The organism is Blastopirellula sediminis, assembly GCF_020966755.1.
Taxonomy (GTDB): Bacteria; Planctomycetota; Planctomycetia; order Pirellulales; family Pirellulaceae; genus Blastopirellula; species Blastopirellula sediminis.
The window spans coordinates 1,266,720-1,324,390 of the sequence record NZ_JAJKFT010000010.1; the positions used below are offsets into that span (position 1 = coordinate 1,266,720).

The window sequence follows — 57,671 nt, forward strand, 5'->3', positions numbered from 1 at the left end:
ACGCTTCGGCTTGTTTGCGTTTACCAGTCGAACTTAAGCGAATCGCATCGATCACCACCACGTCCAACTCGTGCTTTGTGATCCAATCACGGAGTTTTCCCAAGGTCTCGGGATCGGCTGGATCGTCGGTGGTGAGCATCCACATCAGATTGTTTCGACTTGGCGCCGCTTGCCGAGCTTCGCCCCACCGCTGCGTAAGATCGGTCAGCGCTCGCTGTTGATGGCTACTGCACGCGAAGCCGACTCGCAGTGGTTTTTCCGCGGCGAAATGACCGAGGAATTTGCCGCCGCTGGCGAGCGCCGCACAAAGATCTACCGCGAGCGAGCTCTTCAGTGTTTTGCTCGGGCCGACGAGGACCGCCGGTTCGTTACGCGTAAGAAAGTTGGCAATCAGCCACTCGCGCGGCTTCTGTTCGGCGAAGAGTTCTTCCGTGGTCAGCGTGCGAAACGAACTGCCGCCGCCCAATTCGAGTCGCACGATTTCGCCATCGGGCGGCAACTCGACCGGCTCCGGCGTCAGTCGTTTTCGTAAGGCCGCTGCGTAGTCGGCAATGTTGTTCATGTCGCCGCCGGAATGTATCACCGCTTGAATTAGCGCCGACGCGGTCAGCTTGTCGTAGCCGTAGGTGAGGAGGTCGGCGAGCAGCTGCTGGTCGTCTCGATCTTCGTCGCCAGTGAGGTGCAGACCGAGGAGGGCCGAGTAGATGTCGCGATGACATGGCACGCGAAAGACTTGCAGCGGGAGGGCGTCCTCGCTGAGCCGTTCGGGGTACATCATCATGCAGGCGAGCCATTGGGCTTCGATGAGCTCTTCGTGGGCCGCGGTGCTATCGGCCTGTTTGCTTGTCTTCTTTTGCTTCGCGCGCAGCAGGGCGCCGAGGCGCCGAATTCGGGCCTTTCGCATTTGGCGTTTTCCTCAAACAAGCGCGCACGGCCATCCCGGCGAGAGTTTCGCGCTTTGGAAAAAAGAGGCCTCGGTCCGATCTCGAGGCGGAGAGAAAAAGGGACGCTGGGCGGTTGATCAGACGCCCGCATCTTGAGGGGTGTAGTATACAAAACGCCAGTGCGTTTTGCAAGTGAGAAAGTTGCTCTGGGTAGGGTGCGTCGGGACGCACCAAGAGGCGCCGAACGATGTCGATTTGTCATCGCGTGGTAACGCAACGGCGTCGCAGAGTTGCGTTGCCACGCGAGGTGCGAAACCGGCGGTGCGGCAGGTTCGTGGTGCGTCCAGACGCACCCAACCTGGACTTGCGGCCGCATACCCTCGGCTTGCGCCTTGGGCTAGTGTTTTGCTTCTTGTCCGCTTTCGGCTCTCCGCTTTCCGCTGTTCTTTGCGGCCGCATTTCCCTCGCTTGCGCTTCGGGCTACTATTGGGCGCGGCGGGCTAGTGAAGCGTGTGGCTTAGCGGCGTTTCAGGTTGGTGACGTACTTGCCGGGGGCGACGTCGTCGCGGGTATAGCTAACGTCGTCGATGATCGTGCCTTGCGGGTCGACCAGGCGGAGTTCGTCGCCGCTGTTGCTGAGCCAGCTTTGGCCGGGGTTGTGAATCGTGATCACCGAGCAGGGAGGGATCTCGCCGGAAAGTTTGATTTCGCCTCCATCGTCATCTAGCAGTTTCCAACCGTCGAGCGAGAGGGCGCGGGTCGAACTGCTGGCCAGCACGACCGCCTCTTTGCCGTCGTCTTGCGAGTAAGGATCGGGGAGAACGGCGAGGATCTGCAAGTCGGTCGACTTTTGGGGGCTGGGCCGCGGCATTTGCGGAGCGACCGACGCGGCCGGCGGAGCGCCTCCGTCGTCGTCATCGGCGCCGACCAGGATCTGGAACGAAATCAGATAATGGTCCGAGAGTTTGCGCTCGTAGTCGCGACTATTCTTGGCGGTGTGAACGACCTCGCGCGAGTTGGCGAACTCTTTTTGATCTTTGGGAACGAAGACGCGATCAAACGGGGCGTCTTTGACGTGGGTGTTTTGATCTTCCGCGTTCAGATCGCGGAAGCCGGCCCCGACGAATTTCTTTTCTCCTTCTTCTTTGGCCGACAGCATGTTGGTGTCGCCGATCAGGATGATGTCGTCGTCGCCGAACGTCTTCTTAATTTTGGGAAGCTCGACGATCAGGGCGCTCGCTTCGGCGGCGCGATGTTTGGCCATCTCGCTGGTCGAAGAACCGTAGTTCGATTTCATGTGGAGCGGGATGATGACGAAGTCGGTCTTCCCTTCGCCGGCCGAGAACTTCGCCGCGTGCGGTTGCCGATCCCATGTGTAGTAGTTGTCGCCGAGCAGATCGACCGGCTCGATCCGCATCGCGCCGCCGACCCGTTTGACGCGCGCTTCATTCCAAGCGACGCCGGTCAGTTGCGCTTCGGCGTAGACGTCCCGTTTGGGGAAGAGTTCGTACTTCCAATCGTTCCCTTTGCGGCGATTCAAGAGGGCGACGACTTGATCGAGCGTCTTGTTGCCGAGCCGGTCATGCTCGGGGTAATCGTCACAAATCTCTTGAAGTGCTAGCACGTCGACGCCGGCAGTTTCGATCTCGGCGGCGAGGTCTTCCGGTTTCTGCGGCGGCGAATTGCGCATTTCCGGCTTGCCGAGCCATTCAATGTTCCAGGAGCCGACTTGAATAATATCGGCGGCGGCCGGCGTGCAAGCGCCAGTGCACAAAAGACTTAGGGCAATTAGCAGGGAACTGATCCGCATTCGGCATCCTTTGGCAGTTTTTTAAACCCGCAACTTAACGTAATAGGGATCGCACGATCTATTAGATTGTACGAAACTCTACCATTAAGCCTGGGTTAAATCCGAGTCATTGCATTTTCTACGGTTTTCTCCGTTGCGGCCTACGGTTTGACCCGTAGAATAAATGGGCCATTGGACTAAGTGAGGGGCAAGCACGATATGCCAAGACCAAAGCAGACGACGCCTACAGCGGGTGAGCTGGAGGTGCTGAAGATTCTCTGGGATCGCGGACCGTCTACCGTTCGGGACGTGATGAACGAACTGAATCAAACTCGACCGCGGGCTTACACGTCGGTCATGAGTTTGATGAACGTGATGGCCGACAAAGGTCTGCTGTTACGCAAGCCGGAAGGGCGCGCATTTATCTACGAGGCGAAGCGGACTCGTGATAAAACGTTGGGAGGCATTCTGCACGACGTGCTCGGTCGTGCGTTCGGCGGATCGGCCAGCAGCCTGGTCGCCCACTTGTTGGAAGAATCGAAACCTTCGAGTGAAGAGCTGGACGCGATTCGACGCACCTTGGAGCAGTACGAAGATACCGACCAGGCGCCAGGAGATGGTTAATGTTTTGGGAGCCTCTCTCCAACCCGATTTATTTTCAGCTGACGATGGCGCTGGTTCACTTTGTGTGGCAAGGGGCGCTCATCTGGCTGGTCTGGGTCGCGGTAATGCGATTTTCGACCCGGCCCGAGACGCGCTATAACGCCGGGGTCGCCGCCCTGGCGGTGATGCTCGCATGTCCCTTTGTGACCGCGTGCGTCTCTCCGCAGCAATCGCCGGCCGTCAGCGAAGAACCGGCCGTCGCCGAAGTGGCCGAAGTGATTGACGAGACCGGTCTGCTCACCGCTGCGGCGGTCGAAGAGGTCGCGACGACGGTCGAGGCCGATTCGTCGCTGGGAGTCGATCTGATCTACCAGTTTCAGCCGATCCTGCTGTTCGTCTGGCTGTTGGGAATCGTCCTGTTCGGCGGACGCTTGCTGGTCGCGTATGCGGCGACCGTTTGGCTGCGGAGCGAAGGCTCGCGGCTGGAGCGTTCGATTCAAAACATCGCCGATCAGATCAGTCGCCGCATGGAATTCATCGTTACGCCGGCGATCGGCGTCAGCTCGCGAATTGGCGAAGCGATGACGGTCGGCGTGCTGCAGCCGATGATCCTGTTGCCGACCGCGTGGCTGACCGAGCTGTCGCCGGACGTGTTGGAAGCGGTGATCGCGCATGAGCTGGCGCATGTTCGCCGCGGCGATCTGTGGGTCAACGCAGCGCAGCGCGTGATCGAAACGTTGTTCTTCTATCATCCGGCGGTTTGGTATATCTCGCGGCAAGTTCGCGTCGAACGCGAATTCTGCTGCGATGAGCTGGCGATCCTCGCCACCGGCCGCCGCGTGCAATACGCCCAATCATTAGAACTTGTCGCACGTCGGCAATTTGAACCCGCCGCCGCCGTGCTCGCCGCCCCATTCTTAGGAGATCGCACGATGAATCTGTTGAAGCGCGTTCGGCATGCGCTGGGCATTCCGCTCGGCCGTGAATCAGGCCGATTGCTGCCGGTCGGTTTGGCTTTGTTGGTCGTCCCGGTCGGCCTGTGGGTCGCCGTTGCGATGCTCTCTTCTCCTCGCGTGATGGCCGAAGACGAAGCGGCCGCGCCCCGCGAAGGAGAACGTCCTCGTGATGGAGGCGAATTTGGTTTTGGACCTCCCGCCCATGGCGATCGCGACTTCGTTCGTCCGCCGCGCCGCGAAGGAGATCGAGATTTCTACACCGGCGCGCCGCGTCGTGAAGGAGAGGCTGGAATGCCGCCGCGTCGGGAAGGAGACTTTGGTCCCCCGCCGCGCCGTGAAGGCGATTTCGGACCGCCGCCGCGTCGCGAAGGAGAGGGAGACCGTCCCGCTCGTCGTGAAGGCGATATGGCGCCCCGATCGCAGCAAGAGATGATTCATCTGCTGCGGGAAGAGATGCAGATGCTTCGCGTTCACATGGAACGTCTGCAACGTCGCATCAACGAACTGGAAGGGGTTCCGATGCGTGAAGGGGATCGTCCCCGTCCAGAAGGTCTGCGCGGCGGCGATCGCCCACGTCCGGAAGGCATGCGTGAAGGAGATCGCCCGCGTCCGGAAGGTGCGCGTGAAGGGGATCGCCCGCGTCCGGAAGGTGCGCGTGACGGAGATCGCCCGCGTCCGGAAGGTGCGCGTGATGGCGACCGTCCGCGTCCGGAAGGTGCGCGTGAAGGGGATCGCCCGCGTCCGGAAGGTGCGCGTGACGGAGATCGTCCGCGTCCGGAAGGTGCGCGTGAAGGGGATCGCCCGCGTCCGGAAGGTGCGCGTGAAGGGGATCGTCCGCGTCCGGAAGGTGCGCGTGACAGTGATCGTCCGCGTCCGGAAGGTCCTCGTGAAGGGGATGCGGCGCCGGCCCCACGGTTGGACGCTGAGTAAATCGTCGTCCATGAAGACGATGGAAATTCACCGTAGCCGAGTGCAGTTTGCCTCGGCTTTTTTCGTGCGCTGATTAGTGGCGACGAAAGCTTGATAGCAATCGATTCTAAAGAGAAATTAAGGACGATACGCAACTCTCTTCGCGAAACTTTCTCGGCCGCGCCTGGTTAGATCGATTACAAGGCGGATATCTACGGAAGAGGAAGGAGCCCTGGCGATCGCTCGATTGTCGCCACGATGCGGCTCCCGCTTACCGGTCCGCGCGAAGCGTTTTTGAACCTGGTTGCGCGGTTCAAGATTTATCACTGGAGTTGAGTTAGTTATGGATTGGTACGTGCGAATCGCCCCTCTGTCGCGTCATGCGATCGCCGCTGGGGCCTGTCTGTTCGGCACGCTTGGTTTGTCGTCTTTGGCGCTGGCCGATGAAGCCCCCGTCGCTCCGCTGACGGCCGAAGAGCTGATGCTGCAAGACTATCAAGTCGACTTCAAGCCGCCGGCTCGCGGCGAGAAGGAACATGGGGACAAAGAGAAAGGTGAACATCGCGGTCACGGCAAGCCCGGCGATCGCGGCCCGCGCAGCGAACATGGCGACAAGGGCAAAGACAAAGACAAAGCGGAGCATCGCGGCGGCCCAGGCGGTCATGGCATGCATGGCCCGCGCGGCGAACATGGCGATAAAGCGAAAGGCCATGGCGAACATCGTGGTCCCGGTCGCGGCGGCATGGCGACGCATCGCGGCTTCGGCCCGATGAAGGGTGGCCCGGCTTGGGGCGGTCATGGACGCGGCCATGGCATGGCGATGGGTCGCGGTTTCGGCCCGATGCACGGCGGCCCAATGCATGGTCGTCAAATGCACGGCGGTCCGGGACGTGGCGGCTTTGGCCCTGGTCACGGCATGGCGATGCACCGCGGCTTTGGCCCGATGAAAGGTGGCCCGGCTTGGGGCGGTCATGGCATGGCGATGGGTCGCGGTTTCGGCCCGATGCATGGCGGCCAGATGCACGGTCGTCAAATGCACGGCGGTCCGGGACGGGGCGGCTTTGGCCCTGGTCACGGCATGGCGATGCACCGCGGCTTTGGCCCGATGCATGGTGGACCGGGACGCGGCGGTTTCGGCCCGGGTCATGGCAAGCCGGAAATGAAGAAGTCGGACGAAGCGAAGAAACCGGAACGCGCTGTGCCGGAAATGCCGGAAGGTATTAAGGAACCGGCCGTGGCGATCCGTCGCTTGATGGCGGAGAACGCTTCGCTGAAGCAAAAGGTCGCTCGCCTCGAAAACGCGCTGAAGTCGGACAAGAAGCCGGAAGCGAAAAAGGAAGAGCCGAAGAAAGACGAACCGAAGAAGGATGGCCCCGGTCGTCCCGACTTCACCGGTCCTCGCGGTCCGATGATGCGAGGCGGTTTCGGCGGCGGCTTCCCAGGTCGCGGCTTTGAAGGAATGGATGGCCAGCGTGGCCCGATCGCTCGTGGTCCTCGCGACGGCGAACGTCCGGAAGCTGGTCCCCGTGGCCCGCGTGACGGCGAACGCCCGGAAGCTGGTCCTCGTGGTCCGCGTGACGGCGAACGTCCGGAAGCTGGTCCTCGTGGCCCGCGTGACGGCGAACGTCCGGAAGCTGGCCCTCGTGGCCCGCGTGACGGCGAAGGTCGTCAGCGTGGCGGAGAACGTCGCACCGAAGTCGAAGGTCAAACCCGCGAAGGTTTCGTCCTCGACACCAACGGCGACGGCATCAACGACGCTCCGGCCGCCGAGCCGCAAATCGCCGCGGTCGACGCCGAATAGTCGCTGACCTGCGAACAGAAAAACTGTCCTGGCCCGTGATGGGATCCGACGAAGCCGAGCGACGCGTTGCTCGGCTTCGTTTATTTCTTGCTACTCGTTTTCGTCCTCTTCCAACTCTTCCTCGTCGTCGTCGGAAGCGGTCAGCGAGGTTTGCCACGGATCGATCTGATCGTGGAGATGTTCGATGTCGAGCGTCTTTTGCGGAATGAAGAGGGCTTCCTGCTCTTCGTCGTCGCCGCCGAAGTGCCGACGTCGTTCGATCTTCATCACTTCCGCTTCCAGCGCGACCAGCCACGCCGGAACGTCGAGACCGACGCCGCTCGGCTCTTCGACCAGGACGTCCGCTTCTTTGCGGAGCAGTTCAAACGCGGTGTGGGAATCGCCGCCCGCTTCTTCCATCGCCTGTTCGACCAGCGAGCAGACCCGATCGACCGCCAACGGCTGCAAAAAGCGTTGATGGATGCGGTCGGCGATCGTCGGCATTCGCATCGAGTACTTCTGTTGCAGTTCGCCGAGCTGAGCGACGAACTTGTTCGCTTCGTCCCCAATCCGTTCGGCGAGCGCGCGACGCCAGAGCTGGGCCGCTTCGGCATGTCCGCGGCGAACGAGAATCTCATGCGCCAAGACGACCGGCTTCAGGTTCCACTCAATCCGCTCGTACATCGTTTGCAGGCGGAGGAAGTCGAGGAACATGTACAGGAGTTCGCCGCGATCGCTTTGCGTAGTGGTGCTGTTGTAGTCGCGGTATTCGGGGTAGTTCTCCAGCACCGCTTCCAGCGTCATCGTGATGCATTCGACGGCGCGGCGATGATCGCGTTCGTCTTGGATCGCCGTGACGAAGGCGGGCCATTCTTCCTCCGGCATTTCGCTCCGGATCCGTTCGATCCAGACGTTGACCCCTTGGTGCAGGATCGAGCGAATGTTGCCGCGGTTGAAGAAGTACTGCGTGAAGAGATCGCCGCCGTAGTTCTCGATAAACGTTTTGATCTGCGTCCAGCGCGGTTCGTCTTGGAACTTCTCGACCGCCGATAGCCGCAACGTCCGGCTATGGTGGAGCCAGACGATCAGCATGTGTTGCGTGATCTGCTCCAGGCACTCGACCAGTTCGGTCTCGACGGTCCGCGTCTTCTTTTCGCTCTTGGAGCCTGCCTTCCATTGCTTCGACGAGTCGGAAAGGGCGCTCACCAGCGACGTGTAGGCGGTTTCAAACAGCGAATCGAACTCGGTCACGGCGCTCGGGCCGACCGGGTTGTCCCGTTCCATCGCTCGGGCCGTTTCGAGCAGTTGTCGCGAGCGCTCGAACAAGCCGAGTCGCGGCAGCCAGGCGAGCAGTTCCCGAATGGCGCCTTGGCGAACGCGAGCGGCGACGATCTGTCCCGGCGCTCCCCCTTTGCCGATCGGGATGTAGAGGAGCGGCTTGGAGGTGAGGGCTTCGATGAATTCGTACCAGGGGTCGCCGTTCTCGCCAACGCGGTCGGCCAACAGCGACGTCAGGACGAGCACTCCTTGGCGATGTTCGTCGGCCAGTTCCGGCGGCAATTGCTGCCCGAAGGTAATCTCGGCTTGCGACGTTCCTTCCATGCTCCGCATGGCGGCCGCTTCCAGCAGTCGCGCGGAGGAGGCGGCGGCGGCGGCGGTGATGATCGTCCGTTCCAGCACGAACTCTTTGATCGCCCGCTGACGGTCGAAGTCGACCATCGATTGATGATCGCCGGCAGGGCGGGGGAGTTGGTATTTGTGGACCGACGCGAGCAATTGCAACAGGCCGCCCAGATTCGAGACGGACCGCTCGCGCATTTCGATCAGGCGTTCGCCAACTTGCTGGCTCGGCGGTTGCGACGCCGCTTCCATCGCGGTCAGGCGCCAAAGCCGCGCGATGCATTCCAGGAAGAGGAGCCGCAAATTGACGCGGCGCGATTCGGCGTGCAGCTCTTCTTTGCTTTCCTGGGCGGCCGAGTCGCCCCCTTGGACGTCTCCCTCGACTCCATCGTCGGTGCTGTCGACGTAGGTCACTTCTTCGTAGGCGGCGCCGTACAGATCTTCGTCATCGCCATGCGGTTCGGCGAAGAGAGCGGCCAGGTCGTTGCCGTTGCCGTTCTGCTTGCCGGAGAGCCACGACGGCGGACTCCAATAGGCGCCGGCGTTCGCTTCCAGGAAGTCGAGCATGCGGCAAGCGAGCGCCCACCGCTTCTCCGGCGAAGTCTCGGTGCCGCGCATCCGCCGCATCCACTCGCGGGCCAGCGGAAAGAAGGAGGCCTCGCCGAGTTGCAGCGGGACGTGATCGGCTCGTTCGAGCCAGTGAATCAGCAGCGAAAGAGCCGCGACAAAGTCGTTTCGCTCCAGCAGCGCTTCGATCACCAGCGCGTACGCTTTCGGCGAGTCGAACATCGCCGCGTGGGGCGCCCAGAAACCGACGTCGCCGGTCGCGGCGCCACCTTGGTGCCAAAGTCGCAAGGCCGACGCGACGTGCTGAGCGGCGTCGAACGCTTCGGCGGCGTTGATCGCTTCGACCGCCGAAACTTCGTGCGCGGCGAATTTTCCCCACCACTCCGAAAAGGTCGAGAACCGCTTCTCGATCTGGGCGGCGGCGTCGGCGTCGTTGATCGCCGCCGCTTCGCTCCAGATGCGAGACATCAGGTTCATGATGATTTCGATCATCTGCAACAGGTCGTCGACGCGATGATCGCGGACGCTGTTTTCGATCGATGGGAAGAGGCTGAACTGCGCCTCGAAGCCGAGGATGTTCCACGGATCGACCAAAGCGCCGCAGGCGATGCCGCGATGAAGTCGGTCGATGATCTTGTCGACGTATTCAATCGCCGGCGCGAGTTCGCGGCGATCGACCGCTTGATTCGAGAGGGTGACGAAACAGACGATCCGGCAGCTCATGCGGGCCGAAGCGGTCGGTACGACGTCGACCTGGTTGCCGGCCTCTTCGGGATAACCCATCCGCGCGAAGAGTTGGGCCAGGTGGACGTGCGCCAGTTGGCGAGCGCGGCGTTGGCTGAGGACGCCGTTGAGATGTTGGCGGGCGGCGCCGAACGGTTGCCGGCGAACGATCGCCTCTTGCTGGAGACGCTCGCCATGTTCGCCGGGGATCTTGTTGACCAGTTCGGCATAGAACCGATCACGGTAGCTGGCGATCTGCGGCAACAACTTGGCGAGGGTGATGTCGGAAGCGTACGAATCGGGTCCGCGGCCCGAGATCCCGGCGCCCATCAGGATTACGCCGGCCAAGACGGCGGCCGCTTCGACTTCCAACTCTTCGAGCGGGGCTTCCTGACCTTCTTCGACCCGTCGCATGAGGGCGTCGAGCGTCACTTGCTGCACGATGAAGCGGCGGTAGCGTCCCGAGGTGTCGATGTGGTCGGGATCCCATTGGCCGAACTGGTAGTTCGGTCGTTTGTTGACCGGATGGTCGAAGTCGTAGGCGCGAGGATCGAACGCCAGCTCTTCCAACATGTCGGGATCGAAGCAGGCGTCCTGCAGAATGTCGGGGCTGGTCGCTTGGATCAGCTCGAGCGCCTTGGTCGTCACGCGGTAATAGCGACCGATCGAGACGCCGGCGCCGGCCAGGAAGATCGGGACCGGGCGACAATACTCATGATCGTAAGGACGCATCCGCCGCGATTGGAGAGCGGCGATCGGACGGTGGCCGATGTAGTCGTTCAGTTGGTTGATCGCGCCAGCGCGAACGCGTTCCACTTCGTCCCACGGTCCCCCTTGCTGCAAGGTCGCCTCGGCGGCGCGGACCAGGAAGAAGGGGAGGAAGATCGCTTCGTCGACCTGGTGGAACAGGAGGTCGCGATGGAACTCGAGGTAGCCCGGTAAAACGTTGCCAAATAAGCAATTAAGAACGCCGGACGCCTGTTCGGCGTCGGCGAAAGCGGGAGAATTGCCGGCTAGACGGGACAGTTCTTCCCGCAACAGATCGCCCAAGCGAGCCCAAGTGGGGCGCGAGCGAGGTTCTCCTGGCGCCACGGCGGCGAACAACTCGTTCAGCGCGGCAGCGAATTTCGGATCGTAGGCGCCGGAAGAGAAGTTGAGATAGCCCAGCGTTTTTTCGATTTGAGTCGAGAATTGGCTCAACGAGGGCATGAGGTTCCGTTCTGGTCTGGACCGGCGTACAAGGCTATTTCGTGCGGGGAATCGCACAGGAGGTGGGCGCCCAATTGGCGCCAAAACGGCTTTTCGAGCCGTAAACCCTTCATCCTAGGAAGACCCAGGCAGATGGTCTAGGCGACAGACAATCCGCGTAGGCGGGGCGGCAGTTCGTAACTGCTTGAAAATTCAGGACTTGTAGGCGTTTCGCCCACCTCCCACTCTAGAGAACGAGGTGAAAAGTTGGCTCCTTTTCCGTGACTTAACTACCCTATATTTCACACTTTATCCGCGCTTCGCCTGGGAGCGTTGACTATGATAGAGACTGCTTTTCCCAACTCTCGATCTGACGTTCTCGACTCACTTCTGAGGATTTCGATGACGCTCCGTTTTTCCCGCAATATCGCCGTTCTCCTTCTGATGCTGACGATCTCGTCCGCCGCGCTGGCCCAAGGTCGCGCCGTGCTCGACGACGCTCGACTCCAGCAATTGGGGCTGCAAAAGACCTGGTCGACGCAACTGCCGATCGGGGCCCAAGGCGCCAAGCTCAGTTCGCTCTCTCAGGCGATCAGCCCGGACGACATGCAGACCATCTTCGAGGTGGTCTATCAGGGGCGTTCGACGATGTTCTCGTCACGCGATCTGAATCCATTCGGCAAGCCGCTCGGCGACGAAGGCGCCAAAGCGAAGGCCGATCAATTCATCGCGCGGTTGGATCAGACGAAGGAAAAGCCGGAACTGATCGAACACCATGTTCCGCAGGTCCTGTTTCTCGCTCAAAGCACTTCCGGCGTGCTGACCGCGCTGGATGGTCAGACGGGACGCAAGCTCTGGTCGCAGTTGCCGGGTCAGCCGTTCTATCCGTCGCAGAAAGCTTCGGCCGACGCGAAGTACGTTGCGACGGTCAATGGACTGACGCTGTACGTGCTGCATCGTGAAAACGGCGAGCTCTACTGGAAACGTAATCTGAGCAGCGCTCCGACCACCGGCGCCGTGATCGGCGAAGGTCACATCTACGCGCCGCTGATGAACGGCATCGTCGAAATCTTCGACCTGAACGACGCGACGAAGCCGGTCGGCCGCTTCCAGTCGTACGGCCAGATTTTCGCCAACCCGACGATCACCGAAGCGACGGTCATGTGGCCGACCAATCGTGGTTTCGTCTATGCCGGCAATTCGTTTGACGACAAGTTCCGCTACCGGATCGAAGCGACCGGCGAAGTGATCGCGTCGACGACCCATCTGGCGCCGAGCCTGAACTTCTTCGCCACGACCAGCGGCTACGTCTACTGCATCTATCAACGGGACGGCCGCATCGAATGGCGTCGTTCGTTCGGCGAGCCGATCATCGATTCGGTCCCGGCCATTGATAAAACGGCTTTCATCATTTTGCAACGCGGCGGCATGCATGCGGTCGACGCCTATACCGGCGAAGAAAAATGGTACGTCCCCGGCGTGCGTCAGTTCCTGTCGGCCAGCTCCGAATACATTTACGTGCTCGACAACAATCAGCGTCTACTCAAGCTGGAACTCGCGACCGGGGCCTTGATGGGGCAGTTGAGCGTCCGCGAATTCAATTACTTCTACAGCAATCTGGAAACCGATCGCATCATTCTCGGCACCTTGTCAGGCGTCCTCTACGTCTTGCAGGAGACCGGCAAGGAATTCCCGGCCGTTCATATCCCGATGAAGACCGGCGAAGAAGAAGCGGCCCAACCGGAAGACGAAGAGAAGAAGCCGGAGAAGCCGATGGAAGAAACGACCAAGCCGGCCGACAGCGATCCCTTTGGGGGCGGAGCCGATCCGTTTGGCGGCGGCAATCCGTTCGGCGGCGGAGCCGGTGGAAACAACGATTCCAACGATGCCGGCGGAAGCGATCCGTTTGGCGGCGGCGGGAGCAATCCGTTCGGCGGCGCGATGGATAACCCGTTCGGAAACTAACGCACAACTTTGGGGCGGCGCGAAGCGACAGCCATGTTGCGACGAGCTGCCCCAATCGGACAGAAACGCCGGCCAGCATGCCGGCGTTTTTCGTTTCTTGACCGCTTAGGAAATAGTACACGGAGGCCACGGCAGGAGCCGCGGATGAACGCGGTAAGAAAGGGGAACGGTTCAGCATAGCGCTTCCGCTTGAGCCATGACTGGCGAGGGGGCGAAATGCTCGTTCATTTTTCTCTTTTTCCAGCGTTCCCTTCTTTCGGCCGCATTCCCTTGCTTGCGCTGCGGGCTAGTGATTTGCTTCTTGGCCGCTTTTGGTTTTCCGCCATTCGCCTTTCTTCCTGCCGCATTTCCCTCGCTTGCGCTTCGGGCTACTATTGCGCGCCGCGCTCTCTTTCTCTTACCGTGTTCATCCGCGGTTCTTGCCGTGGCGTCCGTGTTCCATTCTCCTCGAATCGCATCCCGATTTTCGCCAATCTCGACGCCTGGCCGGCGAATACCCATTTGTAGCAATACGAAGCGGAGAGCCTCTTTCTTGTTGCTGATGCGAAAGGAGCCGCCGGTGCGAAATCAGATGATCTGTCTCGCAAGTCTCGTCATCCTGTCAGGCGTCGTCGGGACGACGGCGGCCAAGAACGTGACGCTACGCCCGCGAGTGAGCCAACCGCGGCGGCTGCCGCTCTACTGCAACTGCAATCCTGGCCGCGATGCGGCGGCGATCGACATTTTCACTCCTTGTCGGTCGGCCCAGCCGATCGATCAGCCCAACCGGAAGCAATTGGCGATCAAGGCGAAGCGGGAACTGCTGAAGGTGGCGATCTCGTTTGAGCGATATCGGATCGCGCAGCGCAAGTTTCCGCTGAAGCTGCATGACCAGGTCGAGATGCTCGCGATCCGCTCATCGGACGCGACCTGGAGCATCCGCGACGTCGACTATTCGAAGTGGCTCACTTCGGCGGTCGACGACTGTCGCGTTTGACGCGCGAAGACGACGTCGATCTCGGCGAGCTTCCGCTTCGGCTTGGATCGCGGCGTCTGGTTCCGGCGCCAAAGCGACTGCAACACGGAGAACCGGCTCTGCTTCTTGCGATGGATTTCTTTTAATGTCGTGACCAGGCGAGAGATACGCGAGGAGGCTGGCTGAATCTCGCGGAATTCAATGAATTGGCGGGACAAGGGGAAGAGTTCCTTCGGCGAGATGGATGAGAGGAGGAAGTTCTTATTTAAGCGTCAAATCTGCCAACGACTATCCCCGAAACGGGCGATATTCGAGAACCCGCCAAAAAATCGAGGAATGCAGTTTGCTAGCGATAGGATAAGTCGCGTTCGATGGAATGTTCGCTGTGAAAGTAATTGCCAAGTCGCTCAGCAAAACGAACGGACGCTTCGCGCGCCATTGCCGCCGAACTCCGCGCCGGACCGCCGCTGTTTCTTCGGAAAGAGGGGTGGTCCTCTCTTCTTGGACTACTCGTCCGGAGTCGCGGTCTCTTCCGCCGATTCGACTGGCGCTTCGGGGGTGGAGGCTTCTTTTAAGGTCGTCGCATCTTCCTCGCTGAGTGGTTCTTCTTCAACGGGCGCGGTCGCATCGCCGTCAGCGTCGGCTGGTTGATTCAAGGGGAAGAAATCGGCGAGCGATTTTTTCGGCATGGGGATGCGAATGACGAAATCCCCTTTCTTCCAATCGCTGACCGGGGATCCGGTGATCCACTCGCCGGCGACGATTTCTCCATCATGCGAGTTCCCGCCGTTGTCGATCCGATCGCGGGAGACGCTATAGACCAAGAATCCTGGCGGACGCTTTTGGTAACGCAACTGCGCTGGGGAATAGGGATCCTTGAGGAGCGCCGGATCGATCCGATTTTCGAGCGGCGCCAGGGTATCAGGATAGTCGCCCTTTTCCAGCTTGTACTTTTCCAGGGCGACCGCTACGCGGGTCATCTGCATCTGCAAGTTGAGCCGCTCTTCGGCCCAGACCGCCTGGGTGACGGCCGGCAGCAGCAGTCCGGCCAAGACCTGAGCGATCAGTTCGCCGCGGGCCGTTTGATTGAAGATGGCGCCGGCGATGTTGCCGGCGGTGACGGCGCCTTGCGTTTCGGCCTGGAGATCGATTTCCAATTGCTCCATCGCCTTTTGGCGTTCCTCGAGATCGTCGATCTCGGCGGTCGCGGCGATGCGATCGTACCAGACGTTGAGTCGAGCGAGCATCGCGTTGCGATCGAAGGGGGCGTAAGTTAGCGTGCCAACCGCAGCGTCGTTGCCTCCTCCCAGCATTTCTTGGGCGTCGACCTTATGCGTGCTGAAGGCGATCGCCGCGTCGAGCCCCGCGATGCGCTCCATTGTGTCGATCGACGGCGCCATTTCGTCATACGGCTGGAGACCGGCGAGGTATTTTTCAATCTCATCCAACAGCGCCGCGTCGCACTCTTCGCTGCTGAGCAAAACCATCAATTGTTGAATCGCCATCCCGCGGATCGCGTTGCAAACGAGCAGTTCGATCAAGAAGCCGGGCTGCGAGTAACAGTTGCTGAGCCGGAACGAGGTCTTAATGTCTTCCCAAGCGTCGTACGGACGATTTTCGCCGATCGCCAACATCGCGCGGACCGAAAGCGAGCGAGCCGCGTCCCGCTGATGCTGGACCGTCGGCAAGAGGGAGGCGAACAGATAATCGTTTTTGTGATCAAGCAGGCTGGGAGAAGGGAGATAGAACTTCGGGCGATCGTTCATCTCGTGCAGCTTGGCGAAGTGGGGCTGCTGCTCATCGAGCCAATCGGCGACCGCCGGCAGTTGATCGCGGGTCCAGGGAGTGTTGTGGGCCGCGGAAATGATTTCGTGGACTTCCGGCTGCGCGAGCGGTTGCGGCGGTGCAGTCCCCGTCTGCGGCGCCATCTTGCCAAGTTGTTCGCCGACGAGCGAGCGTAGCTGTTCGTTGTAGAGCGATTTCATCCCGTCGACCGGCGGCATCGGCATTTGCAATTCGTCGCAGACAAGCGGCTGGTGTTCGGGGGAAAGCTCGCACGGCCAGGTCGCTTGCAGGAACGGAATCGCGGCGTTCTCCTCTGGCGAGACGTTCTTGCCCTGCATGTTGAGAATCGCCTGCGGGTAGTCCACCAGACCGTCGGATCGGAGCGGTTCGGTTAAAAACGTCGTCTGCTTCGAGACGATGATCGGTCCCGATGGTCCCACGACGATCCAGACCAGCAACAAGACGACCAGCAGCGCGACGACGCCAAAGATCCAAAAGTAAATCGTCGACTTTTTCATGAGGGCACGCGGTGGGGAAGAGAGGGGCACGAGGGGTCTAGCGCGATTCTAACAGCGCAGCGGCGAGCGGGCCAACGTTTGGCGACGACTGCGGGCTATTGGTTCTCGTCCGCAAGATCCGCGTTGAATTTTTCGAGGAGCTCAAGAATCGACTTTTTGGGGAGCGGAAACCGCAGCACCAGATCGCCGTCCGGATAAGAGGCGGGGCCGTCTTCCGAGAGCCATTCCCCACCGACGATATCGCCGTAGGCGGAAGTGCCGCCGTCGTCGACGCGATCGATGAACAGCGTGTAGAGCAGATAGCCAGGCGCACGCCGCTCGTAGCGAAGTTGGGCGGCGGCGTAAGGATCTTTCAAAAGCGCTCGATTGACCGAGTCGGCCAGCTCGTCGAGCGACTCCGGATAGTCGCCGCTTTGGAGCTTCCACTTTTCTAACTCCACCGCGACGCGCAGCAACTGGACTCGGACGTTGACCCGTTCTTCTGGGGTTCCGACTAGCATGACGGCCGGCATCAGCAACGCGCACAAGAGCTGCGAGATCGCTTCGCCGCGCGCTTTCTGGCTGAAGATGGCGCCGGCCAGGTTGCCGGGCGTTTTGAAATTCTCGGCCATCGTTTCGAGATCTTGTTGGACCTGATCGGTCGCTTTTTTTCGTTCTTCCAGATCTTCGATGGCGAGCGCGGCGGTCATGCGGTCGTACAACTCGTTGATGCGAATCAGCATGATGTTGCGATCAAAGGGAACCTTGGCGAGCGACGCCATGGCGCCATCATCATTGATGAGCTCACTGGCCGCTCCGGCATCGGTGCTGATCATGATCGCCGCGTCGAGTCCCATGTATCGCTCGGTCGTGTCCAGCGCACGGGCCATATCGTTCATCGGCGGAAGCTTGGCGAGGTAGTCGTCAATTTCGTCGAGCAGTTGGGAGTCGCACTGGCCGCTGTCGAGGAGCTCGGCCAGCGCGCTACACGCGACTTCGCGCAGCGCGATGCTGACGAGGAGTTCCACGATCATCCCGGGCCGGTTGTGCCGATCGCTGAGAGTGAAGGCCGTTTTGATGTCGTCCCACGCCTCGCGCGGTTGGTTTTCGCCGATCCGCAACTTCGCCCTGGCGATCAAAACCCGTTGTGCGTCACGCTGCGACTGGACCGTATCAAGGGATAGCATCAACAGCAGCCCCTGCTTCGGCTGCAACAACGAAGGAGAGGGGAGAAAGTACTTGGGGCGATCGTTCATCTCGTGCAGCTTGGCGAGATGAGGAGCCTGTTCGTCGAGCCAATCGGCGAGCGGCGGAAGTTGTTCGCGCGTCCAGGGATGAGAGTAGGCCTGGGTGATGACGTCCAGCGCATTTTCGTTGGCGAAAGGCTCGATCGTGCCGGCTTTGATTTCGGCGGCGAATTGCTGATTGAGCCACGTGACGATCCGCTCTTGACTGGCGTCCCCATAGATCGAGGACATCCCAAAAGACTCTGGCATCGGCATCTGCACCGCGTCGCAAACAATCGGTTGGTCCTCGGGAGCGAGCCCGGCTGGCCAAGTCGCCTGAAGATACGGAATCGCGGCGTTCTCTTCCGGGGTAACCCCTTTCCCCTGCATCTCGACGAGCGCTTGTTCGTAGTCGACCAGTCCATTGGATCGGAGCGGCTCGGTCAGATGGGTCGTTTGCTTGGAAACGACAATCGGACCGGAAGGCCCGGCGATGAACCAGACCAGCACGCAGATCACTACCAAAACGGTACCGCCGATGATCGACAGATAGAGCGTCGTCTTTTTCATGCGATGCAAATGAGAAGGAGACCGAGAAAAGGCGTTCAGCGCGATTCTAAACGGCGAGTCGCCGGCACGGCAACGTTTTGCCCAAGAAGATCGCCAAAAAACTGGGGGAGTCCTTACGGCCACATTTCCCGCAGTTCCGCTTCCAGCTGCGACTTGAAGTTCGAAGTCGGAGTCGCCAGGTAGATGTCCAGGTTCGGCGTCGTTTGTCGCGGCGGCATGAACGACAGGGGTTCTTCCGGCCGTTCGCCGTGCAGATCGTCGGTCTGGTTTTCAAACAGACTATACAGCAGATAGCCGTTGGCGAAGCGATGATAGCGGAGCGAATCGTCGGTGAACGGATCGCCGGTCAGTTGCGGATCGATCGCCGGATGGAGCGCCGGCGGATAGTCTCCGTGTTGCAGACGATGTCGCTGGAGCCGGATCGCGACGCGGAGCAACTGGAGACTCGTGTTGGCGCGCGATTCGCCGATGCACAACTGCATGATCGACGGCAGCAGGACGTAGGTCGCGTTGTCGGCCGCGCGTTTTCCTTCCGCGGAAAACTGCACCGTGCTCATCAGATCGCCGACCAACGTGCGAGGCCCCGTGGCGGAGGAAAGTTCGTCGTACATTTCTTTCAGCGCCGCATGGCGCTGGGTCGTACTGGAATGCGACAGGATCTCGGTTATCCGATCGAAGTTTTTGTTCAGACGTACCGCCAGGGCGGTCGAATCGACCGACGGGATGTCGACTTCGCCGCTGGGCGAGTCGGCGCCGCTGCGCAGCGCCGTATCGAGCGATACCAAACGTTCGTAATTCGAGACCGCATCGGCGATCAAATCGAACGGCGCCATTTCATCGAGGCTCGTTTCGATCTCATTCAACAGCGCGGCGTCGCATTGGCCGCTGGCGAGTAGCGCGTGCGTCACGGAAATCGCTCGCTCAAAGACGGTGAACGAAGCGTTGAGTTCAATCAGCGACGGCATCTCCGGGTGAATGCGACCGAGCTCAAAAATAATGGAGGCGTCGCGCCACGCCGCTTCCGGCTGATCATGCCCTACATGGTACATTGCCCGGATCGAAAGGGCTTCGGCCGCGATTCGCAGCTGTTGACTGGCCGGGATCCGAGTCGACGCCAATTCGATCCGCGGATAGTCGATCATCAGGACCATCGGGAAATAGAAGCTCGTCTTGCCGCGAATCTCATGCAACCGATCGATATGGGGCGATTGCTCTTCGACCCAAGCGGCGAGGGGAGGAAACTGCTCGTCACGCCACGGCGCGTCGGCGGCGACCATCGTCAGATTGCGGATGCGCATCGTGAAAGGGATGTTGGACGCATCCTCGGCGATCATCTTATCGATGATCCACTGTCGAAACGGTTGCTCGCATTCGGCGTGGTACGGCATCCGCAGCCCGTTCGCGTCCGGCATGTCGAACTCCATTTCGCGACAAATGGAATTCCATTGATTGGGGGGCATGTCGCAAGGCCAGGTCGCTTGCAGAAAGGGAATCGCCGCGTTGTTTTCCGGCGTCACCAACTCTTTGCGCTTCAGCAAGACCGCCAGCGCGTAGTTGACGCGACCGTCAGGGAGGAGCGGTTCGGTCAGAAAGGTCGTCTCGCGCGAAACTGGAACCTGGGCGCCCGATTTCCAACCAAACCAGCTAGCCAACCCAATCGCCGTTACGGCGACAAGCCCATAGATAAAGCAGGGTGGAGATGGTGATCTTGCGTTCATTCATCGATTCCTCTGGTTCCGAGAAGCGAAGAAGAGACGTCTTGGATCATCGCCAACGAGCTGGCGTAAATCGCTTGGATCTCGTCAACAAGACGCGATCAACGCGAAGGTTGTTCGCCGCTGTCATCATGTTCTTGTCCCCGATTCCACAGAATTTGACAAGCGACCGGTCAAAACATGTTCGCTATTGATGAGACGATGCTTAAGCGAGGGGGGATTCGAAGAGGGGTAAGAAACGTGTCGAACCATACTGCTGCGCTAGTAACCGCAGCGGTGCACTAGAGAATTGCTGCGGTAAATGGGCGTTCCTAATCTCTAGCTTGCGGCGTTAGCTCGATCCGTCGAGAGATTTCGATGGAACGAAGAAACGATTCGTCATGACTGACTACAAGCAGTGCGCCGTCGTACGCGCGCAAACCGGCCTCGATCGCAGCGATGGATTCGAGATCCAAATGATTGGTCGGCTCGTCCAGAATCAGCAGCGGCACAGGAGCGGCGCCGCCAAGCACGCAGGCCAGCGCGGCTCGTAAAAGTTGCCCGCCGCTAAGCGTGCCGGCGATCTGCAGAGCGGCATCCGCGCGAAATTGAAACTTGGCGAGCGCCGCACGGCTTTCGTTTTCCGTCGCCTGTGGATTAATCCGTAGAAAATTGTCACGGATCGAGAGCGTGCGATCGAGAAGGCTCCCATGTTGATCGAGCGTCGCCGCTGGCGTCATTCGTCGTACGGCGCCTTGTTGCGGTTCCACTGTTCCTGCGATTAACGCCAGCAACGTCGTTTTGCCGCAGCCATTGGGACCGGTCACGGCGACTCGCTCGGGGCCAATGATCTCGAAGGTCAAGTCGCGGATCACGGGAGGGTTGGTTTCGTAAGCGAAAGAGACTCGCTCGACCTTCAGAACGAGTTTGGCGGAGGGAAGCTGAGTTGACGCGAGATTGACTTGAAGCGTCTGCAATCGTTCGATCTGCTGACTTGCGACTGCGGCCGCCGTTTCGGCTTCTTCCTTGCGCTGTTGATGAATTCGAGCGCTAGTGCCGCTGGTCTTTTCGCTCTGGTCCTTTCTGGCGCCAAGCAATATCCGCGGAACGCCCCCTTGCGCAGCGGAACGTTTGCCGGCGCTATTGCGTCGCGCTTGGCGCTCGGCGGAGGCCTGCTCTCGTTTGGCGATGTCCGCGGCTTGCTTTTCGGCATGGGCCAGATCTTGTTCGGCGGCGGCAAGCTCTTGCGATTTTCGCTCGCGATAGAAACTCCACGGGCCGCCATAGCGCGCAGCGCCCAACGCAGTCAGCTCGACGATCGCATCCATCGTCTCCAGCAACTCGCGATCATGACTAACGACGATCGCGCCGCCGCGCCAATCGGATAGTAGTTGGCTAACGGCGGCGCGACCGTCGCGATCCAAATTGTTGGTCGGTTCGTCCAGCAGCAGAAAGTCAGGCTCGGCGAAGATCAGGGCGGCGAGTCTCGCCCGCGTTTGTTGTCCGCCAGAGAGAGAAGTGAGCGTCGTCTCGGCGGGAACGTCGAGGCCGACGCGCTGAAGGGCGACGTCGATCTGCGTCAGCAACATCCAGTCAGCGTTCGCCAGGTCCGATTCGGAGCCGGCGCCTTGTTCAATCCGGATCAGCGCCGCGAGTTCAGCGGCAATCCCAAATAGATCGGCGATCGTTTCGCCTGGCGTCGGACTGACCGCTTGGCGCAGCATACGAATGCGGCCGGAAGCCGCGACATTGCCCGCAGTCGGTGCAAGTTCGCCAGCGATTAGTTTCAGCAGCGTCGTTTTGCCGACGCCGTTACGCCCAACCAGGCCAACTTTTTCTGGGCCGAAATGGAAGTTGAGATTGGCGAACAGCGAGCGGCTATCAGGCGTCGACCACGCGAGATCGTGGAGCGAGATGGAAGCGGGCATGCGGAAATCCTGCGGCGGAATATGCGTTGACGGTCATCGCGATGAACAATTCCGACAGCAGGTACATGTCTGATTCCTTGAGTTGGGGATTCGATGGACGCTAGGACAAGCGGAGCGTTATAGAGGTTCGCGCTGATTTGGACGAACGTTGACGGGGGCGCCATGGCCACGGCGCCCATTAATTGCCCCAACGAAAAAGGCCCTCCTAGCCGAAGCTAGCAGGGCCTTGTTTTCAATTTTGAAAATGATCGCTTAGCTGCCGCGCATCTTGCGGAAACGATCTTGCAGCGACAGGACGTTCATCTCGCCGTTGCGGAGCGCTTCCATCGCTTTGGCGGCCGCTTCGGCTGCCTGGATGGTGGTGATGCACGGGACGCCATGTTGCACGGCGGCGGCGCGGATGCGACCTTCGTCGGTACGAGCTCCCTTACCGCTGGGCGTATTCATCACCAGCGAAACGGCGCCGTCGATCAGCAGGTCGATCAGGTTCGGATGCCCTTCGGCCAGCTTCTTGATCTGTTCGACTTGCAGACCTTCTTCGCGGAGACGCTTGGCGGTTCCTTCGGTGCAAACCAGTTGGAAGCCGAGCGAGTCGAGTCGCCGCGCGATCTCGACGATGTGCTCTTTGTGCCGCGGCGAAACGCTGAGGAAGATCTTGCCGTCTTCCGGCTGCGGCAACAACACGCCGGCTGCGAGCTGGCTCTTGGCGAAGGCGATCGAGAAGCGTTCGCTGATCCCCATCACTTCGCCGGTCGAACGCATTTCGGGACCGAGGACGATGTCGACGCCGCTGAACTTGCGGAACGGGAAGACCGATTCCTTGATCGAGACGTGCGCCGGGATCGGCTCGGTGGTGACTCCCAGTTCGGGCAGCGTCATGCCGGTCATCACCTTGGCGGCGACCTTGGCGACTTGCATGCCGGTCGCTTTGGCGACGAACGGAACGGTGCGGCTGGCGCGGGGGTTCACTTCCAGCACGTAGACGTTCATCTTGCCGTCTTCCTGCTTGACCGCGAACTGCACGTTCATCAGCCCGATCACCTTCAGCTTGAGCGCCATGGCGATGGTCGCTTCGCGAATTTCTTTCACGACCGGACCCGGCAAGCTGTAAGGAGGAATCGCACAAGCCGAGTCGCCGGAGTGGACGCCCGCTTCTTCGATATGTTCCATCACGCCGGCGACGACGACGTTCTCGCCGTCGCAGATGCAGTCGACGTCGACTTCGGTCGCATCTTCCAGGAAGCGGTCGATCAGCACCGGCTGACCTTGCGCGACGAGGAACGCTTCGGCGACAAACCGCTCGAACTGCTTGTCGTCATAGCAGATTTCCATCGCGCGGCCGCCGAGCACGAAGCTGGGACGAACCAACGACGGATAACCGACCTTGGCCGACTCGGCGCGCGCCTGGGTCATGTTCCGTGCGATCGCATTGGCCGGCTGCTTCAAACCTAGTTGATGGAGCAACTGTTGGAACTTCTCGCGATCTTCGGCCGCTTCGATCGTGTCGACGCTGGTGCCGATGATCGGCACGCCGGCGGTCGCCAAAGCGCGGGCCAGGTTCAGCGGCGTCTGACCGCCAAACTGCACGATCACGCCGTCGGGCTGCACCTTGTCGCAGATGTTCAGCACGTCTTCGGTCGTCAGCGGCTCGAAGAAGAGGAGGTCGCTGGTGTCGTAGTCGGTGCTGACCGTTTCCGGGTTGCTGTTGACCATGATCGATTCGATCCCCAGTTCGCGGAGTGCGAAGCTGGCGTGGCAGCAGCAGTAGTCGAACTCGATCCCCTGGCCGATGCGGTTGGGACCGCCGCCGAGAATCATCACTCGCTTCTTTTCCGGATTCTTGGCCGGCGTTTCGTCTTCGTCTTCGTAGGTCGAATAGAAGTACGGCGTGTAGGCTTCAAACTCGGCGGCGCAGGTATCGACCGACTTGTACGTGGCGACCACGCCCAATTCTTTGCGATACTTGCGAACTTCCAACTCGCTGCTGCTCAACAGCGTCGCAAGTTGGCGATCGGAGAAGCCGTACTGCTTCGCCTGCTTCATCTTCGGAGCGTCGACGGCGTCGAGCGAGCCGAGCGCGGCGAGTTCGTCTTCCAGCTCGACCAGCTGTTGCATCTGGTCGATGAACCACGGATCGATGAACGTCAGCTGGAAGATCTTTTCCAGCGACATGCCTGACTTGATCGCGTACCGCAGATACCAGGGGCGATCGGCGTTGGGGGTGCTGAGCTTGGCCCGGATTTCGTCGTCGGAAGGCTGCTCTTCGGTTCCCCAAAGGTCTTTGCCGTCGCAGCCGAAGCCGAAGCGTCCGACTTCGAGCCCGCGCAGCGCCTTCTGGAACGACTCTTTGAAGGTGCGGCCGATCGCCATCGTTTCGCCGACGCTCTTCATTTGCGTCGTCAGCGTGGCGTCCGCTTCGGGGAATTTCTCAAACGCGAACCGCGGAATCTTGGTGACGACGTAGTCGATCGTCGGCTCGAAGCAAGCGAGCGTCTCGCGGGTGATGTCGTTCGGCAGTTCGTGCAGGTGATAGCCGACCGCCAGCTTGGCGGCGATCTTGGCGATGGGGAAGCCGGTCGCCTTTGACGCGAGAGCCGAGCTGCGGCTGACGCGGGGATTCATTTCGATGACGATCATCCGGTCCGATCGCGGATCGACCGCGAACTGGATGTTCGAGCCGCCGGTTTCGACGCCGATTTCGCGGATGACGGCCAACGACGCGTCGCGCATCCGCTGGTATTCTTTGTCGCTGAGCGTTTGGGCCGGAGCGACGGTGATCGAGTCGCCGGTATGCACGCCGACCGGATCGAAGTTCTCGATCGTACAGATGATCACGACGTTGTCGGCGACGTCGCGCATCACTTCCATCTCGTATTCTTTCCAGCCGATCACCGACTCTTCGATCAACACTTCGCTGACCGGAGATTGATCAAGGCCGTTCCGCACGAGCGAGTCGAACTCTTCGCGGTTGTAGGCGATCGCCGAACCGGAACCCCCCATCGTGAAGCCGGGGCGAATCACCGCCGGCAGTCCGATCTGGTCGAGCACGGCGCGGGCTTCCTGGATCGTGTGAACCGTGCCGCCGCGGCAGACTTCGAGCCCAATCTTTTCCATCGCCGCTTTGAACTGCTCGCGTTCTTCGGCCTTGGCGATGACGGCGGCGTTGGCGCCGATCATTTCGACGCCGTACTTTGCGAGCACGCCGTGCTTGTCGAGATCCATCGCCAGGTTGAGCGCGGTCTGACCGCCAAGCGTCGGCAGCAGCGCGTCCGGACGTTCTTTGGCGATGATTTTTTCAACGACCTGCCAAGACAACGGTTCGATGTAGGTGCGATCGGCCATTTCCGGATCGGTCATGATCGTGGCCGGGTTGGAGTTCACCAACACAACCTCGTAACCTTCCTCCCGCAGCGCCTTGCACGCTTGAGTGCCGGAGTAGTCGAATTCGCAGGCCTGGCCGATAACAATCGGACCGGAACCAATGAGCAGGATTTTCTTGATGTCGTCGCGTCGCGGCACCGTCGTCCCAGTTCTGTTGAAAAAGACAAAGTGGGAAAGATCGCTCCACCCTCTGGGGGCGGTAGTTTGGGAGTAAAATCCCTCCAATTTAAACCCAGGAAAGAGCCGGGTACAAGCGGGAGGAGGAGGGGAATCTGTCGGGAATTCCCGCGAAGCGAAACTTCGCCTCCCAGCGACTCGCGCCGCTTGATCGAGCAAAGCGGAGTTAAGTTGGTTCTAGAAGCCATTGCGTGCGCGTAACGGTTTGCGGCGGCGAACATCAGAGGTTGCGACGCGGCGCGTGCGGAATACGTACCAAACGCCAAAAACGCCTGAGATTTTCCGGAAGGTCGAGTCTGTGCCGAAACGATGCCAATGGGCCGAGAGCCATCCACTGCTCAGCGCGTATCACGACCAAGAATGGGGCGTCCCGGAATATGACAGCCGAGCTCTCTGGGAAAAACTGTCGCTCGACGGCTTTCAGGCGGGACTTTCGTGGCTGACGATCTTAAGCAAACGAGATGCGTTTCGCGCCGCGTTCGCCGGCTTCGATCCCGAAAAAGTGGCCCGTTTCGGCAAGCGAGACGTCAATCGACTTCTGGCCGACGCCGGGATCGTCCGTTCGCGCGCCAAGATTGAAGCGACGATCCAGGGAGCTCGCATCTATCTAGAGATGCAAGAAGTAGGGGAGAACTTCTCCGATTTCGTCTGGGATCTGGCCGGAGGGAAGCCGATTCGCAACACCAGCGGCGTCGTACCGGCGAAGACGCCGCTCTCGGAAAAGATCTCCAAGGCGCTCAAGCAACGCGGGTTCAAATTCGTCGGACCAGTGATCGTTTATGCCTGGATGCAGGCGACCGGCATGGTCAATGATCACGCGGCCGATTGCTTTCGCCGGAAAGGGGTCGGGAAGGGATCGGATCGGCGTGGGGCGTAAAATGGCGCCTGGCGAATGGTGTTTTCTCGCCGTGGGGGTGAATTTTGTATGCGAAATTTGCTCCCAAGTTGTTCCTTCCCAACACGTTTCTTGCTGGTAGTCTGGTGGAAATACGTGATCTATTTGGGGGCGGGATTTGGTGAAATTCACCAGAAAAAGCTGCTTAAGTGACGCATTTGTCCCAGTTTTGGAGGTGAGCACCATTAGGCTGCCTCGAAGGGCGTAGTTGTAAGAATTTCAAGAATAATGATACCCGACCGTTTTAATCCCCCCACGTTGTACTTATAACGGAATGAATGGTCACAGGATGAGGGCAAGCGCGGGCCACAGACCTCCCTGAAACCTCCCACCTCGGCGTACGGATGGAACACCGGCGCCTCAGGCAAACCACCTCAATTTCGGGCAAGCAATATCGCCATGCGGCGACTTCAAGGCGGACATACTCTGCGTCTTCGGCGTCTCTACGTACGTCGCGAGGCTTCTGTTGAGTCGCTCGAAACTCGGGCGATGCTCGCCGCCGATCTGTTGCCGGAAGCGGAATTTGGTCCGCTGGAGGAGTCGAACGATTCATTGGCGCCCGCCCCGCGCCCTGCATATCAGCCTGGCTCGTTTTTGCTCGAAGGAGAACAGGTCGACCCGCCGCCGGTTTTGCTTCACTTCGCCATCGTTACGAACCCGACCGAGTTTTCCGATCCTAATCTGGGAAGCGTAGAGCAGTTGCCCGAAAGCATGCTCCATACGCACGAGTGGGATCGTTACTACGTTGAAGTTTGGGTAGAAGCGGGCGATCAAGTCCGCGATCTGTCGGTCGACGTCAATTATCAGACCCAAATCGCGACGCCGCGCAACGTGATGTTCGGTCCCGCATTCGCCGATGGTCACTTCTCGCTGGACGACGATCTGGGTCAGCTGCGCGACTTGGCGGCCCATGCCGAACCGCCGGCTCCGGTTGAAGGGGCGGAACCTCCGACCGGTCTCGTGCTGTTCGCGCGGATTGAATTTGGCGCCGACGGACCCCGCGACAACGTCAGATTGGACTTTGCCAGCGGAACGGTCGGTCCTCATTCGCTCGAACTCGACATGATTCGTAGCGCCGGCATGACGGCCGAAGGAAATACGCTCGACGTCCACGCCGCCGAAAAACCCGAATTCGGCCTGGTACCGGTGATCTACGATTTGAACGACGATCAGTCGATTTCGCTGGTCGACTTGACGATGATGATTCGTTCGCTCGGCAGCGACGCCAGCGCTCCGAACGGTCAGGCGAGTTGGTACGCCGACGTCAACAAAGATTACGCCGTGTCGTTGATCGACATGAGCTACATGCTGCGGAACATCGGCAGCAACTACAGCAACGAAAAGATCGAGTTCCCCGCGAACTATCCCGAAGCCTGGATTCCCAAATCCGATGAAGGGGGCGGTAGCGGCGGAGTGGGTGGAACCGGCGGCAACGGTGGAGATGGTGGAGACGGTGGAGCGGAGGATCCGCCGCTACGTTTCGTGCCGATCGACGTCGGCGGCAACGCGCTCGCGCCTGATCCGGCGATGATTCTCGCGCTGCAAGCGCTGTTACAGATCGAAATCGTCTTCCCGGTTGGCTTCGACTTCACGTTGCTCCAGGGGAACGTCTCCTATTCGGATAGCGACGGCGACGGCGACAAAGAGACGATGCTCGAGATCGAAGTCGACGATCAGCTCTTTGAGACCGAAATCGAAATTGAGATCATGACCGAACTGATCGACACCGATCAGTTATGGGCCGATTGGTCTGGCGCCATCAGCAGCTACTTCGGCGAAGTGATCGCCGACCTCAAGGACCTGTTCCTCAACGAAGAGGAATAGCGTCGCCGGCGGCGAAGTCGCTTTCGCCGCGGCGAATCTCTCTCTGCGGCGTCGCTTTTTCCGTCATTGCGGGTCGCTGCATTTATCCCACTTTTGGGATTCTACGCTTCGTGAAATCGGTTGCGGGAGATAGACTTCGGCAATCCAGGGTTTCACACCGCGAAGGTATTGATCTGATGGAAGAGTCCGAAGAACTTCGGCGTTTGCGCCGTTCGGATACGATCGTACGTACGACGATTCAGCAGCTTGGCGATCAGTCGGGGTTTCCTTATCTGCAAACGCTCGTCAATTCGCTGGGAGCCGGCATCGGTTGCAAGTTGTCGATGGTTGGCCGGATGCTGCGGCATGACGCGACGAAAGTGCGGATCTCGGCCCACTGGGAACGGGGTGAACGGGAGATTCCTGACAATCTGATCTACGGTCTCAAAGATACGCCATGCGAGCAGATCGCGCGCAACTGTCTGGCGATTTTCCCCCACGCGCTCCAAGAGCAATTTCCCAAAGACCTGATGCTGCAAGAGTTGGGATACGTCAGCTACGCTGGGGCGCCGCTGACCGACTCGCAGGGAAAAGTGATCGGCTTGATCGCGCTGTTGGACGACAAGCCGATGCAAGAGGAGGAGATGATTGCGTCGTTGCTGACGCTATTCGCCTCGGGCGCCGGCAAAGAGTTGGAACGGCAATCGGCCGAGTCGGAACTGGAGGAGAACGAACGTCGCCTGCAAATGTTGGTCGACTTGTCGAGCGACGTCGTCTGGGATTGGGACATCGTCACCGACCGGCTATCGCTTTCCGACCGGCTATACGAAATCTTGGGCTATGGTCCCGGCGCGTTCGCGTCGACCCGCGATGCGATTCATACGCTGATGCATCCCGAGGATCTGGCGAACCATGGCGTCTGGCTAAGGGAATATCTGGCGAATGGGCAAGGGAGCTATTCGCACGAATGGCGTTTGCTGGCCAATGACGGCCGCTACAAATGGTTTCGTTCGTCTGGGACCATCATTCGCACGTCGCAGGGAGAACCGATTCGCATGATCGGCGTAATCACCGACGTTTCGGACGCGAAAGCGGCGGAAGAGGAGCGGGAACGGCTGATCAGCGAACTGGAGCAAAAGAACGCCGAACTGGAACGCTTCACCTACACCGTCTCTCACGAACTGCGCAGTCCGCTGGTGACGCTCAGCGGTTTCGTCGGCGTGCTGGAAGAAGATATCCAAGCAGGGGACGCCGATGCGGTTGCCGCCGACTGCCATGAGATCATGTTGGCGGTCCGCAAAATGGGGACGCTGCTCGACAATCTGTTAGAGCTCTCCCGTCTCGATCGCGTTTCGCATCCGCACGAAGATGTGCCGCTGCTGGAATTGGTGGATGAATCGTTGTCGCTGTTGCAGTCGCGCATCGAAAGCGCCGGAATTGAGATCGCAATCAACGGCAACTTACCGATCATCGGCGGCGATCGCGTGCGCTGGCAACAGGTGATTCAAAACCTGCTGGAGAACGCGGTCAAATATCGGAGCCCTGAGAACCCGCGGATCGAAATCGGCGCAATCACCGACAAAGACCGCCCGCCGACCATCTACGTGCAAGACAACGGAATCGGCATCGAACCGAAGTTTCAGCAGCGCGTGTTCGGGCTGTTTGAAAAGCTCGATCCTCGTTCGGAAGGGACCGGCGTCGGGCTGGCGCTGGTGCAGCGCATCGTGCAGCTGCAGGGAGGTCGCATCTGGCTCGATTCGCTCGGTAAAGGATATGGGTCGACCTTCTACATCGAACTTCCGGTCGTCGACGAGACGCCGGTCGAAGCGGAATAGCCGACGGCTGCGACTACGCACGTTTCGTGAACGCTTCAACGTTCAGCAGGCGATTGTTCGATTCGCGGACTTTCGGTTCGGGATAGCCGTCGAACTTTTCGTTTAAGAATCTCGCCGCACACATCGGGAGCGGTCCCCAGAAACGGTGATCGGCGTTCGCTTGGGCCGCCGTCTGCACGATCTTCACCAAGAGGGTCTCAACGTTGCGATTGGCCGGAGCGATCTCGCATCCCTTTTCGAGCGCTTCGTAAGCGACGACGGCGTGGGAAAGCTCTTCCCGTTTGCGACCGACCTGGGTGAATTCGTACTTCTTGGCCCACTTCAGCGCGAGCTGCAGCGCCGGCAAGGCGCTCGCTTCCCCCAACTCCGCAAGTTGCTCTCCATATTCGCTGACGGTGAGATAGAGATACTCTGGGGGCGGTTGTTGCGCGAGCTGATCGAGCGCGCCAATCCAAAGTTCGATTTGTTTCTTCTTGCTTAGTTTCTTCGCCTTCTGCTGCAGAGCGGCGAACTGCAGTTCTTCTGAGGACTTCGGCTCATCCTCTTGATCGCTGCGCCAACCGAAGGCGCCGTCAAAGTCTTCGACCGTCAGCAGACAAGAATCGGAAAGTGGAAGCGACTTGAAGAGCCCGCGCTCCACTGCCGAACAAAGCGTATCGCGGAGAAACGCGCCAAGCGTCTCGACGAAGTCTTCGGCGGTCGAAACGGTTTTGGCGGCGCGGCCGGGGATCTGGAACTTCACCTTTTGGCCGTCGCAACAAGCGGAGTGCGCCTTGCGCCAGTTGGGGAGCGAGAGGATGTTCTCTTCGCGGAACCAACGGGTCCACTCGCCGTCGCACTTCGCGCTTTTGCGAGTATCGAAGACGACGATCAGATTGCTTTCCTGCTCGACGGCGAAACCGAAGGTGATCTGCGTGATCGGATCTTCGTCGTGACCAGGTCCAGAATTGATATAGACCGGATAGTCTTTGACGCGCTCGCGGAGGTAGGCGTCAATTCGCTTTTGGTCAGCCGACAGATTCAGTTGCATCCCGGTGATCCATTAGTAGTGGGGCGGGCGTTCTTCGTCTGGATTACGCTTTTCCGTAAGCTGATCGCGGACGTCTCGCAGTTCGGAAGAGAATTGGTGGATGTGTTTCGTGATTCTATCGAGTTGGTTGGCCTGTTCAACAACGACGTCGTTGAGGACGCGCAATGTTTCTTCGAGGTAGGTGACCAACTCTTCGAGGCGTTCGATACGTTGTTCCATAGGATCGGCTCGGTGGGTGGAATGTTTTCAAATTCGCGCGCGAATAATACGTATTGGCCCCAAAAATAGTGGCTCGCTCGCTCCGGTACAAAGGGGCGGGAAGTTAAAACTCCGTTTTTGCTGCCATTAAGGTCTAAAGAAAGCCTTCTTTTGGCGGGTTCGGCATCGTTGACGCTTTGCTTTCAAGCTCGGTACAATGGCCGGTTTGCGAAAGGACTGCGTTATTGTGCGCTCCTTTCGCTACCGCGTCCGCAATCATTCAGGGCGGTCGCTTCTTATTTTACTGTTACGCGAGAATTGAAGCCGAATGTCCGTTTCTACGACCAGCATCGAACAGCTTACGATCAACGCCATCCGCACTTTGTCGATGGACGCCGTGCAGGCCGCCAACAGCGGTCACCCGGGCACGCCGATGGCCCTGGCTCCGGTCGCCTACACGTTGTGGTCGAACCATTTGAACTACGATCCCAACTATCCGCGTTGGGCGGGTCGGGATCGCTTCGTCTTGTCGTGCGGTCACGCGTCGATGCTCATCTACTCGCTGCTGCATCTGGCCGGCGTGAAGAAGGCCGACGGCAGCGACGAACTGTCGGTCAAGATCGACGACATCAAGAAGTTCCGTCAGTTGCACAGCCCGTGCGCCGGTCACCCGGAAAGCTACGAAGTCACCGGCGTCGAAACGACGACCGGTCCGCTGGGCCAAGGGGTCGCCAACAGCGTCGGGATGGCGATGGCCGGCGAGTTTGAACGGACTCGCTACAACCGTCCCGGCCACGAAGTCTTCGGCTACGACGTTTACGCTCTCTGCAGCGACGGCGACTTGATGGAAGGGGTCGCTTGCGAAGCGGCTTCGATCGCCGGTCACTTGAAGCTGTCGAACCTCTGCTGGATCTACGACGACAACCACATCACGATCGAAGGGGACACCGACCTGGCGTTCAGCGAAGACGTTGCGACGAAGTTCGAAGGTCTCGGCTGGCACGTCGTAAAGGTTTCGGACGCTAACAACCTGGGTCTCTTGAACGCGGCGTACGATTCGTTCAAAGCGACCGAAGACAAGCCGACCTTGATCATCGTCCGCAGCATCATCGCTTGGGGCGCTCCGACGATGGCCAACACGCACGGCGCTCACGGCGCTCCGCTGGGCGAAGCCGAAATCACCGCGACCAAAGAAGTTTACGGCTGGAGCTACGACAAGTTCGTCGTCCCGACCGAAACGACCGATCACTTCGCCGAAACGCTGGGCGACCGCGGCGAAGCGGCTCGCACCGAGTGGGAAAAGAAATTCGCCGCCTACGAAAAAGCGTTCCCGGCCGAAGCGAAGGAATGGAAGCAGATCATGTCGGGCAAGCTGCCGACCAGCTGGGACGCCGATCTGCCGACCTTTGAAACCAATCCGAAGGGAGTCGCTTCCCGCGCTTCCGGCGGTCAGGTTCTGAACGCGATCGCCAAGAGCGTGCCGAGCATGCTGGGCGGTTCGGCCGACTTGGAACCGTCGACCAAAACCGGTCTGAAGTTCCCCGGCGCCGGCAGCTTCCTGGCTGACGACCACAGCGGTCGCAACATGCACTTCGGCATTCGCGAACATGCGATGGCCTCGATCGCCAACGGCTTGTGCCTGTCGGGCTATCGTCCGTTCGTCTCGACCTTCTTCGTCTTCAGCGACTACCTCCGTCCGGCGCTTCGTTTGTCGGCGATCATGCAGTTGCCGGTGATGTACATCTTCACGCACGACTCGATCGGCGTCGGCGAAGACGGCCCGACCCACCAGCCGGTTGAGCACCTGTCGGCCCTGCGCGCGATTCCGAACGTTGCGATCTTCCGTCCCGGCGACGCGAACGAAGTTTCGCAGTCGTACAAAGCGGCGATGGAACTGACCGATCGCCCGTCGATCATGGTCCTGACCCGTCAGAACCTGCCGACCTTGGATCGCGAAAAGTACGCTTGTGCGACCGGCACGGCCCGCGGCGGTTACGTCTTGGCCGATTGCAGCGGCACGCCGGAAGTGATCCTGATGGCGACCGGCAGCGAACTGTCGCTGGCGGTGGAAGCATACGAAAAGCTGACCGCCGACGGCGTGAAGGCTCGTTTGGTCAGCATGCCGTGCGTCGAGCTGTTCGAACTGCAGGATGCCGAATATAAGGAAAGCGTTTTGCCGAGCAGCGTCGCCGGCCGCGTTGCGGTCGAAGCGGGCGTGCAGCAGTCGTGGGATCGTTACCTCGGTTTCCGCGGCAAGTTCGTCGGCATGAAGGGCTTCGGCGCCAGCGCTCCGGCCGAAGAGCTATTCCCGTACTTCGGAATTACGGCCGACAAGGTCGTCGAAGCGGCGAAGGCTTCGATCGCCGGCTAAGCCCTGCTGGAGCAATCGTTAAAAACCTAAGAATCCTCGGCGAACGCCGAGGATTTTTTTTCGCGCATTTCGCAAGCAGTTTTCGCCCGGCGCAAAATCGGCGGCTAAATTCAAGGTATCGGTTGTAGGAAACAGTCAAACAATTTCCCCCTCATTGTTGCCGGGAGTACGCGTACCATGTCCGATCCAACTACTAATTTGCCGTCTGAAATTCGCCACGAACTGCATGAACTCCGCAAGGATTGGTGGTGGTTCCTGTTGCTCGGTATTGGCCTGATCGTTTTGGGTTTGGTCGCCTTGGGCTCGTGTTTCGTCACTTCGCTGGCGGTCGTCGTCTTCTTCGGCCTCTTGCTGGTGATCGGCGGCGCCGTTCAAGTCGCGAGCGCTTTTTGGGCGGGTCGTTGGAGCGGCATGCTGCTGTCGCTGCTCTTGGGCATTTTCTACATCGTCACCGGCGTGTTGATGATCGACGCTCCGATCGAAGCGATGCAGGCGATCGTCCTGTTGATTGCGGCCTTTTTGATCGTCGGCGGTCTGTTCCGCATCGTCGCCGCTTTGGCCGTTCGTTTCCCCGCTTGGGGTTGGCAGTTGCTCTCCGGCGCCGTCAGCGTCTTGCTGGGCTTGATGATCAACAAGGGCTGGCCCGATAACTCGGTTTTCATCATCGGTTTGTTCCTGGGGATCGAGTTGATCTTCAGCGGCTGGTACTGGGTGATGTTGTCGATCGGGGTCCGCAGCCTGCCGGCCGGTTCCGATTCGTAATCCATTTGCAACGGCTTATTTAAAGGGCCGTTTGTAGCGATCATAACGGCGTCGTCAGTTGGCGACGCCGTTTTGCTGCGCGTGCGGGTCTCCGTTGTTGCCGGAAATCATCAGTATCGAAACCGCACGCATGCGAATGACGACCTAACCTATAGAAGCGTAGACGAATTTGCGCATTGAGACTCGAGGCGGTCGCTTCCTGGGCCGAAGCGCCGAGTCACCCGAATCCTGTCGTGGAATCATGGAAGACGTAAATCCCCAAGTAAGTAACTCTCCCCTCGATGACCTGGCGACTGCCATTGGTCGTCAGCGGGATCGTGCGCGAACGGTATTGGCCGAACGACGTCAGTCGCTCGAGCAGATCGAGAGCCGCATTCTGCAGCAATTGAAGACGGTCACCGACGGTCTTCAGCTCAAAGAGCATTCGCTCGTCGGCGAACAGGGAGAGCTCTCGCAGTCCGCCCAGAAACTGCAAAGCGATTCCGCCGAACTCTCCGCTTCCGTCGACGCGTTCCGCCAAGAGCAAGCCGATTGGCAGGCCGAATGCCAACGGCGTGAGCAAGAGCAGCAGAACCGCCAGGAAGAGCTCAGCGAACTGGCGACCCAACTCACCGAACGTGAGCAGTCGCTGCAGCAAAGACAACAACAGTTTACCGAGCAGTGCGGCGAGTCGGGCGAGTTGCAGAAGTCGCTCGCCGAAGCGAACAGCCGCGCCGACGATCTCCAGGCGAAGCTCCACCAGGCCGAACATGAAATCGGTCGCATCAAGGTCGACGCCGAGAGCCGCTCAGAGAGTCTCCAGACCAAACTGCATCAGGTAGAGCAGGAAGTCGCCCGCATCAATCAAGAGGCGGATGGCCTCCGCGGCGATCGAGACGCGCAAATCGCCCAGCGCGACCGTCTGACGGCCGATTGCAACTCGCTCCGTACCGAGCTGGAAGTTGCCCGCAATACCGCGACCCAAGCCGAAACCAAACAAGCCGAACTCACCGCTCTTCGCGATCAGCTGCAAGCGGAAGCTCAGTCGCTCCGGGGCGAACTTGAAACTGCGCAAAAGACGCTGAAAGATCGAGACGCCGACGTCGCTCAGCTTTCGAATGAGTCGGACTCGATTCGCGCGGAACTCGAAACCTTGCGGCAAGCGTCGACCGCCGAAGCGCAGCAAGCGGGCGATTTGGCGGCCAAGCTGTCGGCCGCCGAAAAGTCGCTGGCCGACAAAACCGCGGAAGCGGGAAGCCTGTCGGAGCAGCTCGCTTCGCAAAAGCAACAGCAAGCCGCCGCATCTGCCGCCCAGAAACAAGCCGAAGATTCGCTCGCTGCGAAAGAGAAAGAGCTGGCGACGCTCGCCGAGCAACTGAAGCTGGCCCAATCGGATACGTCGGCCCACGACGAACTGGCGGCGAAATTGCACGCCGTCGAAGTGGAGCGGGACGAACTGCGTCAGCAAGTGGAGAGTCGCGATAGCGAACGAACCGGTCTGAACGACGAAGCCGACAAGCTGCGAATCGAGAACGAAAATCTTCACCGCCAGGTGAAGGAAATCCAGGAAGACCTGAAGAGCCAGCTTGACGCATCGCAGGTGGCGCTCTTCCAGGCCCGCGGCGATTCCGAACAAATCCGCGAACAGGTCGGCTCGCTCCGCCGACAGTTGGAAGCGGAACAAGAGAAGTGCGCCGAGCTGGCGAAAGAGAACGAACAACTCCAATCGCAAGCGGGCGACGGCGAATCGAGCGAACAGCTGACCGAACTGCGTCACGAACGAGAGGCGCTGCTCGAAAAGATCGGCGATCTGCAACTGCAATTGCAGGAAGGTGGCGCCGGCGGCGCTGACGCGGAAGAGGTCGACGGCCTCCGTCGCCGTCTGCAAATGACGCTGGACGACCTGAAGGAAGCGAAGGCCAAGTGCACCGATCTGGAAGCGAAGCTGAAGAAAGCCGGCTCCAGCAACCAGGCGGCCGCCAACGACGACGGCATGGACTGGGAAGCGACGAAACGCCGTATGCTGGCTCAGCTCGAAGCGGACTACAACGAAGAGCTCGACGAAGACGAGCGTCGTGAGAAGATGAAGATCGAAGATGCGATCGCCAGCACCGATAAAGCGATTCAGGTCCGCGAGGAAGAGCTGGCCGAACTTCGCAAAAAGCTGGAAGAGGCGCAGCAATCAGGCGGCGCCGGCGGCCTGGCGATGGGCGCCCATGCGATCGCCGAAATGCTCGATCAAGACGAATTGGTCAAGCAGGAACGAGACAACCTGAAGAATCTGCAATCGCAGTGGAAAGACAAGTTGCGGAAAGCGGAAGTCGACATCTCGGTCGAACGAGCCAAGATCGCGCGCGAACGCGCCGAGTTGGAAGAAAAGCTGCAACGTCTAGAAGCCGAACGGGAAAAGCTCAACAAGCTGAAGCCTCCCAGCCCCGGCAAGGGAGACGAAAAGCAAGCGAAAGGGAATTGGCTGTCGCGACTGGGGCTGAAGGACGGCGACGGTTAAGGCGACGAGATTTTGGGTGAAAGCCGGGGAGGAACCTGATAGCATTTCGCTGTCTGGATTCGTTTCGTTTCTCGTCCCGTCGCTCGCCTTGGTGAATCGCCTGTGCTTGTCTTTTTACTTCTGATCGCGCCTGTCCTTTTGTCGATGGTGGCGATCCAAGTTTTCTCGTATCGCGCCGCTTTTGGACTGCTCCGATTCGAGAAAGGATCGTGGCTGACGGCGCTCGAAGTCGCTTTGGTCGCGCTGATCGTGTCGCTGGGGTCGGAAGTAGCTCTGCACGTTTGCCGTCAAGCGGGAGTGGACGTGCCGAATGGGGCGTACATCTTGGTTCCCTTGGCGGTGCTGGCCTTCATCGCCATCTATATTCGCTGGCGCCTGGCGACGGAAGCGCGATGGGCGATCGCGGCGATGTTGATCGGCATTTCGATCGGCGTCATTCCGGCGCTTTCGACCGCCTATTTGCTGCGGGCCGTTTGGGTGAACGCCTACATGACGTCGAGCAGTTCGATGGCGCCGACGTTGTATCCGAGACGTTACGAATTGACTTGCGAGAATGGATCGCAAATCGCTGTTGCGGAGCGAAACGCAAACATCTTTTTGGATAGTGGAACGGAAGTGACGCTTCGCTGTCCGTGCGATGAAACGAAAGTAGTATTGCAGCCGGGCCGGGTCGATTTACCGACGATATCCGCCGATCGATTCGTGGCCGAGAAAATAGGGCTGTCGCAGCGACGTTGGGATATGGTCGTCTATCGAAATCCTGATGAGCCGGAAGTCGAATACGTTTCTCGTCTGATCGGCATGCCTGGGGAGAAAATCTCTCTCCGGGCCGGGGACGTTTGGCTCGACGATCAAATGCTCGTCAAACCTCGGGCGATGGAAGACGAGTTGTGGTTTCCGGTCTATCTGGTTGACCGCGATCTCCCTGAGGAAGAGTTTGACAGTTGGCTTCATACGACCGCGAGCGGCGGGAGCGTCTGGGGGCAGCGAGCCTGGACGATCAGCGAGGATGACGCAGGTCTCGAAATGCGCGGTCCGGTATGCGATCGTTGGTCCTATATGCCTATCGCGAGAGATGCGAACCACGCGGATGGCGAGAAGCCTACGCAAGCCGTCGCGGATATGCGAATCGACTTCACGATGTCGGATATCGGGGAAAAGCCGCTGGAAGTCGCCGTTGACTATTATGCTCGCTCGATCATTTGGCGCTTCGCGAAAGAGAAGAAGATCGAAGTCGCGATCGGCGCGGCGGACGATGACGAGCCTGTTGCGAAGGAGTCGGAAGGGCCCGTCGTCCAACCAGGAGATCGCATCCGTCTGGTCATGCGTGACGGAACGCTCAGCGTCTGGCAAAACGGAACGACGGTTCTGGAGTTGCCGGCGATTGCGGCGCCTCCAGTTGATTGGGACTCGGCCGCAGTCGACCGACAATTGACCTGGAAGGGGAACGCCGGATGGCGGATCGCCGACATCCAGCTCTATCGCGACATTTACTATCTCAGCGGTGACGAGCTGGCGAATAGATTCCGGGTCCGTCGTACTTTTCAGGGCTCGTGGGATCTGGGCGTCGACGAGTTGGTCATATTAGGGGACAACAGCGGCGGCTCCCTCGATTCGCGGACGTACGAGAAGCGGTTGAAGACCAGTGACGTCGTCGGCCGCGTCGTCGCTCGCTACTGGCCGCCGTCACGCTGGCGGATCTTCCCGTAGCTGCGCAATACAAGAAATAAAAAACGCAGGCGACGCCCCAGTCGCCTGCGTCTTTTGAATCGCCCAGTCTGCCCCTGGAGCGATCAAGTGCTTTGCGTCGCGAGTTCGTAGGCCCCTTGGAGCGGCCGTCTTGCCGAGCGACGCGTCTGCGTCTGATCGACGAACTCACGAAGTTGTTTTGGCGTGTACGGTTTCCCTAAAAAGTCGCTGCATCCGGCGGTGCGCCAATCGTCAATCAGCTCGGCCTCGGACCAGGCGCTGACCGCGAAGATCGGCTTTTGGAAACCGAGATTTCGCAGTCGAGCAGTCGTCTCAATGCCGCTAATCGTCGGCAGCTCGTAGTCGACCAGGACGACGTCAAACGTCTCGTCGGACGCGACGCGCTGGATCGCTTCCAGCCCGTCTCCGACATACTCGACGGCGTATCCGCTTTTGCGCAACACGGTCGTCGCCAGAAGTTGATCGAGCGGATTATCTTCAACGAGTAAAACGCGTCTGTCCAAAATCGAATCGCTGCTGGTTTGCTTTTCGGGTCGCCCGCAACAATACACGATGTATCGTGCTTGGTTACCGCAAACCTAGAATGTTTTGCTTTGCACTTACCAGTAAACGCAGGGAATTGCGGAGAACCGTGAAGAGGGGGGGCGGGTTTCCCGCGAGATTCCCCGAGTTTTGCCTTTGCAGCGGGTAAAAATGGCGGGAGCTAACTAGCTGTTCGCGCCGGTTTTGCAGCGGCCGCCGCTGCGCTAAAACGCATCTTCGCCGTCAACCGAGTGGCGGAGAACGAGCGGGTGCTCCAGGAAAGGAGCCTTCGCGCCGGCCAACTGAAAGACGCCGCTCGAATGGCTCGTCGCTTTGAAATGTTCGCCGCAGAGAATCAGGCCGACGATCCCGGCAAGGAACAGAAACAAACAAAGGAGTCCCAGTACGCCGCTTTCCCAGGCCAGCGCCCAAATCATGCATCCCAGCAGCGCCAGCCAGATGAGCGAAACGGCGGCGAGCCTGATCTTGCGGCGGCCGTTGCACGCTTGGCAAAGGGCGTAGTCGATCTTCAGCGGCTTACGGACCAGCATCGAGCCGATGATCACAAAAATCGGCCCGGCTAGCAGCAGCAGGAAGATCCAGGGAGGAGTCCAATAAATCGTCCGGGCAAAGCTTCGCCCCTGGTTCGCGTCTTCGCCGCAGTGGATGCAGACCTTGGGCAACTGAACCGGCGTGCGAGCCTCCAGCTTGTTTCCTTGGATGCGATATCCTGACTCTTGGGTCCCGACGCCGGAGTCGGCCATTGGCGAAGCGAAAGGATTGATCTCAGGCACGATGTACGTTTCGTCGCTGTCCATCGACTCGCTCGATTGGGCTCGGTGAAGGAAAAGCATCGGATTGACTTTCAGAATAGCCTGCCGGAGCAGCGAAATTCAACTCTCTCCTCCAGCGGTAGAAGTTCGCTCAGGGAGCGACTCCCTGAATCGTCAGCATCCACGCGGCGAGATTCTCGAACCGCGCTCGATCGTAGTTCGACTCCTTGGTCGAGTTCATCCCTTTGAGCAACTGTCGCATGCCGGGCCCGATCACCGCGTTGACGCAGCGCTCCTGCAACGTCTCGACCAGGGTGCGAAAATTGGTTTCGCGACTTGGGACGACCGGGATGCCGGCTTTGCGAAACGCAAACGCGTTGCGGTCGATCCGCATTCGAATCAGCGGATCGCGGCAGAGGAGTTCGAGATAGACGGTCAGCGACGTGCGGGCCGCCGGCTGGATGCGGGTCTGGTCGGTGTTCGCTTCGGCGAGCAGTTGCGACTCGTGCGGGTCGAGCTGCATCGAGCCGGTCTTGCGGACGAACTCCGGTACGATGTCGATCAGGAAGAACTTGTCCCACGGAATCCGCCCGGTCCAGCGGGGAACGTCGACCACAAAGGCGTCGTCGGCCAGGACGGCGCTCTTCAGCGGATAGCGGGGAGGCGCTGGGACTTCGACCATGTCCGACTCGGCGACGACCTGAACCGGAATGTCGGCTCGGCCCAAGGCGGCGGCGGCGTCGAGCGCGTCTTTCTCGGTAAGGTCGCGGAGCAGCACGCCGGGGCGGCGGTGGAGCGTTTGCAGGAACTCGGCCGGGATTACGCCGGCGAAGGGCGCCAGAATCGGAGCGGCGTCCTGAACCGAGAAGGGAGCGGTTGGATCTCGCAATAAGGCGAATTTTGATTCGTCGTTCATGCCAACCTCTGCGCTAGCGGAAACTCCTTTTGGTTGTAACACAATTTCTCCCGATCAGCGCACGTAAAGTAAGTGAATTACCCCACCGTTTCGTATACTAAATTGGGTAACGACGCCCAGGATCTTCCGATGGACGAAATCGCGTATGATGCGGCGACCGCGCCAGCTGCTGAGAAACGGGGGGATGTTCCCTGGAGAGCGTTGGCTTTTACGGGAGCGTATGGCGCCGCGATCCTCGCCGTGGTCGTTACGCTCTCACATTGGCCCGACGTTTATAGTTGGCTGATTTGCATCCCGGCGATGGGCGCGGGGTTGGCGATGAGCGTTTACCTGTTGACGATGTCGCCGCGGCGATTCGCCGGGATCGCGATTCTCTTGCTCGGCTTGACGGCGGCGATCGTCGGCATGTGTTATCTCGACCTGTCGAGTCGTGATCTGGCGCTGGCGAAGATCCAGTTCTCGTACCTGAGGTTCTATGGGGCGTCGGTCGGCTGCGTTGCGGCGGCGCTGGCCTATTGGAGTCGCCGGCGATATTGGCGGATTCAACCGGTCGACGGCGAAGGACCCGAATCGCCGAAACGGATTTCGATTCCGATGAGCGTGTGGGATTACGTCTATCTGGCGACGTGCGTCGGAGCGCTGATTCTGTTTCACAGAACGACCGAGTCAGTCCCGATCAGCGTGATCGTCGTCGGCCTGTTGCATTTGTTTGTGCGCGTCGGTCTGGCTCCGGCGACTCGCGGATTTTCGCCGCCGGCGTTGATCGTCACGGGACTGGTTTGCCTGGCCGCGCTCTTCCAGGCCGTCTGGCTGTTTTACCCCGTACAGAGTCCTATTTTGATCGCGTTGGTCGGGATCCCGTCCTTGTTGTGGGGCGGAATTTTGCTGTCGCTGCGGGGGGATGGCTACCGCCGCGTGCAAGACTTTTCCGCCTATGCCGAAAATGTCCCCATCGCCGAGCCAGATCCGCTAGCATGATGGGTGCTAGTCGCCCTTTACAGCGGCATTTTCCTTTGCCACATTTGGTAGGTTCGTTCGTCTGACGCCTCGTTTCTCGGAGAGACCAAACATGTCTCAGAACTTCTCGAAGCACCAACAAAACATCATTCGCAACTACTACGAGAACCGGGACTCGATCGCGATCCAAAAGTTGCAAGAGAACATCACCGAACTTTTCCTGGCCGAAGGAAAGAAGCGGGCGACCGTCTGGAAGCGAATCATCGGTCACTTGGAAAAGCTGAAGGTTCCCAAGGCCCAGATCGACCACCTGGTCGCGAAGGATGACGCGGCGCTGGTCGCGAGTTACTTGGAAAAACTGATGGCCAAGCAGGAGGGTTAGTCCCTGCCATGGCTGACGCTTGGAGCTTCTACTCGGCTGGCGAGCTGACCTTTGGCGTCGGCGCGAGCCAGCAAGTTGGTAAGTTGTCGGCACGTCGCGGTTGGTCGCGCGTGCTGATCGTTACTGACCCGACGCTTGTTCGCCTGGGGCTGGTCGACAAAGTGCGCCGGCCGCTGGTCGAAGCGGGCGCAACGGTCGAAGTCTTCGATGGTAGTTGTGCTGAGCCTGACCTGAGCGTCGCGATTGACGCCGGCGCCGCGGCGAAGAAGTTCGCTCCTGACGCCATCTGCGGAGTCGGCGGCGGCAGCAACATCGACCTGGCGAAGATCGTCGCCATTCTGCACGCCCATGGCGGAGTTCCGGCCGACTACTTCAGCTGGGACAACGTCCCTGGTCCGGTGACGCCGCTGATCGCACTGCCGACGACTGCCGGAACCGGCAGCGAAGTTTCGCAGTCGGCGGTGCTGACCGATTCCGCCAACGCGATGAAGGTCAGTACGCTCAGCCAATATTTGCGGCCGACGGTGGCGATCGTCGATCCGCTCCTCAGTTCGACTTGTCCGCCGCAGGTGACCGCCGACAGCGGCATCGATGCGCTGACCCATGCGGTCGAAGCGTACACGTCGACCACGTTCGACATGCTGGAGCAAGATGGCGACGGTCCGGCGCCTTACAGTGGATCGCATCTGCTGGTCGATGCGCTGGCCGAGAAAGCGATCGAGCTGGTCGGCAAGCACCTGGTGCAAGCGGTTCGCCAGGGAGACGACTTAGAGGCGCGAACCGGAATGGCGCTGGCCGCGACGTTGGCCGGGCTCGCGTTTTCCAACGCTGGAGTCGCCGTGGTGCATGCCCTTGAATATCCGATCGGCGGCGCTGTGCATTGCAGTCACGGCGGCGGCAACGGGCTGCTGCTTCCCTACGTGATGCGCTTCAATCTGCCGGAGCGGCAGGAGAAGTTCGCCAAAATCGCGCAGCTATTGGGCGGCGATGCGACCGCCGAAGGGGCGATCGCCCAGGTCGAGCGATTGAAAAAAGCGATCGGCATCCCCGAGCGACTGCGCGAGTATGGCGTGACGCCGGAGATGCTCCCCGGCTTCGCCGCCAAATCAATCACGATCACGCGGTTGATGCGAACCAATCCGCGTCGCCCGAGCGAACAGGATCTACTGCAGATTCTGGAGTCGGCTCTTTAGCCGATTGATCGCCTGCCCGAATCGCGGGTGCTCTTCTTCCAAATCGTCGAGAATCGAGAGCGCCTTTTCGACGACGCAGTCGACGATCGTCGAAGCCTGCAGCGCCCAATCAGGCAATTGCTCCGGCTGCCAATGGTGAGCCGGGAAGGAGAACGCCGTTTCGACTTCTTCCTCTTCCTCCTCCTCGGTCGGCGCCTCCCAGCATTCTTCAAGCAAGCTGAGATTGCCGAAGGCGGCGTCGAAGTTATTCTCTTCAGGCGTGGGAAGCGGCAGCGGAATCGCTTCCCCTTCCAACAGCACGCTGGCGGAAGTTTGAATCGCCAGCGATTCGGTTTCGACCAGCGGATTCGGCGGGACGAAAATCGTGGGGAAGCTGATCGGGGCGTCGTTGTCGCGTGTCGTACCAACGTTTCGAATCATGTAGACCAGGTCAATCAGCGAAATGTTGCCGTCTTGGTCGAAATCGTACGGGTACAACGCGGGATTTGACGCGACCGGCGTCCCCAACTTGCTAATCAGCTTGGACAAATCGATCAGGCCAATCACGCCGTCGTCGTCCAGATCATAGGGAACGACCTGCATGGTCGTTTCCGGAGATTCCGTCGGCAGCCCGAACTGGTCGGTCACTTCGTCGGTGCTGAGGAGGATGTTAGAAAGTGAGAATTGCGAATCGAGCGGAGTCGGATAGGCGCCGAAGAGGTTATTGGCAACGCCGCCGTGCGGGTTGGGGCGGAAGTGGAAACTGCCGACCAGCAAATAGGCGTCGAGCGCCGCGTCGTCGAAGGTGAACTGACTGGCGTCGATCTTTAGCGTGTCGCCGACGTTGTTGATCTGCAACTGGCCGACGCCGCTCCCGGCGACGAAGCTTTCCAGTAGGTACCACAAGTTGCTGAAATGGAGGTCGAGCGTGACGTTGGTCAACGAACCGCCGATGCGAGCCGGGCGGCGGATCCAGACGTTCGCCGTCAACGAGTCCCATTCGTCAATCCGCGCGAAGCTCGGCGGCAACGTCGCAACTTGTCCCTGGCCGTCGGTGACGGGATTACCGGCGTTGAGCGTCAGGGCCGCTTCCGGGATCGCCAACACGTCAAGCGTGAAAGTCGTATGCACGACGCCCCCAGCGCCGTTGTCGGCGGTAATCGTCGCTTCATGCTGACCGACTTCGTTGAGGCTCGGCGTGTAGCTCCAACTCCAAGTTCCGTCGCCGTTGTTGATGACCATGCCGAGCGAGGTGGAGAGAGCGACCTGATCGTCGCCGAAGTCGGCATACCTGCCGACGTTCTGCGCTAACCGCGTGGGCTCTTGGGCGACGAGAGAATGGTCGACCGTCAGATTCAAGACATTCAGGGTAAAGCTCGCTTCCGTCATGTTGACGCCGTCGGTCAGAGAGATCGTAACCAGTTGGCTCTCCAGCGGATTGTTGACGGCGTCGTAGCTCCAACTCCACGTACCGTCGCCGTTGACGACGACGTCGCCGATCGAAGCGGTCGCGCGAATGATCCCTTCCATCAGGTATTGGTACGTTCCGCCGGCGCTGGCGATGTTCCCTGCGGGAGTCGTCACGATCGGCTGATCGGCGGCGGCCGTAGGGTCGGCGATCTCGATGAACCATGTATCGAGAATCTCGGGGGAGTCGTTGACGTTATAGACGCGAGTCGTCACCCGATTTCCGAGCAACTTGAAGTCGAAGACGGCGTCCGCGTTCTGTAAGACCTGATCGTTATCGGGCACGATTTCGGTCAGACGCTCCGTTCCCGCCGGCGTGCCGTCGGTTCGCCACAGTTCCATGCCGTACGTCGCGTCGTAGGCGCGGAAGTAGAGGAACTCGCCGACTTCCAGGGTCGAATATCGGAAACTATACGGGCCGACGTCAGCCAGATAGACGGAGTTTCCCGTCGTCGCATCAAGCTTCCAGACTTCTAAGGTTTTCTTCTCCGAGCTGTAAGAAGTGAAGTAGATTTCTCCGTGGAAGATGGTCACCAGATCACTGATACGTCGACCGGTGGGGAGGTTGAGCGGAATGGTGGTGGAGCCGTTCGGCGTGCCGTCGGTGCGTCGCAGTTCGAAATAGTAGTCGTTGGCGACGTAGTAGACGTATTGGCCATCCGTAAGTCGCTTCGTGGAGAACGTGACGTACTCCGAGGTCTGGCCGTGAGCCGGTTTCGTACCTTCGGCGGTTCCGTCCGTTTTCCAAAACTGTTGAGCGGCGACGTCGGTCTGGGCAGTGAAATAAACTTCGCCATTGAGTTCGACGAACCGAGTCCCTCCCCAGACGCCGCTTTCCGGTCCGTCGTAAATGTCTTTGATCAGCATCGTGCCGTCGACGGTACCGTCCGACTTCCACATTTCCAGCCCGGTCTCTTCGGTCGTCGCGAGAAAGTAGAGCGTTCCGTCGCTGGCCTGAAAGGAATGATCGTTGCCGATTGATCGTTCCGAACCTTCGTTGACGTCAATGAAAACCTTGGTTCCGTCCGTCGTTAGATCGGACGTGAAGGGCTCGTAGCCATGCTCTAGATCATCGGCGAAGAAGAGCAGCGTCCCGTTTACGTCGTGGAAGGAGTTTGCGATGACGCGGATGTTGCGGATCCTCTGGGTCCCGGCGACAGTCCCGTCCGATTTGTAGAGGGAAGACGCGGTCGAAATGACGAGCGTTCCCTGGTAGTCGAACAAGCTTTGGACGTTCGACGATGCGGGAAGCAAGCGGATGGTCCCTGCCGCGGTTCCGTCGGTTCGCCAGAGCGAACGTTCCGAAATGAAGTAGTACAAGTCGCCGACGAGAAGGTAGTCGGAGATCGGCGCGTTGATGGCGAACGGCGCGGCCGAACCAAGTCGCGTCGCTTGCGGATCCCAGCGATCGATGGTGAAGGTCGTTTCCGCTTGCTCGTCGCCGTCATCCGCCGTGATGGTGACGCTGGCGGGGATCTCTTCCAGCGTGCTGTCGAGCGACCAGCTCCAAGTGCCGTCGCCGTTGTTGATCACCTGACCGGCCGAAGCGGATAGCACGACCGCGTCTTCGCCGGGATCGCTCAGCGTGCCGCTGTTCTCGGCGACCTGACCCACTTCGGCGATGAGGTAATCCAGATCTGCCGCGACGGTTGGCGCCACGTTGTCGATGATCAGATCAAACTCGACTTGCTCCGCCATGTTTTGGCTATCGGTGGCGGTAATGATCACGTTTTGCGCAGCGACCGGACCATTTGGTGCGAGGAAACTCCAGCTCCACGACCCATCTTGATTGTCGACGACGGTACCGAGCGATGCGGTGAGCGTGAAAGAGCCCAGGGGAAGCGTTCCGGAGTTTACGGCAACAGCGCCTTCGTCGACGGTCACCGTCTTGTCATTTACGTCGAGCGTGCGAGGATAGTCCGCCTGAATCGTCGACACGGCGTACGTGGCGGCGCCTTCTTTGTCGGTGACGCGCAGGCCAATCCGCTTCAGGCCAGGCGTTTCGATCGGCAGCGAGAGTATCAATCCGCTGGCGTCGCCATAGTCGCCGTCGCCGTCGACGTCCCACTCGAACGTCAGGTCTTGTTGCGCATCGATGGTATCGAACGTGGCGCCGGCGTCCAGCTGCAAGACGTCTCCGACCAGACCATTGCTCGGGGCGCTGATGTCGACGGTCGGACCAGTTTGAAAGGTGTAGATTTCGTCGCCGTATTCCGCCGAAACGCTGAGCCCCATGATCAGTCGTTGGCCGACCGACTGGAATTCTCGAATCGGAATACTGTTGTGAGAGGGCTTCCACTCCGTGGTCGGATAGGTCCCGGCGACCGTTCCGTCAGTGGTCCAAAGCTCATAGCCGTTGACGGCGTCAGCGATGAGCATGAAAAAACCAACGTCGGTCGCGTAATAGCCGTGAACGTAGAAGTCGGTCAGCTCGCTCTCGCCGATCAGACGGAACGTCCCTGCGGGCGTGCCGTCGGTTCGCCACAGGTTTTGATCGTATACCTTGGTGGTCCCCGGAACCGTTTCCCGAACGTAGAGGAGCCCGTCGTAGGTGCTGACCGAGCTAACTAGATTGAACCCCAAGTCGATGAGGTTCGCCACCAGCTCCATTTCTTCGGTCGTTTCATTCCAGCTCCAAACGTCTCCCGTCTTGCCTTGTCGATTCATCGCAAACAGCAAATGATCTCCGCCGGTACGCAGGCCGCCGAACCAATTGGTCTCTACCGTCGGCGTCGTCTGCAAGATGCGGGAGACCCCGGACGCATCAATGCGCCACACCGAGCTGGTCGCTCCATCGTTTGTGACGAAGAAGATCGAGTCGTCATATTGCGTAAATTTCGTAACGTAGACGCCTGGGGTCGATTCGACTTTATACGTTCCCTCGGCGGTACCGTCGCTGCGCCAGAGCGGGCCGTCGCCATCGTTGGCGAAGAAGTAAACGACGTCGCCGACGCTGACCATCCGACTGCTGGTGAAATAGGGGGAGCCAGGCGTGACGTCGGCGACCTTGTCGAATTGACCCGTTTCGACATTCACCTTCCAGAGTTCGACGACGTCGGACGGCTGCAGATTTCGAAGGTAAATGTAGCCGCCGGCGTAGGCCATGCTCCTGAATACGAAACTCGAAGCGTCCCCCCAAGGGAGATCGGCGATCTTTTCGGTTTGTCCGGGAGTACCGTCGGTCTTCCAAAGGCCGACCGTTCCTCCCGAAGACCGCGCGAGGTAGTAGAGCGTGTCGCCGACGACGACCAGCTTCGACGCGTTATAGCTGTAATCGTCACCGGGAAGGTCTGAGATTTGCTTCGGCGCCGAGACGCCGTCGGTTCGAAACAGTTGACGAGGAGAGTTCAGCGGAATTCCGGTGAAATAGACGTAGTCCCCCTTGGTTACGAATTCAACCGAATTCACTCCATCTTCGCCGGTGTGGACGTCGAACAACTGCAGCCCATAATTGTGCACCGTCAGCGAAAAGGTTGTCGTCGCTTCGTTGGCCAGCGCATCGGCGGCGGTGATCCTCACGTCGTACGTGCCGACGTTGGTTAGACGCGTATCGAAACTCCACGACCAGGTTCCGTCGCCGTTGTCGACAACTTCTCCCAGCGATGCGGAAAGAGTGGCGACGTCGCCGGCGTAGACGCCGCTGTTGTTCGCTGCGGTTCCACTTTGTCGTGCTACCAGCTTGGCGTCGGCATCGACCGTCGGCAGGACCGCTTCCCCTTCGACTAAATCGGCGAGCGGCGACAGGTCGGCCGCCAATAGTTGACGGACTTCCAATTGTTCGGCGTGGAGCGAGGCGTGTCGGCGACGTTTATGCGAGGCGAGGGCGCGATCATTGCGCACGGGCTTCTGGCTCATAGAGAAACGGCAGTCCTGCGGTGGCGTATGAATCAGGGGAGTGGAATCAGGCACGCGTCGGAAGCTACTTCAGATGGGAATTCGCTCCCCTCTGCAGCATTAGTAAAGATGGGTCGATTGTAGCGGTTGCGACTGGCGGATACACGCGAGATTGGGGGGTAATGCCAGCTTTTCTCTGAAAATTCAACGCCCGCCAGAATCGGCCGGTTTCCGCTCCGGCGCAAACTGCAGCCGGAGGCTGGGAAAGGACGAAATCGCCTAGAAATCTTCGAGCCGGTTCTTCAGCCAACGAGCGGCCCGCTCAAGCCGCGGGTGCTCTTCTTCCAGTTCTTCCAACACGTCGATCGCCTTCTCGGCGAAGCATTCGACGATCGAGGAAGCCTGCAGCGCCCAATCGGGAAGCTGCTCCGGCTGCCATGAACCGGTGGAGAAGGAAGCGGCCGCTTCGACCAGCTCTTCCTCCTCTGCGCCATCGGACGGAAACTCCCAACACTCTTCCAGCAAGCTGAGATTGCCGAACGCCGCGTCAACGTTGTGCTCGTCCGAGCTGGGAAGCGACAGCGGAATCGCTTCTCCTTCCAACAGCACGCTGGCGGAAGTTTGAATCGCCAGCGATTCCGTTTCGACCAGCGGATTCGCCGGCGGAGAGGTTGGCGGCAACTGAATCGGAGTGCCGTTCGCCTGCGACGCGCCGATGTTCCGAATCAAATAGATCAAGTCGACGAGCGAAACGTAGCCGTCCCGATCGAAGTCATACTTGTACGCCCCAGGCACGTCGGCGACCGGATCGCCAATCTTGCCGATCAAGTAGGTCAAGTCCGTCAGACCGATCACGCCATCGTCATCGACGTCGTAGGGGACGACTTGCAGCTGGGTGGTTGGAGCGCCGACTTGTTGGCCAGGGACTACGCCGAACCAATTGGTCGTGATTTCAACGTCGGTTAGCGAGAACGACAGGGCAATCGGCTGAGGATAGTCGCCGGAAATATTGTTGGCAATCTGGGAGTTGGTATCGGGTTTGAATCGAAAGCTGCCGATGTGCAACAGTTCGCCAAGTTCGAAATCGGAGTTGTCGAAACCGCTGGCGTCGATTGCGATGATGTCGCCGCTAGTGTTGACGTCCAAGCTGGCGACGCCCCTGCTCGGAGAAAAATCCTCCAACCGAAACTGCTCGTTATTAAAGTGGAGATTCATCGAGACGTTAGTTAATTGATCGATTCGCGGTTCATCACGACGCACCCAAACGTTGACAGTAAAGGAATCCCATTCGGTAACGATTTCGAGGTCGGCGGGAAGCGCGTCGACCTCGCCGAATTGGTTGGTTTCGGGGCTAGACCCGTTGATGGTTAGATAGGCCTCCGCAGAAGGGATCGTTTGAATTGATATCGAATAGACGCCGCGTGCGCCATCGGAGTCGATCGCTGTGATTCTGGAGGCTATATCTCGTCTGGCGCCTTCCAGAATCGTATAACTCCAATCCCAAGTGCCATCGCCGTGATCAATCAATTCTCCCAGCGATGCGGTGAGGGAGACAACGTCGGCGGATGTATCCGAATAGAAGCCGGATGTCGTTACGGTGTCGCCAATTTTGGCGAAAAACTTGGCATTCTCCATTTGAACGACTGGCGGCGGATTCGTTACTTCCAGGATGAACGAAACTTGTCGCTGGTGCAATCCGTCGCTCGCCGTGATGACTACTTCGTGGTTCGTTGAAGGGCCAGTTGCCGGAGCGGCGTAGCTCCAGCGCCAGGTTCCGTCGCCATTGTCGATGATTTCGCCAAGCGAAGCGGAAAGGGAAACCGTTTCTCCCTTTAAGTCGCCAAACTCACCTCCGTTGACGGCGGTCTCTGAGAGATCAATCGTGCGTTCTACCAAGTCGACCGTAACGTACGGCGTTTGCGTGTCGATGTTACGCGAAGCGGTGGCGATCACGTTACGAGTATTTGTCACTTGCACGCTGATCGCCCAATCGTCCGGTAGCTCCAACTCGGAAAGGGGCAGCATGACATTCATCCCTACCGCATCATCGTACATCCCGTCGCCATCCAAATCCCAGGCGAATTGAAGATCGGACACCGGATCTTGAAAATCGAACGATCCGTACGCGCTGAGGAGAAGGCTTTGCCCATCAGGGGATTGGCGTGGGTCGGCGATGCGAGCGACGGGGCCAGCAGTAAACTCAAGACGATGCGGTTCATAATTGGCGTCGCCGGTCTCGGTTCTGAAGATCAGTTGGTCGCCAAGTTGGGTGATCCACGTAAAGTTTGGACCGCCAGGGACGTCGGTTACACGAACGGTGCCTTCCGCGGTTCCATCGGTTAGCCACAATTGGAAACCATGATCTCGATCGAATCCGCGAAAGTAGGCTTTCCCGCTCACATCGACGAGTAGATCGAATATCGTCGAGGAGGTTGTCTCCGCTAGTCGCAGGACTTTGCTCGCGCCGTCAGGCTCACCGTTGGTTTTCCAAAGCTCCCACGGTTGATCGGTCCGGTAATAAAGCGCGTCGGCATAAGAGACGGTGAAGTAGACATCTCCTTGGAAACCGGCTTTTGGCTCGATCCTTGCGCGTTCGGTGAGGGTGATATCAGTCAGGCGAACGGCAAGGCCTGTGGCGGGATCAAACTTCCAGAGCTGGTCGCCATGTTCGGCGGTAGTCGCTTGGAAGTAGAGGGCGCCATCGATTGCGACAATTGCGTAGGGATCGGAAGACGCCTCTCCTGGGGCGATGTTCGCAACCAAGAACGTTCCTTCCACCGTACCATCGCTTCGCCAAAGTTCTCGTCCATTCGTGCCGTCACTCGCTGCGAAGTACAGGACGCCGTTCACTTCGGAAAGCGACCTGGGCCTTTCCGGAAGATCGGTTAACGGGATTGTTCCGGTGGGAGTGCCGTCCGATTTCCAAAGCTGATAATCGTGGACCCCATCAGTTGCAGTAAAAAAGAGGGCGCCATTCGACGCGACAAGATTCATGGGGATGGATGCGCCGAGCGGATTGATGTCGGCCACCATCGCAGTTCCGACGCTGGTACCGTCGCTTCGCCAAAGCTCTTCGCCCAAGAGACCATCGCTGGCGTTAAAGAATACGGCGCCATTCAGTTCAGTTAGACTTTGAATCCTAGACGGAAGGCTGACGATCGGAACTGTTCCATCGGTCGTTCCATCCGATGTCCAGAGCGTTCCAATCGAGTTTTGATATGTGGAGAAAAAAAGTGTTCCCTCAACGTTCAGGATGACGGTAAACAGAGGTCCGGTCTCTTTGATAAGAGCGGTTCCTTGCAGCGTACCGTCGGTTCGCCACAGTCCGAATCCAAAGTCGTCCGACGGCGCATTGAAATAGATATAGGCACCCAGTCGGATGAAGCCGGCGGGGTTCGAGCTATATGACGAGATAAGATCCGCGATCAAATCGACCTGCGGTTGGGGTACGACCGCCAGGGAAAACTCCGTTGTGCTGACGACGCCATCCCCATCGCTCGCAGTAATTGTGACCGTCTGAGCGTCAGCGACCTGCACGTCGCCCAGCGACCAGAACCAGGTTCCATCGCCGTTGTCGACGACGGTTCCGACCGAGGCGCTTAGCGTGACGGGAACGCCGTCCTGATTGAGGAGGGCGCCTGAGTTGGACGCCGTCGATCCGGTGACGAAGTTCACCGAAGTAGCGTCAACTTCCAACGCAGGCGGTGCAGGCTCGACTTTCAAATGAAATGCAGCACCAAAAAAAGCGCCAAGCTCATCGTAGACGTAGATCACGACCGTTTTGCTTCCGAGTGGAGCTTGCGAGGTGTCGTAGCTCCAGGTCCATGTCCCATCATCGCGGACAATAATTTCGCCGACCGAAGCGGTTCCGTGCACGACGTCAGCAGGAACGTCGCTATACGTTCCGCTATTGACTGCGAGCATACCATGGGACACGGTGACGCTGGTCTCCGCGACTGTTGGAACAGGGCCAACGTTGTTAACGCGCAGCTGAAAGCTGACGCTTGCGCTATGTTCGTCGGAACTGGCGGTGATGGTGACGGCTTGAGAATCGTCGGGACCATCTTCGGTCTGATAGCGCCAAGTCCACGTACCGTCGCCATTGTCGACGACTTCGCCGATTGATGCGGAAAGCTGAATCTCGTTCCCGAGAATGTGGACCAGTCGTCCTGAGTAGACGGCGACTTCACCTTCATTCACGCTTATGCCGTCATCGTCGTTGACGGAAATAAGCGGAACGTTCGGATCGATGACGAATGATCGGGTCGCGATGTTTCCATCCGTATCAATGACGCGGAGCGAAATATTGGCCATACCAATCGTCGCCAGGTCGGCGATTGAAATTGATGCGTTCAATCCGCTGGCGTCGTCATAATTGCCATCGCCATTAAGGTCCCAGTCGAACTGCAACTCACTTAAAGCGTCAAGAAAGTCAAACGTGCCAAGCGCACTGAGAATCACATTTTGCACGTCAGCGCTGATCTGAATCGGCTGTAGACGGATTACTGGCGGCGTGTCGAGTTGAACGAAGAATGATTCACGACCAACCTGTTCAGTTTCTCCCTTGAAGAATAACGTACCGTTCGGACCTGCGCTCGGCAGCCCCTCAATCGTTCCGGATTGAGTTACAAAACTGGTAATGCGCGTCGTTCCCTCGGGCGTACCGTCGGTGCGCCATCTTTGAAAACCGTATGTGTCATCGTAGCCGCGAAAATAGACGGCGCCTTCTACGACGAGTAGCGGCAATGGGTAACTCTCGATCGTCGTTGGCGGGAATGAGGCTAATAGAATTTCCTCGCCAGTTGATTCGTCTAGTTTCCAAAGTTCGTCCGAAACGGGACCATAATAGGAATCTTTAATGAAATAGAGATCGTCGCCGATCCTCGCTTGGGCGACGAGTTGACTGCCGAAAACGCCAATCGCGCTAGTGATTGGTTGAGTACCGGATAGAGTTCCATCGCTGGTCCAAAGTTGGTTCGCAAAACTAAAGTAGAACTGACCGTCGACGACACGCAGACCGCCCGCGTCGGCTATGGGAAGAGCTCCTGCCGGCGTATTCACGTAGAGCTGCGTCGTTTCGCCGACGGTTCCGTTGGCCTTCCAAATGGTGTCGTCCGGCCCGAGAAAATAGACGACATTGCCGACGGCGGTTGGAAAGTACGGTCTTTGCGTCGATTCAGATGAGTATAAGTCCGTGACCATCAGCGTTCCTTCCGCAGTGCCGTCAGTCCTCCACAACTCATTCCCATGAATGCCGTCATTGGCGACGAAAAACAATAAGTCATCGGTCGCTGTTAAGTCTCGGATTTCGGTTCCGGTCGAACCTGGAATAATATCGGCGACAAGATGAGTTCCCTCCGTCGTTCCATCGGAGACCCAAAGTTCTTGTCCGTGAATTCCGTCGTCCACGTTGAAATAGAGCAAGTTCCCTGCAACCGCGGACGCTACAGCGGAACCGGGGCGAAGGTTCGTTGTAAAATCGTAGATCAGAATCGCTTGGTCCGTCGTTTCGTCGTATTTCCAAAGATCGTAGCTTTGGTCGTCAAAGTAGTTTCTGCGCCTTAGAAAATAGAGTTCATCATTAAAATCGACTAGTTCCACGATACCAGTGAACGTTGATTCGATGATCGTCGTCCCATCCGGGGTTCCATCCGTCTTCCAGAGCGTAACGGGAAAACTACTTGGATAGGTCGTGAAATAGCCCACCTCTCCAATCCAGACAATTGGCGAGATGTAATTGAAAACGTTCCCCGGTTCCGTATCCTTCAACAACTGAAACTCAACGCTCTCGACCGTCAGCTCAAACGTCGTCTCTACCGACGCGCCAGCGCCGTCATCCGCGGTGATCGTTACCGTTTGCGTGTCGCCTACCTGTACGTCTCCCAGCGTCCAGGTCCACGTGCCGTCGCCGTTGTCGACGACGGCGCCGACCGAGGCCGAGAGGTTGACCGCGTTGGCGAACGTGCCGCTGTTGGTGGCGGTGGAGCCAACCGCGTAGACCAGCGCGCTCGCGTCGGCGGCGATGGTTGGCGTCGGTTCTCCTTCCAGCAGGTCGGCTTGCGGCAGCAGGTCGGCGGCCAGCAGGTCGCGGACTTCCAGTTGTTCGGCTTGCAGAATGTAGGGGCGTCGACTGGGTCGAGCGTGGGCGCGATCACTGCGCACCGGATTCTTGCTCATGACGAAACGGCATTCCGGCGGGGGAGACTAGGAACGGAGGAGTCGAATTAAGCTCGGAAATCAGCCGCCGGAGACGGGAAACGCATCCCTCTGTGGGGCCAGTGGATGGCCTGATTGTAATGCCTGGGAGGGATAGCGAAACGCAAGAATGCAGGCCCCCGGCCCCATTTCGGCAAAAAATTAACGCCCGCCCTGTTCGCAAGAGGTGGGCGGGCGCATTTCGGGTGAGAAATCGCCATCGATTGGCGAGATTTTGACGGGAACGACTAGAAGTTCCCGAAGTGGTGCTTCAGCCAATCGGCGGCGCGGCCCAGTTGCGGGTGCTCTTCTTCCAGGTCTTCGAGCAGCGAAATCGCCTTGTCGATCACGCATTCGACGATCGACGACGCTTCGATCGCCCACTCCGAGTCGAAGTCAGGCTGCCACGGGAAATCAGGAAGGGCGAATTCCGCTTCGATGTCGACTTCTTCTTCGTCGTCCGACGGCGACTCCCAACACTCTTGGAACAAGTTGAGATTGCCGAACGCGGCGTCGATGTTGTGCTCTTCGGAAACGGGGAGCGACAGCGGAAGCGCTTCTCCTTCCAAGAGAGAACTTGAGGTTGACTGGATCGCCAGCGGTTCGGCTTCCAGCGAAGAGGAAATCGTTGGGAACTGAATCGGAACGCCGTTTCCTTGCGTTGCGCCGATGTTGCGAATCAAGTAGACCAGGTCGATCAACGAGACGAAGCCGTCGCGATCAAAGTCAAACGGGTACGACGCCGGCGTGGTGGCGACCGGATCTCCAATCTTGCCAATCAAGTAGGTCAAGTCGACCAGTCCAATCGCGCCGTCATCATCGATGTCGTACGGAATGACTTCAACTTGGGTGGTCGGCGAGCTGGACTGCACGCCGGGGATGTCGGTGTAGAGGAGCGTCGTCTGTTTCAGGTCAATGATCGAAAAGCCGAGATCGACCGGGTCGGCGTAAGCGCCTTGCGTCGTATTCGGCACGCCGCCATTGGGATTGGGGATAAAGCGGAAGCTGCCGATCAAAAGGAAGTCGCCGTTGCCGCCGTTGAGGTCGGCGAAATTGCTCGCCGAAACTTCGATTTGGCCGCCAACATCGTTCACCGTCATTTGACTGAAGCCGGCGCCGGACGCGGAACTGTCAAGCTGGAACCAGGCGTCATTGTAGCCAAGCGTATAGTCGATCGTTTGCAGCAGCGAACTGGTGGTCGGGTTGCGCTCGATCCAGACGTTGACGGTGAAGGGATCCCACTCGTTGATGGCGCCCAAATCGTCGGGCAACGTCGTGACGACGCCTGTTGCGTTGGTCGTCGCCGCCGCATCGTTAATCGTCAAATGGACCTGGACCGGGTAAACGGTGAAGAGCGATTCGTACAAGGTCATCGAATTGCCATTCACGTCGGTGATCGTAATGTCGACCGACTGGTAATCGTCTTCATTGATGCTGGTCTGATAGCTCCAGCTCCAAGTTCCGTCGCCGTTGTCGGTGATGTCGCCGAGCGTCGCCGTGATCGAAAGGATGTCGGCCGAACCGACCGTGTACGTGCCGAACTTCGTCGCAAGTTCCCCTTTCAAGGCGAACTCCGGCGATTGCGGGTCGGTCTCGATTACCGGATCGGCGTAGAGGACGGTCAGATCAAACGAGAGCTGCGACACTTGCACGCCGTTGTCGAAGTCGATCGTGACGGCGGTCGTGCCGATATCGTCCGCATCGGGAACGTAGTTCCAAGTCCAGGTTCCGTCTCCATTGTCGATCACGTCGCCAAGCGACGGGGTGAAGACGATCGTGCGACCGAAGGCGTCAAAGTATTTGCCGCCGTTAACCGCGAGATCTCCATCGGACACGGTGAGGGCGGCGTCGTCGAGCGTCAGATTGACTTCGTCGGCGCTGAACGTCATCGTTGCGAAGCTGGAGTTTGCGTCGAGGTCGGTGACCTTCACGCTGACGTCCCAAGAGCTGATGAAGGTCTGATCAGCCAACAAGACGGTGGGATTGAAGCCGGCGGCGTCGTCGTATTGTCCGTCCCCATCCAGATCCCACTCGAAGGTCAAATCGGCGACGGCGTCTTTGAAGTCGTACGAGCCGAGGGCGCTTAGCTCAATCGAGAGGCCGCTATTGGTCGTTTTCGGCAACTGAATCATCGCGATCGGCGCGGCGTCGATATTCAGCACGCGCGGCTCGAACCCGCTGGTCGTATCCTTGGCGATGAAGAGCAGGTTATCGCCAAGAAACGTCAGGCCGAAAGGAAACGAGTCCCCTTCCATCGGCGTCAGATCAGTGATGCGCACCGTGCCTTCCGCCGTGCCGTCGGTCTTCCAAAGTTCGAGACCGTGGTCGACATCGTAGCCGGTGAAGAAGAGGGCGTCGCCGTAGACCGCATACGGCAAGTCTTGGAACGTGAACAAGAGGGGGCTGAGCCCTGTTACCAGTTCAGGACTGGAGTTGACGTCGGTCGCTTTCCAAAGCTCGAACAGGTCGCCGTTATAGAGGCTGAAGTAGATGTCCCCTTGAAAGACGAGCAGCGGCTCGGTGGCGCCGATGCCAAAGTTTTCCGCCGTGATCGCGACGGTTCCGCCCAGGGTTCCGTCCGACTTCCAGATATCGCCGGTGGTGTTGGAAAAATAGAGCGTGCCGTCGATGTTGCGCAGGCCGTTGTAGTCGGCGCCATTTACGCCGGGGACCAGTTCAAAGGCGAGCGTCGTCCCCATCTCGGTACCGTCGGTCATCCAGAGCTCTTCGCCATGCATGGCGTCACTGGCAGAGAAGTAGAGCGCTCCGCCGAAGTCGGTCAGATAGGAGGGGTCTGCCAGGCCTGTCCCGATCCGAAATGTTCCCTCGTCCGTTCCGTCGGTTCTCCACAGCTGCACGCTGGAAAGCTGCTGATCGTAAAGCTGGAAGTAAAGGAGATTGCCGGAGGGGGTCAGTTCGGCGATCAACGGGGAAGTCTCGACCGTCGTTAAATCTTTGACCAGCATCGTTCCCTGAGCGGTCCCGTCGGTCTTCCAGATTTCGGTCGAGGAAAAGCCGTCGCCGCTCGTGAAGTAGACTGTATTGCCGACGGCGACCGGATCGAACGAAACCAAGTCGAAGAAGTTCTGAAAGCTGGTCAGCTGGACTGTCCCTTGAGCCGTACCATCGGTCGCGTAGAGTTCGTAACTAGATCCGTTCAAGCT

General features: G+C 59.3%; 33 protein-coding genes (1 of these 33 only partly in view). 16 read left to right on the forward strand and 17 right to left on the reverse strand.

The window, feature by feature from the left end; all coding sequences use genetic code 11:
• Together LOC68_RS16865 and LOC68_RS16870 are read right to left on the reverse strand one after the other, a co-directional pair.
• Positions 1-904: AAA family ATPase (locus LOC68_RS16865; RefSeq protein WP_230220886.1), on the reverse strand; the 904-nt coding region annotated here is incomplete at its 3' end.
• A 497-nt stretch (positions 905-1,401) separates the two neighbouring features.
• Positions 1,402-2,694 (reverse strand): lamin tail domain-containing protein, encoded by a 1,293-nt coding sequence (locus LOC68_RS16870; protein ID WP_230220888.1) that lies wholly within the window; start codon positions 2,692-2,694, stop codon positions 1,402-1,404.
• Positions 2,695-2,892: 198 nt separating this feature from the next.
• Between LOC68_RS16870 and LOC68_RS16875 the strand changes: the two genes are divergently transcribed.
• The 3 genes from LOC68_RS16875 (at position 2,893) to LOC68_RS16885 (ending at position 6,942) form a co-directional block, all read left to right on the forward strand.
• Positions 2,893-3,297, forward strand: coding sequence for a BlaI/MecI/CopY family transcriptional regulator (locus LOC68_RS16875; RefSeq protein WP_230220890.1), 405 nt, complete (start codon positions 2,893-2,895; stop codon positions 3,295-3,297).
• Entirely contained in the window at positions 3,297-5,162 is a 1,866-nt protein-coding gene (locus tag LOC68_RS16880) for a M56 family metallopeptidase (protein WP_230220892.1), read from the forward strand. The genes LOC68_RS16875 and LOC68_RS16880 overlap by 1 nt, the downstream gene beginning before the upstream one ends.
• Positions 5,163-5,496: 334 nt before the next feature.
• Complete coding sequence (locus LOC68_RS16885) at positions 5,497-6,942, forward strand: hypothetical protein (RefSeq protein WP_230220894.1); 1,446 nt, start codon at positions 5,497-5,499, stop codon at positions 6,940-6,942.
• A 90-nt stretch (positions 6,943-7,032) separates the two neighbouring features.
• Here LOC68_RS16885 and LOC68_RS16890 read toward each other — a convergent pair whose 3' ends face one another.
• Complete coding sequence (locus LOC68_RS16890) at positions 7,033-11,040, reverse strand: hypothetical protein (RefSeq protein ID WP_230220895.1); 4,008 nt, start codon at positions 11,038-11,040, stop codon at positions 7,033-7,035.
• 381 nt (positions 11,041-11,421) lie between these two features.
• On the opposite strand from LOC68_RS16890, the gene LOC68_RS16895 reads away from it, so the two are divergent.
• The 3 genes from LOC68_RS16895 (at position 11,422) to LOC68_RS16905 (ending at position 13,960) form a co-directional block, all read left to right on the forward strand.
• Positions 11,422-12,984, forward strand: coding sequence for an outer membrane protein assembly factor BamB family protein (locus tag LOC68_RS16895; RefSeq protein WP_230220897.1), 1,563 nt, complete (start codon positions 11,422-11,424; stop codon positions 12,982-12,984).
• 216 nt (positions 12,985-13,200) lie between these two features.
• Positions 13,201-13,491: a hypothetical protein gene (locus LOC68_RS16900; RefSeq protein WP_230220899.1), complete on the forward strand. Its 291-nt coding sequence runs from the start codon at positions 13,201-13,203 to the stop codon at positions 13,489-13,491.
• Positions 13,492-13,543: 52 nt separating this feature from the next.
• Positions 13,544-13,960: a hypothetical protein gene (locus LOC68_RS16905; RefSeq protein WP_230220901.1), complete on the forward strand. Its 417-nt coding sequence runs from the start codon at positions 13,544-13,546 to the stop codon at positions 13,958-13,960.
• Here the strand turns inward: LOC68_RS16905 and LOC68_RS16910 are convergent.
• The 6 genes from LOC68_RS16910 to carB all read right to left on the reverse strand — a co-directional run bounded on the left by LOC68_RS16910 (position 13,915) and on the right by carB (position 25,158).
• The gene (locus LOC68_RS16910) at positions 13,915-14,157 is read right to left on the reverse strand and encodes a hypothetical protein (protein WP_230220903.1); all 243 of its coding nucleotides are present in this window, start codon (positions 14,155-14,157) and stop codon (positions 13,915-13,917) included. The genes LOC68_RS16905 and LOC68_RS16910 overlap by 46 nt on opposite strands.
• Positions 14,158-14,445: 288 nt before the next feature.
• A complete protein-coding gene (locus tag LOC68_RS16915; protein WP_230220904.1) occupies positions 14,446-16,242 on the reverse strand; it encodes a hypothetical protein in 1,797 nt (598 codons plus the stop codon).
• A gap of 95 nt (positions 16,243-16,337) precedes the next feature.
• Positions 16,338-18,017, reverse strand: a complete 1,680-nt coding sequence (locus LOC68_RS16920) for a hypothetical protein (RefSeq protein WP_230220906.1) — start codon at positions 18,015-18,017, stop codon at positions 16,338-16,340.
• Positions 18,018-18,130: 113 nt separating this feature from the next.
• The gene (locus LOC68_RS16925; protein WP_230220908.1) at positions 18,131-19,735 is read right to left on the reverse strand and encodes a hypothetical protein; all 1,605 of its coding nucleotides are present in this window, start codon (positions 19,733-19,735) and stop codon (positions 18,131-18,133) included.
• Between the two features lie 308 nt (positions 19,736-20,043).
• Positions 20,044-21,639, reverse strand: coding sequence for an ABC-F family ATP-binding cassette domain-containing protein (locus LOC68_RS16930; protein ID WP_230220910.1), 1,596 nt, complete (start codon positions 21,637-21,639; stop codon positions 20,044-20,046).
• Between the two features lie 252 nt (positions 21,640-21,891).
• Positions 21,892-25,158, reverse strand: coding sequence for a carbamoyl-phosphate synthase large subunit (gene carB / locus LOC68_RS16935; RefSeq protein ID WP_230220912.1), 3,267 nt, complete (start codon positions 25,156-25,158; stop codon positions 21,892-21,894).
• 337 nt (positions 25,159-25,495) lie between these two features.
• Between carB and LOC68_RS16940 the strand changes: the two genes are divergently transcribed.
• The 3 genes from LOC68_RS16940 to LOC68_RS16950 all read left to right on the forward strand — a co-directional run bounded on the left by LOC68_RS16940 (position 25,496) and on the right by LOC68_RS16950 (position 29,730).
• Positions 25,496-26,074: a DNA-3-methyladenine glycosylase I gene (locus tag LOC68_RS16940; protein ID WP_230220914.1), complete on the forward strand. Its 579-nt coding sequence runs from the start codon at positions 25,496-25,498 to the stop codon at positions 26,072-26,074.
• A 507-nt stretch (positions 26,075-26,581) separates the two neighbouring features.
• A complete protein-coding gene (locus tag LOC68_RS16945; RefSeq protein WP_230220916.1) occupies positions 26,582-27,916 on the forward strand; it encodes a dockerin type I domain-containing protein in 1,335 nt (444 codons plus the stop codon).
• Between the two features lie 176 nt (positions 27,917-28,092).
• The gene (locus tag LOC68_RS16950) at positions 28,093-29,730 is read left to right on the forward strand and encodes a GAF domain-containing sensor histidine kinase (protein ID WP_230220918.1); all 1,638 of its coding nucleotides are present in this window, start codon (positions 28,093-28,095) and stop codon (positions 29,728-29,730) included.
• A gap of 13 nt (positions 29,731-29,743) precedes the next feature.
• Here the strand turns inward: LOC68_RS16950 and LOC68_RS16955 are convergent, their stop codons facing one another.
• Positions 29,744-30,760 (reverse strand): hypothetical protein, encoded by a 1,017-nt coding sequence (locus LOC68_RS16955; RefSeq protein ID WP_230220920.1) that lies wholly within the window; start codon positions 30,758-30,760, stop codon positions 29,744-29,746.
• Between the two features lie 12 nt (positions 30,761-30,772).
• On the reverse strand, positions 30,773-30,979 hold the full coding sequence (locus LOC68_RS16960; RefSeq protein WP_230220922.1) for a SlyX family protein: 207 nt from the start codon (positions 30,977-30,979) through the stop codon (positions 30,773-30,775).
• Between the two features lie 307 nt (positions 30,980-31,286).
• Here LOC68_RS16960 and tkt point away from each other — a divergent pair, with 307 nt between their 5' ends.
• The 4 genes from tkt (at position 31,287) to LOC68_RS16980 (ending at position 38,289) form a co-directional block, all read left to right on the forward strand.
• On the forward strand, positions 31,287-33,329 hold the full coding sequence (gene tkt, locus LOC68_RS16965; RefSeq protein WP_230220924.1) for a transketolase: 2,043 nt from the start codon (positions 31,287-31,289) through the stop codon (positions 33,327-33,329).
• Between the two features lie 177 nt (positions 33,330-33,506).
• On the forward strand, positions 33,507-34,091 hold the full coding sequence (locus LOC68_RS16970) for an HdeD family acid-resistance protein (protein ID WP_230220926.1): 585 nt from the start codon (positions 33,507-33,509) through the stop codon (positions 34,089-34,091).
• Between the two features lie 241 nt (positions 34,092-34,332).
• Positions 34,333-36,579: a hypothetical protein gene (locus tag LOC68_RS16975; RefSeq protein ID WP_230220929.1), complete on the forward strand. Its 2,247-nt coding sequence runs from the start codon at positions 34,333-34,335 to the stop codon at positions 36,577-36,579.
• A gap of 102 nt (positions 36,580-36,681) precedes the next feature.
• Positions 36,682-38,289, forward strand: coding sequence for a S26 family signal peptidase (locus LOC68_RS16980; RefSeq protein ID WP_230220931.1), 1,608 nt, complete (start codon positions 36,682-36,684; stop codon positions 38,287-38,289).
• An 83-nt stretch (positions 38,290-38,372) separates the two neighbouring features.
• On the opposite strand, the gene LOC68_RS16985 is transcribed toward LOC68_RS16980, so the two are convergent.
• The 3 genes from LOC68_RS16985 to LOC68_RS16995 form a co-directional block, all read right to left on the reverse strand.
• Positions 38,373-38,792: a response regulator gene (locus LOC68_RS16985; RefSeq protein ID WP_230220933.1), complete on the reverse strand. Its 420-nt coding sequence runs from the start codon at positions 38,790-38,792 to the stop codon at positions 38,373-38,375.
• A 243-nt stretch (positions 38,793-39,035) separates the two neighbouring features.
• Positions 39,036-39,665 (reverse strand): hypothetical protein, encoded by a 630-nt coding sequence (locus LOC68_RS16990; protein WP_230220935.1) that lies wholly within the window; start codon positions 39,663-39,665, stop codon positions 39,036-39,038.
• A gap of 70 nt (positions 39,666-39,735) precedes the next feature.
• The gene (locus tag LOC68_RS16995) at positions 39,736-40,500 is read right to left on the reverse strand and encodes a hypothetical protein (RefSeq protein ID WP_230220937.1); all 765 of its coding nucleotides are present in this window, start codon (positions 40,498-40,500) and stop codon (positions 39,736-39,738) included.
• Between the two features lie 129 nt (positions 40,501-40,629).
• On the opposite strand from LOC68_RS16995, the gene LOC68_RS17000 reads away from it, so the two are divergent.
• The 3 genes from LOC68_RS17000 to LOC68_RS17010 all read left to right on the forward strand — a co-directional run bounded on the left by LOC68_RS17000 (position 40,630) and on the right by LOC68_RS17010 (position 43,032).
• Positions 40,630-41,478 carry a hypothetical protein gene (locus LOC68_RS17000; RefSeq protein WP_230220939.1) on the forward strand — a complete coding sequence of 283 codons (849 nt, stop codon included), beginning with the start codon at positions 40,630-40,632 and terminating at the stop codon, positions 41,476-41,478.
• Positions 41,479-41,569: 91 nt separating this feature from the next.
• Complete coding sequence (locus LOC68_RS17005; RefSeq protein WP_230220941.1) at positions 41,570-41,839, forward strand: hypothetical protein; 270 nt, start codon at positions 41,570-41,572, stop codon at positions 41,837-41,839.
• Between the two features lie 8 nt (positions 41,840-41,847).
• Positions 41,848-43,032, forward strand: a complete 1,185-nt coding sequence (locus tag LOC68_RS17010; protein WP_230220943.1) for an iron-containing alcohol dehydrogenase — start codon at positions 41,848-41,850, stop codon at positions 43,030-43,032.
• Here LOC68_RS17010 and LOC68_RS17015 read toward each other — a convergent pair.
• From LOC68_RS17015 to LOC68_RS17025, 3 genes are all read right to left on the reverse strand, one after another.
• On the reverse strand, positions 43,003-48,333 hold the full coding sequence (locus tag LOC68_RS17015) for a hypothetical protein (protein WP_230220945.1): 5,331 nt from the start codon (positions 48,331-48,333) through the stop codon (positions 43,003-43,005). The genes LOC68_RS17010 and LOC68_RS17015 overlap by 30 nt on opposite strands.
• A 258-nt stretch (positions 48,334-48,591) precedes the next feature.
• On the reverse strand, positions 48,592-54,489 hold the full coding sequence (locus tag LOC68_RS17020; protein WP_230220947.1) for an ELWxxDGT repeat protein: 5,898 nt from the start codon (positions 54,487-54,489) through the stop codon (positions 48,592-48,594).
• Between the two features lie 266 nt (positions 54,490-54,755).
• Positions 54,756-57,671: the 3' portion of a hypothetical protein gene (locus tag LOC68_RS17025; RefSeq protein WP_230220949.1), read on the reverse strand. Its footprint extends 396 nt past the window's final position; 2,916 of the gene's 3,312 nt are visible here — the last part of the coding sequence; its start codon lies beyond the right edge, outside the window — the gene reads right to left on this strand; its stop codon occupies positions 54,756-54,758.

Excerpts from the sequence above, each read along its gene's own strand:
- LOC68_RS16870 (WP_230220888.1), bottom strand. The coding sequence starts at position 2,694 with ATGCGGATCAGTTCCCTGCTAATTGCCCTAAGTCTTTTGTGCACTGGC.
- LOC68_RS16875 (WP_230220890.1), top strand. The coding sequence starts at position 2,893 with ATGCCAAGACCAAAGCAGACGACGCCTACAGCGGGTGAGCTGGAGGTG.
- LOC68_RS16880 (WP_230220892.1), top strand. The coding sequence starts at position 3,297 with ATGTTTTGGGAGCCTCTCTCCAACCCGATTTATTTTCAGCTGACGATG.
- LOC68_RS16890 (WP_230220895.1), bottom strand. The coding sequence starts at position 11,040 with ATGCCCTCGTTGAGCCAATTCTCGACTCAAATCGAAAAAACGCTGGGC.
- LOC68_RS16895 (WP_230220897.1), top strand. The coding sequence starts at position 11,422 with ATGACGCTCCGTTTTTCCCGCAATATCGCCGTTCTCCTTCTGATGCTG.
- LOC68_RS16900 (WP_230220899.1), top strand. The coding sequence starts at position 13,201 with ATGCTCGTTCATTTTTCTCTTTTTCCAGCGTTCCCTTCTTTCGGCCGC.
- LOC68_RS16915 (WP_230220904.1), bottom strand. The coding sequence starts at position 16,242 with ATGAAAAAGTCGACGATTTACTTTTGGATCTTTGGCGTCGTCGCGCTG.
- LOC68_RS16920 (WP_230220906.1), bottom strand. The coding sequence starts at position 18,017 with ATGAAAAAGACGACGCTCTATCTGTCGATCATCGGCGGTACCGTTTTG.
- LOC68_RS16925 (WP_230220908.1), bottom strand. The coding sequence starts at position 19,735 with ATGAACGCAAGATCACCATCTCCACCCTGCTTTATCTATGGGCTTGTC.
- LOC68_RS16930 (WP_230220910.1), bottom strand. The coding sequence starts at position 21,639 with ATGCCCGCTTCCATCTCGCTCCACGATCTCGCGTGGTCGACGCCTGAT.
- LOC68_RS16945 (WP_230220916.1), top strand. The coding sequence starts at position 26,582 with ATGCTCGCCGCCGATCTGTTGCCGGAAGCGGAATTTGGTCCGCTGGAG.
- LOC68_RS16950 (WP_230220918.1), top strand. The coding sequence starts at position 28,093 with ATGGAAGAGTCCGAAGAACTTCGGCGTTTGCGCCGTTCGGATACGATC.
- LOC68_RS16955 (WP_230220920.1), bottom strand. The coding sequence starts at position 30,760 with ATGCAACTGAATCTGTCGGCTGACCAAAAGCGAATTGACGCCTACCTC.
- LOC68_RS16960 (WP_230220922.1), bottom strand. The coding sequence starts at position 30,979 with ATGGAACAACGTATCGAACGCCTCGAAGAGTTGGTCACCTACCTCGAA.
- tkt (WP_230220924.1), top strand. The coding sequence starts at position 31,287 with ATGTCCGTTTCTACGACCAGCATCGAACAGCTTACGATCAACGCCATC.
- LOC68_RS16970 (WP_230220926.1), top strand. The coding sequence starts at position 33,507 with ATGTCCGATCCAACTACTAATTTGCCGTCTGAAATTCGCCACGAACTG.
- LOC68_RS16975 (WP_230220929.1), top strand. The coding sequence starts at position 34,333 with ATGGAAGACGTAAATCCCCAAGTAAGTAACTCTCCCCTCGATGACCTG.
- LOC68_RS16990 (WP_230220935.1), bottom strand. The coding sequence starts at position 39,665 with ATGCTTTTCCTTCACCGAGCCCAATCGAGCGAGTCGATGGACAGCGAC.
- LOC68_RS16995 (WP_230220937.1), bottom strand. The coding sequence starts at position 40,500 with ATGAACGACGAATCAAAATTCGCCTTATTGCGAGATCCAACCGCTCCC.
- LOC68_RS17000 (WP_230220939.1), top strand. The coding sequence starts at position 40,630 with ATGGACGAAATCGCGTATGATGCGGCGACCGCGCCAGCTGCTGAGAAA.
- LOC68_RS17005 (WP_230220941.1), top strand. The coding sequence starts at position 41,570 with ATGTCTCAGAACTTCTCGAAGCACCAACAAAACATCATTCGCAACTAC.
- LOC68_RS17010 (WP_230220943.1), top strand. The coding sequence starts at position 41,848 with ATGGCTGACGCTTGGAGCTTCTACTCGGCTGGCGAGCTGACCTTTGGC.
- LOC68_RS17015 (WP_230220945.1), bottom strand. The coding sequence starts at position 48,333 with ATGAGCCAGAAGCCCGTGCGCAATGATCGCGCCCTCGCCTCGCATAAA.
- LOC68_RS17020 (WP_230220947.1), bottom strand. The coding sequence starts at position 54,489 with ATGAGCAAGAATCCGGTGCGCAGTGATCGCGCCCACGCTCGACCCAGT.